The sequence below is a fragment of the Halobacillus rhizosphaerae genome (assembly GCF_046719735.1).
GTDB classification, from domain to species: Bacteria; Bacillota; Bacilli; order Bacillales; family Halobacillaceae; genus Halobacillus_B; species Halobacillus_B rhizosphaerae.
The window spans coordinates 229,553-287,223 of the sequence record NZ_JAUTWQ010000006.1 but is presented as its reverse complement, the minus strand read 5'-3'; the positions used below and the strand labels follow the sequence as shown (position 1 = coordinate 287,223).

Annotated in this window: 58 protein-coding genes and 1 riboswitch (2 of these 59 running past the window's edge); of the genes, 35 read left to right on the top strand and 23 right to left on the bottom strand. The window is 39.6% G+C overall.

The genetic code is table 11. The features are described 5' to 3' along the window. The 3 genes from ligA to pruA form a co-directional block, all read left to right on the top strand. On the top strand, positions 1-1,312 hold the 3' portion of the coding sequence (ligA, locus tag Q7A53_RS09180) for an NAD-dependent DNA ligase LigA (protein WP_411788848.1). It extends 689 nt beyond the left edge of the window; only the last 1,312 of its 2,001 coding nucleotides appear in the window; its start codon lies off the left edge, out of view; it ends in the stop codon at positions 1,310-1,312. Positions 1,313-1,327: 15 nt separating this feature from the next. Then, positions 1,328-2,497: a CamS family sex pheromone protein gene (locus Q7A53_RS09175; RefSeq protein ID WP_411788847.1), complete on the top strand. Its 1,170-nt coding sequence runs from the start codon at positions 1,328-1,330 to the stop codon at positions 2,495-2,497. A gap of 387 nt (positions 2,498-2,884) precedes the next feature. Continuing rightward, entirely contained in the window at positions 2,885-4,435 is a 1,551-nt protein-coding gene (gene pruA, locus Q7A53_RS09170; RefSeq protein WP_411788846.1) for an L-glutamate gamma-semialdehyde dehydrogenase, read from the top strand. 75 nt (positions 4,436-4,510) lie between these two features. Here the strand turns inward: pruA and Q7A53_RS09165 are convergent, their stop codons facing one another. Beyond that, the gene (locus tag Q7A53_RS09165) at positions 4,511-4,801 is read right to left on the bottom strand and encodes a hypothetical protein (RefSeq protein WP_411788845.1); all 291 of its coding nucleotides are present in this window, start codon (positions 4,799-4,801) and stop codon (positions 4,511-4,513) included. Positions 4,802-5,232: 431 nt separating this feature from the next. Between Q7A53_RS09165 and Q7A53_RS09160 the strand changes: the two genes are divergently transcribed. The 7 genes from Q7A53_RS09160 to rlmD all read left to right on the top strand — a co-directional run bounded on the left by Q7A53_RS09160 (position 5,233) and on the right by rlmD (position 13,328). After that, positions 5,233-5,358: a hypothetical protein gene (locus Q7A53_RS09160; protein WP_411788844.1), complete on the top strand. Its 126-nt coding sequence runs from the start codon at positions 5,233-5,235 to the stop codon at positions 5,356-5,358. 6 nt (positions 5,359-5,364) lie between these two features. Next, positions 5,365-6,885 (top strand): sodium/proline symporter PutP, encoded by a 1,521-nt coding sequence (gene putP / locus Q7A53_RS09155; protein ID WP_411788843.1) that lies wholly within the window; start codon positions 5,365-5,367, stop codon positions 6,883-6,885. Between the two features lie 477 nt (positions 6,886-7,362). Then, positions 7,363-7,653, top strand: coding sequence for an Asp-tRNA(Asn)/Glu-tRNA(Gln) amidotransferase subunit GatC (gatC, locus tag Q7A53_RS09150; RefSeq protein ID WP_411788842.1), 291 nt, complete (start codon positions 7,363-7,365; stop codon positions 7,651-7,653). Positions 7,654-7,665: 12 nt separating this feature from the next. Further along, positions 7,666-9,138 (top strand): Asp-tRNA(Asn)/Glu-tRNA(Gln) amidotransferase subunit GatA, encoded by a 1,473-nt coding sequence (gene gatA / locus Q7A53_RS09145; protein WP_411788841.1) that lies wholly within the window; start codon positions 7,666-7,668, stop codon positions 9,136-9,138. Then, positions 9,135-10,565, top strand: a complete 1,431-nt coding sequence (gene gatB / locus Q7A53_RS09140) for an Asp-tRNA(Asn)/Glu-tRNA(Gln) amidotransferase subunit GatB (protein ID WP_411788840.1) — start codon at positions 9,135-9,137, stop codon at positions 10,563-10,565. The genes gatA and gatB overlap by 4 nt, the downstream gene beginning before the upstream one ends. Before the next feature lie 175 nt (positions 10,566-10,740). Further along, a complete protein-coding gene (locus tag Q7A53_RS09135) occupies positions 10,741-11,658 on the top strand; it encodes a diacylglycerol kinase (RefSeq protein WP_411788839.1) in 918 nt (305 codons plus the stop codon). Positions 11,659-11,942: 284 nt separating this feature from the next. Further along, entirely contained in the window at positions 11,943-13,328 is a 1,386-nt protein-coding gene (gene rlmD, locus Q7A53_RS09130) for a 23S rRNA (uracil(1939)-C(5))-methyltransferase RlmD (RefSeq protein WP_411788838.1), read from the top strand. Positions 13,329-13,349: 21 nt separating this feature from the next. On the opposite strand, the gene Q7A53_RS09125 is transcribed toward rlmD, so the two are convergent. From Q7A53_RS09125 to Q7A53_RS09100, 6 genes are all read right to left on the bottom strand, one after another. Continuing rightward, positions 13,350-14,834, bottom strand: coding sequence for a recombinase family protein (locus Q7A53_RS09125; protein WP_411788837.1), 1,485 nt, complete (start codon positions 14,832-14,834; stop codon positions 13,350-13,352). Then, positions 14,831-14,992, bottom strand: coding sequence for a hypothetical protein (locus Q7A53_RS09120; RefSeq protein ID WP_411788836.1), 162 nt, complete (start codon positions 14,990-14,992; stop codon positions 14,831-14,833). The genes Q7A53_RS09125 and Q7A53_RS09120 overlap by 4 nt, the downstream gene beginning before the upstream one ends. A 219-nt stretch (positions 14,993-15,211) precedes the next feature. Then, positions 15,212-16,696: a recombinase family protein gene (locus Q7A53_RS09115; protein ID WP_411788835.1), complete on the bottom strand. Its 1,485-nt coding sequence runs from the start codon at positions 16,694-16,696 to the stop codon at positions 15,212-15,214. Next, on the bottom strand, positions 16,687-18,111 hold the full coding sequence (locus Q7A53_RS09110) for a recombinase family protein (RefSeq protein WP_411788834.1): 1,425 nt from the start codon (positions 18,109-18,111) through the stop codon (positions 16,687-16,689). The genes Q7A53_RS09115 and Q7A53_RS09110 overlap by 10 nt, the downstream gene beginning before the upstream one ends. A 1-nt stretch (position 18,112) precedes the next feature. Further along, the gene (locus Q7A53_RS09105; protein WP_411788833.1) at positions 18,113-18,283 is read right to left on the bottom strand and encodes a hypothetical protein; all 171 of its coding nucleotides are present in this window, start codon (positions 18,281-18,283) and stop codon (positions 18,113-18,115) included. A gap of 52 nt (positions 18,284-18,335) precedes the next feature. Beyond that, entirely contained in the window at positions 18,336-18,476 is a 141-nt protein-coding gene (locus Q7A53_RS09100; protein WP_411788832.1) for a hypothetical protein, read from the bottom strand. Between the two features lie 277 nt (positions 18,477-18,753). Here Q7A53_RS09100 and Q7A53_RS09095 point away from each other — a divergent pair, with 277 nt between their 5' ends. After that, positions 18,754-20,046 carry an AAA family ATPase gene (locus tag Q7A53_RS09095; protein ID WP_411788831.1) on the top strand — a complete coding sequence of 431 codons (1,293 nt, stop codon included), beginning with the start codon at positions 18,754-18,756 and terminating at the stop codon, positions 20,044-20,046. Continuing rightward, complete coding sequence (locus Q7A53_RS09090; RefSeq protein WP_411788830.1) at positions 20,043-20,975, top strand: hypothetical protein; 933 nt, start codon at positions 20,043-20,045, stop codon at positions 20,973-20,975. Before Q7A53_RS09095 ends, Q7A53_RS09090 begins: the two co-directional genes overlap by 4 nt. A 988-nt stretch (positions 20,976-21,963) precedes the next feature. Here Q7A53_RS09090 and Q7A53_RS09085 read toward each other — a convergent pair. The 3 genes from Q7A53_RS09085 to Q7A53_RS09075 are packed head-to-tail and all read right to left on the bottom strand — an operon-like array spanning position 21,964 to position 24,321. Next, positions 21,964-22,524, bottom strand: coding sequence for a hypothetical protein (locus Q7A53_RS09085; RefSeq protein WP_411788829.1), 561 nt, complete (start codon positions 22,522-22,524; stop codon positions 21,964-21,966). A 14-nt stretch (positions 22,525-22,538) separates the two neighbouring features. Continuing rightward, positions 22,539-23,102, bottom strand: coding sequence for a hypothetical protein (locus Q7A53_RS09080; RefSeq protein WP_411788828.1), 564 nt, complete (start codon positions 23,100-23,102; stop codon positions 22,539-22,541). After that, positions 23,068-24,321: a hypothetical protein gene (locus Q7A53_RS09075; RefSeq protein WP_411788827.1), complete on the bottom strand. Its 1,254-nt coding sequence runs from the start codon at positions 24,319-24,321 to the stop codon at positions 23,068-23,070. Before Q7A53_RS09075 ends, Q7A53_RS09080 begins: the two co-directional genes overlap by 35 nt. 424 nt (positions 24,322-24,745) lie before the next feature. Between Q7A53_RS09075 and Q7A53_RS09070 the strand changes: the two genes are divergently transcribed. The 12 genes from Q7A53_RS09070 (at position 24,746) to Q7A53_RS09015 (ending at position 34,940) form a co-directional block, all read left to right on the top strand. After that, the gene (locus tag Q7A53_RS09070) at positions 24,746-25,456 is read left to right on the top strand and encodes a hypothetical protein (RefSeq protein WP_411788826.1); all 711 of its coding nucleotides are present in this window, start codon (positions 24,746-24,748) and stop codon (positions 25,454-25,456) included. A gap of 268 nt (positions 25,457-25,724) precedes the next feature. Continuing rightward, entirely contained in the window at positions 25,725-26,282 is a 558-nt protein-coding gene (locus Q7A53_RS09065) for a hypothetical protein (protein WP_411788825.1), read from the top strand. Positions 26,283-26,544: 262 nt separating this feature from the next. After that, positions 26,545-26,796, top strand: a complete 252-nt coding sequence (locus Q7A53_RS09060; protein ID WP_411788824.1) for a hypothetical protein — start codon at positions 26,545-26,547, stop codon at positions 26,794-26,796. A 297-nt stretch (positions 26,797-27,093) separates the two neighbouring features. Continuing rightward, positions 27,094-27,624 carry a hypothetical protein gene (locus tag Q7A53_RS09055; RefSeq protein WP_411788823.1) on the top strand — a complete coding sequence of 177 codons (531 nt, stop codon included), beginning with the start codon at positions 27,094-27,096 and terminating at the stop codon, positions 27,622-27,624. A gap of 429 nt (positions 27,625-28,053) precedes the next feature. Next, a riboswitch (TPP riboswitch) is annotated at positions 28,054-28,165 on the top strand. Between the two features lie 111 nt (positions 28,166-28,276). Beyond that, positions 28,277-28,888, top strand: a complete 612-nt coding sequence (locus tag Q7A53_RS09050; RefSeq protein ID WP_411788950.1) for a thiamine phosphate synthase — start codon at positions 28,277-28,279, stop codon at positions 28,886-28,888. Continuing rightward, entirely contained in the window at positions 28,872-30,020 is a 1,149-nt protein-coding gene (gene thiO / locus Q7A53_RS09045; RefSeq protein ID WP_411788822.1) for a glycine oxidase ThiO, read from the top strand. The genes Q7A53_RS09050 and thiO overlap by 17 nt, the downstream gene beginning before the upstream one ends. Continuing rightward, on the top strand, positions 29,989-30,192 hold the full coding sequence (gene thiS, locus Q7A53_RS09040; RefSeq protein ID WP_411788821.1) for a sulfur carrier protein ThiS: 204 nt from the start codon (positions 29,989-29,991) through the stop codon (positions 30,190-30,192). Before thiO ends, thiS begins: the two co-directional genes overlap by 32 nt. Positions 30,193-30,195: 3 nt before the next feature. After that, positions 30,196-30,960: a thiazole synthase gene (locus Q7A53_RS09035; protein WP_411788820.1), complete on the top strand. Its 765-nt coding sequence runs from the start codon at positions 30,196-30,198 to the stop codon at positions 30,958-30,960. Then, positions 30,960-31,976 carry a ThiF family adenylyltransferase gene (locus tag Q7A53_RS09030; protein WP_411788819.1) on the top strand — a complete coding sequence of 339 codons (1,017 nt, stop codon included), beginning with the start codon at positions 30,960-30,962 and terminating at the stop codon, positions 31,974-31,976. The genes Q7A53_RS09035 and Q7A53_RS09030 overlap by 1 nt, the downstream gene beginning before the upstream one ends. 79 nt (positions 31,977-32,055) lie before the next feature. Beyond that, a complete protein-coding gene (locus tag Q7A53_RS09025; protein WP_411788818.1) occupies positions 32,056-32,658 on the top strand; it encodes an ECF transporter S component in 603 nt (200 codons plus the stop codon). Positions 32,659-32,669: 11 nt separating this feature from the next. After that, positions 32,670-34,124, top strand: coding sequence for an ABC transporter ATP-binding protein (locus Q7A53_RS09020; RefSeq protein ID WP_411788817.1), 1,455 nt, complete (start codon positions 32,670-32,672; stop codon positions 34,122-34,124). A 12-nt stretch (positions 34,125-34,136) separates the two neighbouring features. Next, a complete protein-coding gene (locus tag Q7A53_RS09015; RefSeq protein WP_411788816.1) occupies positions 34,137-34,940 on the top strand; it encodes an energy-coupling factor transporter transmembrane component T family protein in 804 nt (267 codons plus the stop codon). 225 nt (positions 34,941-35,165) lie between these two features. Here Q7A53_RS09015 and Q7A53_RS09010 read toward each other — a convergent pair whose 3' ends face one another. The 3 genes from Q7A53_RS09010 to Q7A53_RS09000 form a co-directional block, all read right to left on the bottom strand. After that, the gene (locus Q7A53_RS09010) at positions 35,166-36,368 is read right to left on the bottom strand and encodes an N-acetylmuramoyl-L-alanine amidase (RefSeq protein ID WP_411788815.1); all 1,203 of its coding nucleotides are present in this window, start codon (positions 36,366-36,368) and stop codon (positions 35,166-35,168) included. A gap of 261 nt (positions 36,369-36,629) precedes the next feature. Next, positions 36,630-38,861, bottom strand: a complete 2,232-nt coding sequence (gene katG, locus Q7A53_RS09005) for a catalase/peroxidase HPI (protein WP_411788814.1) — start codon at positions 38,859-38,861, stop codon at positions 36,630-36,632. Positions 38,862-39,256: 395 nt separating this feature from the next. After that, positions 39,257-40,423, bottom strand: a complete 1,167-nt coding sequence (locus tag Q7A53_RS09000) for a DUF4317 domain-containing protein (protein ID WP_411788813.1) — start codon at positions 40,421-40,423, stop codon at positions 39,257-39,259. Between the two features lie 592 nt (positions 40,424-41,015). On the opposite strand from Q7A53_RS09000, the gene Q7A53_RS08995 reads away from it, so the two are divergent. Beyond that, on the top strand, positions 41,016-43,193 hold the full coding sequence (locus tag Q7A53_RS08995; RefSeq protein ID WP_411788812.1) for an ATP-dependent helicase: 2,178 nt from the start codon (positions 41,016-41,018) through the stop codon (positions 43,191-43,193). A 122-nt stretch (positions 43,194-43,315) separates the two neighbouring features. Then, positions 43,316-43,525, top strand: coding sequence for a hypothetical protein (locus tag Q7A53_RS08990; RefSeq protein WP_411788811.1), 210 nt, complete (start codon positions 43,316-43,318; stop codon positions 43,523-43,525). A 141-nt stretch (positions 43,526-43,666) separates the two neighbouring features. On the opposite strand, the gene Q7A53_RS08985 is transcribed toward Q7A53_RS08990, so the two are convergent. From Q7A53_RS08985 to Q7A53_RS08975, 3 genes are read right to left on the bottom strand one after another with little or no spacing between them, the layout of a single operon-like run. After that, the gene (locus Q7A53_RS08985) at positions 43,667-44,299 is read right to left on the bottom strand and encodes a hypothetical protein (protein WP_411788810.1); all 633 of its coding nucleotides are present in this window, start codon (positions 44,297-44,299) and stop codon (positions 43,667-43,669) included. 13 nt (positions 44,300-44,312) lie between these two features. After that, positions 44,313-44,714 (bottom strand): permease prefix domain 1-containing protein, encoded by a 402-nt coding sequence (locus Q7A53_RS08980; protein ID WP_411788809.1) that lies wholly within the window; start codon positions 44,712-44,714, stop codon positions 44,313-44,315. Between the two features lie 2 nt (positions 44,715-44,716). Further along, positions 44,717-45,040, bottom strand: coding sequence for a PadR family transcriptional regulator (locus tag Q7A53_RS08975; RefSeq protein ID WP_411788808.1), 324 nt, complete (start codon positions 45,038-45,040; stop codon positions 44,717-44,719). A gap of 97 nt (positions 45,041-45,137) precedes the next feature. Between Q7A53_RS08975 and Q7A53_RS21750 the strand changes: the two genes are divergently transcribed. From Q7A53_RS21750 to Q7A53_RS08965, 3 genes are all read left to right on the top strand, one after another. Beyond that, complete coding sequence (locus tag Q7A53_RS21750) at positions 45,138-45,233, top strand: YxiF family protein (RefSeq protein WP_459178592.1); 96 nt, start codon at positions 45,138-45,140, stop codon at positions 45,231-45,233. A 207-nt stretch (positions 45,234-45,440) separates the two neighbouring features. Further along, positions 45,441-45,677 (top strand): hypothetical protein, encoded by a 237-nt coding sequence (locus Q7A53_RS08970; protein ID WP_411788807.1) that lies wholly within the window; start codon positions 45,441-45,443, stop codon positions 45,675-45,677. A gap of 185 nt (positions 45,678-45,862) precedes the next feature. Further along, positions 45,863-46,324 carry a GNAT family N-acetyltransferase gene (locus Q7A53_RS08965; protein ID WP_411788806.1) on the top strand — a complete coding sequence of 154 codons (462 nt, stop codon included), beginning with the start codon at positions 45,863-45,865 and terminating at the stop codon, positions 46,322-46,324. A 335-nt stretch (positions 46,325-46,659) separates the two neighbouring features. Here the strand turns inward: Q7A53_RS08965 and Q7A53_RS08960 are convergent, their stop codons facing one another. Next, a complete protein-coding gene (locus Q7A53_RS08960) occupies positions 46,660-47,154 on the bottom strand; it encodes a L,D-transpeptidase family protein (protein WP_411788805.1) in 495 nt (164 codons plus the stop codon). 349 nt (positions 47,155-47,503) lie between these two features. On the opposite strand from Q7A53_RS08960, the gene Q7A53_RS08955 reads away from it, so the two are divergent. The 3 genes from Q7A53_RS08955 (at position 47,504) to Q7A53_RS08945 (ending at position 48,656) form a co-directional block, all read left to right on the top strand. Then, the gene (locus tag Q7A53_RS08955) at positions 47,504-47,911 is read left to right on the top strand and encodes a hypothetical protein (protein WP_411788804.1); all 408 of its coding nucleotides are present in this window, start codon (positions 47,504-47,506) and stop codon (positions 47,909-47,911) included. Positions 47,912-48,006: 95 nt separating this feature from the next. Then, entirely contained in the window at positions 48,007-48,258 is a 252-nt protein-coding gene (locus tag Q7A53_RS08950) for a GNAT family N-acetyltransferase (RefSeq protein WP_411788803.1), read from the top strand. 194 nt (positions 48,259-48,452) lie between these two features. Further along, the gene (locus Q7A53_RS08945) at positions 48,453-48,656 is read left to right on the top strand and encodes a hypothetical protein (protein ID WP_411788802.1); all 204 of its coding nucleotides are present in this window, start codon (positions 48,453-48,455) and stop codon (positions 48,654-48,656) included. 341 nt (positions 48,657-48,997) lie between these two features. Here Q7A53_RS08945 and Q7A53_RS08940 read toward each other — a convergent pair whose 3' ends face one another. The 4 genes from Q7A53_RS08940 to Q7A53_RS08925 form a co-directional block, all read right to left on the bottom strand. Next, the gene (locus Q7A53_RS08940; RefSeq protein WP_411788801.1) at positions 48,998-50,959 is read right to left on the bottom strand and encodes a hypothetical protein; all 1,962 of its coding nucleotides are present in this window, start codon (positions 50,957-50,959) and stop codon (positions 48,998-49,000) included. Positions 50,960-50,991: 32 nt separating this feature from the next. Beyond that, a complete protein-coding gene (locus Q7A53_RS08935; RefSeq protein ID WP_411788800.1) occupies positions 50,992-52,251 on the bottom strand; it encodes an ATP-grasp domain-containing protein in 1,260 nt (419 codons plus the stop codon). 431 nt (positions 52,252-52,682) lie between these two features. Next, entirely contained in the window at positions 52,683-52,916 is a 234-nt protein-coding gene (locus tag Q7A53_RS08930; RefSeq protein ID WP_411788799.1) for a hypothetical protein, read from the bottom strand. After that, a complete protein-coding gene (locus Q7A53_RS08925; protein ID WP_411788798.1) occupies positions 52,916-53,185 on the bottom strand; it encodes a hypothetical protein in 270 nt (89 codons plus the stop codon). Before Q7A53_RS08925 ends, Q7A53_RS08930 begins: the two co-directional genes overlap by 1 nt. A 77-nt stretch (positions 53,186-53,262) precedes the next feature. Here Q7A53_RS08925 and Q7A53_RS08920 point away from each other — a divergent pair, with 77 nt between their 5' ends. Next, positions 53,263-53,742, top strand: a complete 480-nt coding sequence (locus Q7A53_RS08920; RefSeq protein WP_411788797.1) for an Hsp20/alpha crystallin family protein — start codon at positions 53,263-53,265, stop codon at positions 53,740-53,742. A 40-nt stretch (positions 53,743-53,782) separates the two neighbouring features. On the opposite strand, the gene Q7A53_RS08915 is transcribed toward Q7A53_RS08920, so the two are convergent. Then, positions 53,783-54,004: a hypothetical protein gene (locus Q7A53_RS08915; protein WP_411788796.1), complete on the bottom strand. Its 222-nt coding sequence runs from the start codon at positions 54,002-54,004 to the stop codon at positions 53,783-53,785. 99 nt (positions 54,005-54,103) lie between these two features. On the opposite strand from Q7A53_RS08915, the gene Q7A53_RS08910 reads away from it, so the two are divergent. Further along, positions 54,104-54,514: a hypothetical protein gene (locus Q7A53_RS08910; protein ID WP_411788795.1), complete on the top strand. Its 411-nt coding sequence runs from the start codon at positions 54,104-54,106 to the stop codon at positions 54,512-54,514. Between the two features lie 354 nt (positions 54,515-54,868). Here Q7A53_RS08910 and Q7A53_RS08905 read toward each other — a convergent pair whose 3' ends face one another. Continuing rightward, positions 54,869-56,839 (bottom strand): YjhG/YagF family D-xylonate dehydratase, encoded by a 1,971-nt coding sequence (locus Q7A53_RS08905; protein ID WP_411788949.1) that lies wholly within the window; start codon positions 56,837-56,839, stop codon positions 54,869-54,871. 302 nt (positions 56,840-57,141) lie between these two features. On the opposite strand from Q7A53_RS08905, the gene Q7A53_RS08900 reads away from it, so the two are divergent. Continuing rightward, positions 57,142-57,671, top strand: partial view of an extracellular solute-binding protein gene (locus Q7A53_RS08900; RefSeq protein ID WP_411788794.1) — the 5' end (the start) only. The gene runs 745 nt beyond the window's last position; only the first 530 of its 1,275 coding nucleotides appear in the window; the start codon lies at positions 57,142-57,144; the stop codon falls past the right edge of the window.

The following is a 57,671-nucleotide window of genomic DNA, read 5'->3' as shown; positions in this document are numbered from 1 at the left end:
ACCAGCACAATCTCATAGTGAGCGCTTGGAACAAATGAAGGAAATGGGATTGAAGACCAACCCAGAATGGAAGAAGTGCGAGACTATTGAGGAAGTTATTGAATTTGTTGACAGCTGGGTCGATAAGCGTCCGGCTCTAGATTATGAAATTGACGGAATTGTAATTAAAGTGGACCGGCTCGATCAGCAGGAAGCGCTTGGTTTTACAGCCAGAAGTCCGCGCTGGGCAACTGCTTATAAATTTCCTGCTGAGGAAGCCGTGACCAAGATGCTGGATATTGAACTCAGCGTCGGCCGTACTGGAGTCGTCACTCCGACCGCTATTCTTACCCCCGTGAAGGTGGCGGGGACGACTGTTCAACGGGCTTCCTTGCACAATGAAGATTTGATTCGCGAGAAAGATATCCGGATTGGTGACCCTGTGGTCATTAAAAAAGCAGGAGATATCATTCCTGAAGTGGTGCGCGTGTTAACCGATCAGCGTAGTGGAGAAGAAGAACCTTTTTACATGCCTGAGTATTGTCCGGAATGTGAAAGCAAACTCGTTCGGCTGGAAGAAGAAGTAGCTCTGCGCTGTATTAACCCAAATTGTCCGGCGCAGCTTAGGGAAGGGCTCATTCACTTCGTCTCTCGAAATGCGATGGATATTGAAGGACTGGGGGAGAAAGTCATTGCTCAACTGTTTAAAGAAGAGCTGATTCACAATATTGCCGATCTTTATAAACTTGAGCGAGATGAGCTGTTAAACCTCGAACGGATGGGAAACAAATCGGTTGAAAATTTACTCGCCGCTATTGAAGAATCGAAACAGAATTCGCTGGAGCGGCTGCTATTCGGCTTTGGAGTACGGTACGTAGGCACAAAAGCTGCCCAAACTCTTGCCCAGGAATTTGAAACGATGGATAAGCTCGTTGAAGCTAACGCAGAGACGCTGGAAAGCATCCCAGAAATCGGAGAGAAAATGGCCGACTCTATTTCGCGTTATTTTGATAAACCTCAGGTGAAAGAACTGATCGAAGAGCTGAAGCAGCTGGGGCTGAATATGGATTACAAAGGTCCGAAGAAGAGAGAACAACCTTCCGATTCCTTATTTGCGGATAAAACCATCGTTCTAACAGGAAAAATGGAAAATTACACAAGGTCGGAAGCGAAGAAAATTGTTCAGGAACTTGGTGGAAATGTCACGGGAAGTGTAAGTAAAAATACCGACCTGTTAATTGCTGGAGAAGACGCAGGATCGAAGTATACTAAAGCAAGTGAATTGGGGATTGAAATCTGGGATGAAGACCAGTTTACCAAAGCTTTAACGTAATGGAGAGTGGAAACCATGAGGAAGATACACGCACTGTTGTTATGTTCTTTGCTGATTCTAAGCGCGTGTACACCAGTGTTTGACAACAAACAGAAAGTTGTCAAAGAAACGAAAGATGAGAGCAGTAATCAATCGGCAATTCTTCCGAGCTACAGTGCTGCAGATGATAATTACAAAATGATTTTGTCTAAAGATACCCCTACTACATCTGCGGCTAGAGGATTAACGACTAACCAAATGGGAAATCGGCTGGATATATCTGAGTTTGAAAGCGGTCTGCGCCGGCATTCTCAAGAATATTTCAGCCCGGATAAGTATTATTTTCAGCCTGGTCAATATTTAGACTACGATACATTAATTGAATGGCTGTCCAGACATGAACCAGATGACCCTAAAACAGAAGATAAAGACGAAAGTAACGAGGGGTTAAATCCTGAACTAAATATGAAGAACCCTACAGAGCAAGATTATCGTAAACATCCTAAATATATTTCTAATATTGTTGAACAGGATTATTTAGTGAAAAAAGATAACGTGGTCAAGATCAATGGAATTACGATCGGAATTTCCTTGCGTTCTGAGTACCACTTTTCTGTTGATGGGAAGGAATACACGGAAAAGCATTCAAGAAGTGAGCTTATAAGTAAAGGCAAGAAGTACGCTGGAGAAATCTTAAAGCGTCTTCGTAAGCAAAAAGAACTGGAAGATGTGCCAATTGTTTTTGCAATCTATCAAGAAGAAACAGCCAGTTCGAAAGTACCTGGGAACTTTCTTTCCAAGTCTTATGTTAAAGGCTCTGATATGACAGTGAAAGATTGGGAGCCGATAAAAGAAAATTATGTGCTATTCCCTTCAGATGAAGCAGAGGAAAATCATTTCGATGATTCTCAGCTTTTCTCTGAATTTAGAAACGAAGTCTCGGATTACTTCCCGAATTTCGTTGGAATGATCGCGAACGGCTTTTATGTAGATGATGAACTGCATCAGGTTAAGATTAATATCCCGATTCAGTTTAACTCAAATTCTGAAGTTGTTGGCTTTACTCAATATGTTTACAGCTTAGTTAATGAGATGTTTGAAGATCATTATGATGTAGAAGTGAATATTTACAGTATGGACCAGCAGGAAAGCTTGATCGTTAAGAAAGCAGGGGAGTCAGACGCCTACGTGCATATTTACGAATAAGGATGCAGAGATAAAGATAGCAAATAATTTCACAGATCAGAAAACCCGAACCGCACATTGGTTCGGGTTTTTCTTGTTTAAAGAGTAATGAAGAAGCTGTTTCCAAACTCCTGCTTCAACCTCCACATAGTTCGTTGTATTTTTTGTTAGCAATTGTAAAATCGAAACATACAGAAGGATTTAAATCTATATAAAAGTAAATTGAAAAATAATGCGTTAAAAATGATGGATATTCTCTATTTTAAGGATATACCGTACTCATTTAGGATAAATGGATTGAACAACTTCTCATTGTACGATAGAATGAACATTGGAAACGCTTAATGTGCTAATTTTCCTACAATTACACAGCGTCTAAACCCACATACATTCAAGGAGGCGGATTAAATGGTAGTCCCATACAAACATGAACCATTTACCGATTTTAGCATCGAAGAAAATCGCAATGCCCTGGAATCAGCGATTAAGCAAGTGGAAGCTGAACTGGGTAAAGAGTATCCCCTTATTATTGGCGGAGAAAGAATTATGACGGATGACAAGATCAAAGTTGTCAATCCTGCAAATAAGAAGGAAGTTATTGGTTACGTAGCTAAAGCAAATCAAGACTTGGCAGAGAAAGCTCACAAAATTGCCGACGAAACTTTTGACTGGTGGCGTAAAACGAAAGCACAGTTTCGCGCAGATATTCTGTTCCGTGCAGCAGCAATTATCCGCCGCCGCAAGCACGAGTTTACGGCTCATCTTGTAAAAGAAGGCGGAAAGCCATGGAAAGAGGCAGATGCGGATACAGCTGAAGCGATCGATTTCATGGAGTACTATGGCCGTCAAATGCTGACGATAGATAAAGGGGTAGAGGTGAACTCCCGCCCAATCGAAAATAATCGTTTTCATTATATTCCTTTAGGAGTCGGCGTTGTCATTTCTCCTTGGAACTTCCTGTTTGCGATTATGGCAGGTACTACTACAGCAGCAATGGTTTCTGGAAATACCGTACTACTGAAGCCTGCAAGTTCGACTCCAATCATTGCTTACAAAATGATGGAAGTACTCGAAGATGCTGGTCTTCCAGCTGGGGTCATTAACTATATACCGGGAAGCGGGAAAGAAGTGGGCGACTATCTAGTCGATCATCCCCGCACGCGCTTTATCAGCTTTACAGGTTCTCGTGAAGTCGGTACCCGTATTTTCGAACGGGCGGCAAAGGTCCATCCTGGCCAGCAATGGCTGAAACGTACCATTATTGAAATGGGCGGGAAGGACACAATTGTAGTTGATAAGGATGCTGATTTGGAATTAGCTGCCGATGCGATTACTTATTCTGCCTTTGGTTTCTCAGGTCAGAAATGCTCAGCTTGTTCAAGAGTAGTGGCGCACGAAGCGATTTATGATGATTTGCTTAACCGCGTAACGGCTAAGACTAAAGAAGAAGTGTCTCATGGGGATCCTTCCGATAATGCTTCCTACATGGGACCAGTCATTGATCAAGGGGCTTATGATAAAATTATGAGCTACATTGAAATTGGCAAGCAGGAAGGAAAGCTGATGGCTGGCGGAAAAGGCGACGCGAGTAAAGGCTGGTTTGTTGAGCCTACGGTTATTGCTGATCTTGCTCCTGACGCGCGAGTTATGAAGGAGGAAATCTTCGGACCGGTGGTAGGCTTTACGAAAGCTTCATCCTTTGATGAAGCGATCGAAATCGCTAATAACACAGAATACGGCTTGACAGGTGCGGTCCTTACAAAGAATCGCGCTCATATTGAACAGGCTCGTGAAGATTTCCATGTCGGGAATCTATACTTCAATCGCGGATGTACGGCTGCCATTGTAGGCTACCATCCATTTGGCGGATTCAATATGTCTGGAACTGACTCCAAAGCAGGCGGACCAGACTATCTTCTTCAGCACATGCAGGGAAAAACTACATCTGAAATGCTTTAATAATAATTACTAAGAAACCCGCACCATTCATTTATAAAATGGTGCGGGTTTTTTGTATTGCTGCATCCTCGTCCTTCACTCAATATAACGATTTCGATCGCCTCTTAATTTCAGCCAGTTGGATTTCATGCTCGCATAGCTGCCCACTGCTGCATATCCATAGAACCAGCCCATAAAGATTCCTGCCGCTAGATCTCCTCGGTGACTATAGCCGACTGATAATGTCAGTCCCAATATAAGCGCAATGCTGGGTACAGCAAATTTAGGGATTTTGAGAAAAATTTTTATGATTTCAGTAAGTGAAATAATGATCGGAATAGCAATTACCGCATCCCATATATTTGTTTGAATCGCTGGCAGATCCATCGGTTCATCACCTCATTCTTTGTATTACCGTTAGTTTAACTCGAATACTTTTACTTATTCGGTTTCACCGCAGTCGAGAAAGGGTAGCAGAGAATAGGGAAATATGTCGATAGAGCTCTGGAATGCTTTTCGTCAATCTGGAAACAATAAACTCATGGATTCATCAATATTTGTAAAATCTTAATTTTTATTTATAAGATTTGATGAATAGATATTGTTTATTTGTCGGTTATTTGATTATATATGTAATAATTTCGAATAATTATTCAATCGAGCAGATATGACAAAAATTTTGCAATGTTCTTACAACTGTATTATGATATAGTGGTACCTGTGTTTGGCTTTTTTCACTTCTGTGACTATTGAACCACTATTCAGAAAAATGGGAAAATTGCATAGGAGTGTATATTTTAAGGATTGGAGGTGGGACCATGTTTGAACTAGCAACTTCTGCCGTTTATTCTATTAAAGGCGTAACTTGGTTCTGGTTGTTTGTTCCAATGCCATTACTATTAATTTTATCTATCATTACACTATTTACTGAAAGGAGCGAATAAGTAAACATGAGTATTCCTACGTTAATAACCTTTATCGTTTATTTAATTGGTATGTTACTAATTGGTTTTGCAGCATACCGCTTAACAAGCAATTTATCTGATTATGTATTAGGTGGCCGTCGTTTAGGTCCAGGAGTTGCCGCACTTAGTGCCGGAGCATCTGACATGAGTGGCTGGCTGTTACTAGGTCTTCCTGGTGCCGTCTATGCTTCAGGACTTTCGTCTGCATGGATAGGTGTTGGCCTTGCTATTGGTGCTTACTTAAACTGGCAATTTGTTGCACGCCGTCTGCGTATTTATACAGAAGTGGCTAGTGACTCCATTACAATTCCAGACTATTTAGAGAATCGTTTCCACGATAAATCTCATATCTTACGTGTTATCTCTGCATTTGTAATCTTACTATTCTTCACCTTCTACACCTCTTCCGGTATGGTTGCCGGTGCGAAGCTATTTGAAGCTTCATTTGGGTTAAGCTATGAATCAGCTCTATGGGTTGGTGCAATTGTAACAATATCTTATACTTTCCTAGGCGGTTTCTTAGCCGTAAGCTGGACAGACTTTGTTCAAGGTATTCTAATGTTCTTAGCATTAATTACCGTACCAATTGTAGCCATCAATGATCTTGGAGGCTGGAGTGCAGCAACCGATGCTGTAGGCCGAATTGATCCTACCCACCTAAACATGGTACAAGGTGTAGGCGCACTAGCTATTATTTCATCTCTAGCATGGGGTCTTGGTTACTTTGGACAGCCTCATATTCTAGTCCGTTTTATGGCACTGCGTTCCCCTAAAGACGTGAAGAAAGCCCGCTTCATTGGTATGGGCTGGATGGTTCTAGGGTTATATGGAGCAATCTTCACTGGACTGTTAGGTCTTGCTTATATCAATACTCAGGATCTTGGACCGCTTGGTGACTTTGGAGTAGACATTGTGAATCAGAACGGTGTACAGATGCTTGCCGACTCTGAGAAGATCTTTATTACTTTCTCACAACTATTGTTTAATCCAGTCATTTCCGGTATCCTGCTTGCAGCCATCTTGTCTGCAATCATGAGTACGATTGACTCTCAGCTTCTTGTATCTTCTTCTGCACTTGCGGAAGACTTTTACAAAGCGATTTTCCGTAAGAATGCATCAGAACGTGAACTTGTATGGGTTGGACGTATTGCAGTAGCAGGTATCGCTCTTATCGCGATCTTGCTTGCAGGTAATCCAGATAGTTCAGTGCTTAATCTTGTATCTTATGCTTGGGCAGGATTTGGTGCTGCTTTTGGACCTCTTATCATCTTGTCGCTATTCTGGAAAGGCATTACCCGGAACGGTGCGCTTGCCGGTATGATTGTCGGAGCCATCACTGTAGTAGTTTGGGCCGACTTCCTAAACGGTGGAATTTTCGATCTTTACGAGCTTGTACCAGGTTTCATACTAAGTACAATTGTTACAGTTCTAGTTAGTATGGGTGGTACTCCTCCGAAAGAAGTACTTCGCGAATTCGAAGCTGCTGATAACTACAAAATGAAATAAGAAATACGAAAAGAACTCTCAGCCTGGCTGGGAGTTCTTTTTTTATAAAGATCTGATTGCTGTATCCTTAAAGGAACATTTAATCGGGCGTTAGTTTGAAATCAAGTGTTCATGAAAAGGGCAGAATTGTGTAAGATTCGATTTCGAGGTTAAAGCCCTGCGGGTGCCGACTCGCTTTATGTTTTTGATATTTCCGTACTCACTTATAACCGGAACGGAAATCTTCAAAATGTCTCTAAACTGAGTCTTCCAGATATGGGAGCTTTTATACAGTATAGTGACTACCACTTGATGTTACCTTCTGGATCTCACCATAAAGATTTCAAGCGACAAAGCTTGACGGAGAGGTGCTTTCTGTCAAGGACAGCACCCCCATAAATATGTTAAGATAGATAAGGTGTAAAGCTGGACGTTGAATATTGTTTCGTATTTTTGGTATGATCATATATTATGTGAGTTCGAATGGAGGTAGAAGGTATGTCAAGAATAAGCAAAGAAGAAGTGAAGCACGTCGCCCATCTGGCACGATTAGCTATTACAGAAGATGAAGCCGACAAGTTTACGAAGCAGCTTGACGATATTATTACTTATGCAGAGCAGTTAAATGAATTGGACACGGAAGGTGTGGAACCAACCACCCACGTCCTTGATCTTAAGAATGTTCTGCGTAAAGATGAGCCGAAGAAATGGATTAAAAAAGAAGACGCACTTAAAAACGCACCGGATCAAAAGGATGGACAATTCAAAGTGCCATCCGTACTGGAATAGGGAGGTTCAATCATGTCTTTATTTGACTATACGTTACGTGAGCTTCAAGAGAAGCTACATAATAAAGAGATTTCTGTCACTGAATTAGTCGATGAATCTTATAAGCGAATTGGTGAAGTTGATGATCAAGTGAAGGCTTTTCTTACTCTGAATGAAGAAGCAGCCCGTGTGCAGGCAGCTGAACTAGATGAAAAGCGTGGAGAAAAAGGAGCCCATTTATTTGGTCTTCCAATTGGAGTAAAAGACAATATCGTAACCAAAGGTCTGCGTACGACGGCAGGCAGTCAGTTTCTCAATAATTTTGAGGATCCGCTCTATGATGCAACCGTAGTTAATAAGCTCAACGAAGCTAAATCCGTGACCATCGGTAAGTTAAACATGGATGAGTTTGCTATGGGTTCTTCCAACGAGAACTCAAGCTATTACGCAGCTCGTAACCCTTGGAATACCGATTATGTTCCAGGAGGCTCAAGCGGCGGATCAGCTGCGGCTGTAGCGGCTGGGGAAGTTCCTTTCTCATTAGGCTCTGATACAGGCGGGTCGATTCGTCAGCCAGCAGCCTATTGCGGCGTAGTGGGCTTGAAGCCTACTTATGGCCGTGTTTCCCGTTTTGGATTAATTGCGTTCGCTTCTTCCCTTGACCAGATTGGACCTGTAACAAGGACTGTAGAAGATAATGCTTTCCTATTAGAAACCATTGCTGGCCACGATCCAATGGATTCTACATCAGCAAACGTTGAGGTACCGAAGTATACGGAATCTCTGACAGGTGATGTAAAAGGCATGAAGATTGCCGTACCGAAAGAGTATTTGAGTGAAGGCGTAGCTCCTGAAATTAAAGAAGCGGTCTACGCAGCACTTAAACAATATGAAGACTTAGGAGCAGAATGGGAAGAAGTTTCTCTGCCTCATTCGAAGTATGCTCTATCCACTTATTACTTGCTTTCTTCATCTGAAGCGTCAGCTAACCTGGCTCGTTTTGATGGTGTCCGCTATGGCAGAAGAACAGAAAATGCTGAAACGATGCTTGATATGTTTAAGCGCTCCCGTTCTGAAGGATTCGGCGAAGAAGTGAAGCGCCGTATTATGCTGGGAACCTTTGCCCTTAGTTCCGGCTATTACGATGCTTATTATAAGAAAGCACAGCAAGTTCGTACCCTTATTAAAAATGACTTTGAAAAAGTGTTTGAAGACTACGATGTCATTATGGGGCCAACCACTCCAAATACGGCTTTCAAAGTTGGCGAAAAAGTGGACGATCCTTTAACGATGTATGCGAATGATATCTTAACCATTCCAGTGAACCTTGCAGGTGTGCCAGGGATATCTATTCCATGCGGATTCTCTGATCAAGGACTGCCGATCGGTCTGCAGATCATCGGTAAACACTTTGATGAAGGTACCATTTATCGGGCCGCTCACGCTTATGAACAAGCAACTGATTTTCATAAACAACGCCCGTCCCTTGGAGGTGCGAAGTCATGAATTTTGAAACCATTATTGGACTTGAAGTCCACGTTGAATTAAAAACAGATTCCAAGATCTTTAGTCCATCGCCGAATATGTTCGGGGATGAACCTAATACGAATGTGAATCCGATAGATTTAGGTTATCCAGGTGTGCTTCCGGTATTAAATGAGGAAGCCGTTAACTATGCGATGAAAGCTGCGATGGCCCTTAACTGTGACATTGCCACGGATACTAAATTTGACCGGAAAAACTACTTCTACCCGGATAACCCGAAAGCTTACCAAATTTCTCAGTTTGATAAGCCGATCGGTGAAAACGGTCATATCGAAATTGAAGTAGACGGAGTGAAGAAGAAAATCGGGATCACTCGTCTTCATATCGAAGAAGATGCTGGTAAGCTTACCCACAGTGACGATGGATACTCTCTAGTTGACTTTAACCGCCAGGGAACACCTCTCATTGAAATCGTGTCTGAGCCTGATATTCGTTCACCTAAAGAAGCCTACGCATATTTAGAGGCATTAAAGAACATTATTCAATATACCGGTGTTTCTGACTGTAAGATGGAAGAAGGGTCCCTTCGCTGTGATGCGAACCTTTCCCTTCGTCCGATTGGTCAGGATGAGTTTGGTGTGAAAACTGAAATCAAGAACTTAAACAGTTTCTCTTTTGTTCAAAAAGGACTTGAGTTTGAAGAAATTCGTCAGGAAAAAGTGCTGCTTACAGGCGGAGAAATTCTTCAGGAAACCCGCCGTTATGATGAGCAGACAAAGGAAACACTTCTTATGCGTGTGAAAGAAGGTTCGGATGATTATCGTTACTTCCCAGAGCCGGACTTAGTTCCTCTGCACATTGACGAAGCGTGGAAAGACCGCATTTTTAAAGAGATTCCAGAGTTGCCGGACGCCCGTAAGAAGCGCTACATCGAAGAGCTTGAATTGCCTGCTTACGATGCGATGGTGCTCACCAATAATAAAGAGCTATCCGACTTCTTTGAAGAAACGATAGCGAATGACGGAGATATTAAACAAGCGTCCAACTGGCTGATGGGCGAAGTCTCTGCTTATATGAATAAGAATCAGAAGGAATTAAGTGATCTAGCATTAACGCCGCAGTCTCTCGCTAAAATGACACAGTTGCTTGAGAACGGAACGATTTCCTCGAAAATCGCGAAGAAAGTATTTAGTGAACTTGTCGAAAAAGGCGGCGATCCTGAGAAAATTGTGAAGGATAAAGGACTTGTGCAAATTTCTGATGAAGGCCAGCTGACAGAAATCATTACCAAAATTCTAGATGCAAACCCTCAATCCATTGAAGATTATAAGAACGGGAAAGATCGTGCGCTTGGATTCTTAGTCGGTCAGGTGATGAAAGAAACTAAAGGACAAGCAAACCCGCCAATGGTAAACAAGATTATTCTGCAGGAAATGGACAAGCGTTAATAAAGAGAAAAGAGAGCACTTTTTTCCTACGTGTGAACTTATGGAAAGCACGCACTAGCTATGCGTGCTTTTGTGTGGGTTCATTATGAAGCTCATATAATAATTATATGTTTTCAAATTTAGGAAAAAGCGCTATGATATATCTTGGAGCATGCCTGGATGAGGGGGTCAAACCATGAAACGTGCCCGTATAATCTATAACCCGACCTCAGGAAGAGAAGTTATTCGCAAAGTTCTGCCTGATATTCTTCAACGACTTGAACAAGCTGGCTATGAAGCATCCGCCCATGCGACAACGTGTGCTGGCGATGCGACTGAAGCTGCGAAAACAGCCGTTGAACGTAAATACGACGTGATCATCGCTGCTGGCGGTGACGGAACAATCAATGAAGTTCTTAACGGAGTTGCAGAACAAGAATTCAGACCTAAATTAGGAATTATTCCAGTCGGGACAACCAATGATTTCGCGCGCGCCCTGTCCGTACCGCGAAATATCCATAAGGCCGTAGATATTATTTTAGAGGACTTTTCCACACCTCTGGATATTGGCCGCGTCAACGATCAATATTTTATGAATATTTCAGGGGGAGGTAAGATTACTGAACTCTCCTATGAAGTACCAAGCAAACTGAAAACCATGCTTGGTCAGCTAGCTTATTATTTAAAAGGGATGGAAATGCTGCCATCCATCCGTCCAACTTCTGTAGAAATAGAGTATGACGGAAAGCTGTATGAAGGCGACATTATGCTCTTTCTCGTGTCCAACACGAACTCTGTCGGCGGTCTTGAGAAGTTAGCCCCGGCGGCACGAATGGACGACGGATTATTTGATCTCATGATCATCGAGAAAATGAACATCGCAGAATTCGTTCGTCTTGCCACCCTGGCAATCCAGGGGAATCATCTTAATCATCCGAAGTTTATTCACAAGACCGCGAGTTTGATCAAAGTGAAAACTGAAGAGAAGATGCAACTAAACATCGACGGTGAATTTGGCGGCATGCTGCCTGGTGAATTTGTAAATTTATACAGACATATTGATTTCTTTGTACCTCGCGAGAAATTTGAGAAGCAGAGCGATGAAAATGAATAAGGAAAAAGGCTGCCGTTGATCATGAACGGCAGCTTTTTTGTGATTGTATGTCAGAGTTACGGGGTTTCGTCGATATAGAGCTTGTTTTCGTTGATATATTTCTGTTATCGATGATATATCTTATTTTGCGATGAAATAGTTGTTTTTAATGCTGATATATTCTCATTTTCGTTGATAACTGCAATTTATAGCTTATGCTATCAACGCTCGAACAAGAGGCTTACGCTTTTCACCCTCTTTTATGGTAAAATCATTACACAAGCTTTAGCAAAGGACGGATTTATATGGCGAAACCTAAGCCACCAGTAGAGAAAAATCAAACCATTGAACTGACATTTGAAGATCTTACTCATGAAGGAAATGGCGTAGGGAAAATAGAGGGATATCCTTTATTTGTTCCTTATGGCCTGCCAGGCGAGAAAGCTCAAGTGAAAGTGATCAAAGTAAAGAAAAACTTCGGTTTCGGCAAACTGCTTGAGATCACCGAAGCGAGCGAAGACCGGGTAGAAGCGCCTTGTGACGTTTATCTTCAATGCGGAGGCTGTCAGCTTCAGCATATGAGCTATGATAGACAGCTCGCGATGAAGCAGAAACAAGTGAAGGACGTTATGAAGAAAATCGGTCATCTGGAACACGTCCCCGTTCACGAAACTATCGGCATGGACGATCCATGGAGATATCGTAATAAAATCCAAATTCCTGTCGGTCAAAAAGAAGATGGCGAGCTCATGACCGGTTTTTACCAAAAACGCAGCCATAACATCATAGATATGGATACGTGTCTGATCCAGGATGAAATGAATGACCGTATGGTAGAGACTGTCCGCCGTATTGCTACTCGCCTCGGTATTTCCGCCTATGATGAAGACACTCACCGGGGAACCCTGCGTCACATTATGGTACGGACCGGACAAACGACGAAGGATATTATGGTCGTCCTCGTCACCAGAACGCAAAATCTTCCCGAAAAAGACAAGCTGATTGACGAGATCAAGGACGCATTTCCAAATGTGAAATCGGTCATCCAAAATATCAACAGCGGAAGGACAAATGTGATTCTCGGCAAAGAAACCCATGTCTTGTGGGGAGACGAGTACATTTATGACATGATCGGGGACGTTAAATTTATGATTTCCCCTAAGTCTTTCTATCAAGTCAATCCTACCCAGACGCAAAAGCTATATGATCAGGCTCTCCAGTATGCCGATATCCGCGGCGGAGAAACCGTCATTGACGCTTACTGCGGAATCGGAACTATCTCGCTGTTTCTTGCGCAGAAAGCTGAAAAAGTCTACGGCGTGGAAGTCGTTCCCGACGCTGTTACGGACGCGAAGAAAAACGCCCGCCTGAACCACATGGATAACGCCGAATTTTACGTAGGCCAGGCAGAAGAACTGATGCCGTGGTGGAGAAATCAGGGACTGCGACCGGATGTAATTGTCGTCGATCCACCGCGTAAAGGCTGCGACGAAGCGCTTCTTAAGGCCATGATTGATATGGAGCCGGAACGAATTGTCTATGTTTCCTGTAATCCATCGACGCTTGCTCGTGATTTGAGAATATTAGAAGATGGGGGTTATCAAACGAAGGAAGTTCAGCCTGTTGATATGTTCCCTCAGACGAGCCACGTGGAGTGCGTCTCGCAACTCATTAGAAGAAAAGGCAACTAACCCTCTGGGTGTTGCCTTTTTTTATTGAAGTTGCAACGGATTAACAAAGCTATACTGAATATTAACACTGCCATCCTGATTGCAGGTTATTTTCTCAACAAGCGAGTGGAGGATTTTTGGAGTAAGCTCTTTCAATGTTAGAACGTCCTTTAACTTATTATTGATATGGACGGCGTAGTTTTCGTTTTCACATTCCAGCATCTTTTCCTCTAATATCGCTTGTTTGATTTGTATTTCCTTTATCTTTTCATCCGTTAAATGTCTGTATTCCTTTAGTTCTTCTTTAGAAATTACATTTTCAGTATACAAATTCACGTATTCGAGCTTCTTGTTCTTTAGCTCTGCCAGTTCATTTTGGGAGAGGATGACCTCTTTTTGAATAAGTTGTTTTTTCGTGTTTAGCTTGCTTATTAACGTATTCATAAAACTCTCGTCTTTTAATGTCTCAAAGAGCAATTTCAAATCCTCTAAAATAACTTGAGTTAACTCCTTTTCACGAATAGCCACTTTATTGAGGCAAAATGAACTGCCGTGTTTTATGTTTCCTCCGCAGCGGTATCCTTTTTGATTGGCTTTAAACCACATTCCCTTTTTACAGTTATCACAGTAAAGGGTATTCGTGAAAATATGCTTCTTAGGAGCAGTAGAAGCCTTTGTACGTGTTTTCATCATTGCTTGGACAGCATTAAAAGTTTCTTTCGGGATAATTGGTTCATGGGCAGCTTCGATCACGATCTGGTTTTCTGAATTTACTTCACGTCTTTTTATAGAAGTGACAGAGATAGTTTCAGATCGGTTTTGTACAAGGTCGCCGCAGTAATGACGGTTTTTTAGTATGATCTTTATAGCTGAAGCATGCCATAAGCTAGAAGCGTTGGCTTTATTAGCGATCTGTGAAGGTGTCGGAACTCTCTCAGCTGTTAAAGTTTTAGCTATAGTATCCATCCCTGTACCACTTAAATATTCTTCAAATATTCGTCTGACGGTACTAGGTGTATGATCTGATTTGACTTTAAGGATACCGTTCTCTGATTTATAACCATATGGAGGAGTCGAGCCAACAAAAAGTCCACGTTGAGCTTTTACACGCTTTGCCTGTTTGTTCCGTCGGCTGCTATTAGCTGACTCATTTTCGTAAAGCCAGGCGAATAACCCGAAGTTTTGCACATTATCTTCTACAGTATTAATGGAGTTGTCCAAGCAGACAATTTCTATGTTGTAAAGCTGGCAGGTATTTCGCAGTTCATAGGATAGCTGTCCATTTCTGGCTAAACGGGACAGTTCTTTCGCTAAAATCACATCATACATTCCAGCTTTACCATCCTCAATCAAAGCTTTTAACCCAGGACGATTTCCTTTAGTGCCAGATTGTTTATCGGTATAGATTTTGACGATCTCCCAATTGTTTTGAACTGCATAGTTTCTGAAAATGTCAATTTGGTTGTCAATCGATGTCCTTTGTGAATCTAATTCTGTTGAAACACGAGCATATATTGCACATCTCATGCACAATCACCACCTAGAGTAATGTTTTCATGAGATGCTGGTGAGTTTACACAACTATTATTAACCATTTTTTCTAATTCTATAGTGACGAGTTGATGGATTATTTTTTTTACATCAACCGCTTTTTCAGGGGCAGCATAAATGCGATTTACTTTCATTTGGTTCCTCTCCTAGTTGTTTATCTGTGTAGTGTATAAGTTTCGGTTTTTTATCCTATACTGGAAGTATGTTTCTGTTATACGTCCGTATTGGTATACCAATATAGGTAGATTACCGAACAATTTGTAAATTAAAGCCCTTATAACAAAGGGCTTGAGTAGTTAGCTGAAGGTGTTTATATCAATGCTGGAAAACTATTCGGTAATGCATCTAATCACTTATCTATCGTTTTCGGTACTTTGACCATTATTAATGGCATCAATGCTCTCAAACGGATTCTTCCGGAAGACGATTTGAGGTGCTTTATCAGGCAACACGAGAACTAATTCTACAAAATAAAGAATGATAAGTCGTTTTTCTGATTCATTCAATTGTTGTTCAAGCACCTGGCTAAATCGGGTGAAGAAAACACCAGAATGAACTGCTTCTTGAATTTCAGCAAGAGCCTTTAAGCTATTTTCTAAACTTTCTAGATCAGACTTTTTGTCCTTTAAGATGGAGTGGATTACTGCTTGGAACTCTTCGTCCTCGTGTTCTTTAGCAATACAACCCTTTGATTTTAATTTGTCAATATTTTTTTCAAGGTTAGCGATTGTTTCTTTCGTGATACGCTTCATATCTTTAAGGAATGTTACAGTATAGGTTTTATTTGCTTCACTTGAAGCCAGAGATTGAACATGAGTTAAAATACTTGGTAAAAGTGTAGCGTGGGCGGTGTGGATATCTAGTTTGTAGGCACATGTTTTACAGACATAGTACTGATAACAATATTTTTTTCCGTTTCTATTTGTTGAAGCGTTTTGAGTTTTTAAATGTTCATTACATCCACTACAAATAATTTTTTTTAAAAAGAGAAAAGGTGTGTCCAGCCTGCCAAATTGATTTTGGAGCTTTAGATTATTTTTATTTAAATGAATAAGGAAATGGTCTATAAGTGGCTCATGAGAACCAGAGTGTTCAAACTTTCTTTTCTTTCTATGCTTTTTGATGTTCCAGGTAAGTGTACCTGTATAAACAGAGTTCTTGAGAATAGTTTCAATTGTACTGGCTCCCCATACACCACCATTGGGGGAAGGGATGGCAGCTTCATTTAATATGATAGCTATTTTCCCCATAGAAGTACCCCAACTTTGGAGATAGTAAATGAAAGATACAATTTCTGCTTGCTCATTAGGGATTAGTTTCCCATCAACTTGCTTGTATCCATACGGAACCTTTGCACCTGGTCTTATTCTTTCTTTATTTTCTAAGGTTGCAGTTAAGCTTGCTAATGCACGTTCTGACTTTATCTCCGATTCTTGGCGAAAGACAAGGAGAGCAGTTTTAGTTTGTGGGTTATCTGGGTTGAAGGGCTCTTCGGAGTTTGTGGTGTATACCTCAAGTTGAGGAAGTTCTTTTTGAAGTGGGCGGTAAAAATCCTTTACAAACGTATATCCTGTACGATCCATACGAGACTCTTCAAAAAAGATAACGCGTGGTATTTCTGATTCAATCATTGTGGCCTTAAGCCTCATAAGCTCTTTTCGTTGATCTGCTCGTTTGGAATATGCGCTCGTGACATCTTCGATATATATAAATTCATCTGGAACAGTTAATTTTTTTCGATTAGCAAATTCTTTGATATGAGCTTTTTGGATTTCAATGCTGTTATTTTCTTGTTGCTTATAAGAGGAGCGTCTTATATACCCGAATGCTAAATCCAAGCTGACTCGTCTCCTTCATAGATTAATTCGGTTTGCATATTCTGCAAATAGTCAAAGGCGAAGACTTCTATATCTAAACCCTGTTCATAAATAATCAGCTGCTTAATAATAAGTGAGTAAAGTAGTGGTAAGCTGACTCTTGACCTATTATTCAGATACTTCTCGACTATTTGTGCTATATCTTTGTTATTTTCAAGTAACATCTCTTTTTGACTGAGGTTATTGACAAGTTGCTGTTTTTCTTCCTTCAAATGGTTGGCCTTCTTATATCTGGGATCCATTTTCCAATCCTCTGAGTACTGGTTACTGCCTAATAAAAACTCTTCCATGAATTCTTTGATCTGTAACTCAATGATTGAAATCTCTGATTCTGTTTGTCTTTTTATATTCTTGAAAGACTCCAACGAGTGACTGCACAGCTTTTTGTAATCCAGCTTGTTAGCAACTTCTTGGAAAACCTGCTCAACTATCTTCTGTAACTCAATAATCGGAATCTTAACTTTAACTTTTCTATGTGCTTTATTAGAACATATGAAAAACCCATAAACGCTGGTATTTTCCTGTCGATAATTTAATGTCTTTTTACAATAACCGCAGGTAGGGGAGAAGAGTTTTACCAGCACGTTAATTTGCTCCATTGTATTTACATAGGCTTTGAATAATTCATCTTTAGCTTTCTGTAACTGATCGAAAGTTTCCAGGCTAAGGTAAGGATCTACATGTCGCAACTTGTTTATTCCTTTCACAAGGTCATGTCCAGCATAAAATGGATTCCTTGCCATGTTAATTAAACTCATTTCTGACTTACACTTAAGATCCTTTTGAAAAGTTTTAATTAAGGAATGTAATTCATCGATAGTATTAATCTCTGTTAGTGCTGAAAAAAATTGTTCGATTACTTCCTTTTTGTCCGAATCCTTACTGTACTTTTTTGTTTCCTTATCATTTCTGTATCCCAGTAATTGAGGCGGATACCTTCGTCTAGTTTCTCCGCTTCTCCGAGCGATGTTTTTTCCCTCAATATCACTGAACAGACTCAACAATCCCTCCATAAATATGTTATCGCTTGCTGGAAGATGGCCGTTGCCTACTGAGGTGAAAACAATTTTCACCTCGTGCTTTAACACTAAATCTGTAAATTCCATTCCATCATAGAAATCACGAAATAAGCGTGTGCGGTCAAAAGCATATATGGTATCAACTTTATCTTCTTTGATTAGAGAAATTATTTTCTGCATTTCAGGTCTATCATTGATAGACTTTTTATTTGCAGAAACTGCATTTTCATTAATGATCATAACCTCATCTGGATTAAGGCTTTCTCGATAAGAAAGATCTGCAGCTTCTTGTGTTGCTATATCTTGTCCTTTAGTACTGACACGTCTAAAGAATACATGGAGTTTTTCGAATTCCATCTTATTTCACCTCATTTTTTATTTTCGGCATTGTTTCATGGAGTAGCTTGGCATGTAAATGGTACGGCAGTTGTAACTGTTCAATGATTAATCTTGCAGTTAAGTGCTGAACCCATACGGTAGTTGTGTTGTTGTGTTCTGATACAGAACGAAGTTGAACACGTCTTCTCAATAGTCTCACCTCCATCTATCATCATTGACCGATGGAGGTGTTATTTATACAGTTAGTCCTTTTTGGATAGTTCCTCTTCAAATAAATCAAAGCTTAATTGCACGGAACCTTCTTTTTGTCCTTTCTTAATTAAAACTCGAATAGTTCCTTGTTTCTGGCCTGGGAACATAGCGTTACCTTTTTTTTGGGACATGTTGGCTCTTCCTTTGTGCTTGGTATTCTATAAAACTAGTAAATAAAAATTGAGACAGTGTCCCTTTCTGTATAGGTTTTTGCAGTTGTTGCGTAAATTGAGATAAAGAATTACTCATTATGTTTGTTTCCTCCAAGTATGATTTGTTCGGTAGTTCATCCACCGGCAAAAGAAACATAACCATTACGAGAAAAAAGTCAAGGGGAAATATATTAATCATTTACTTTAAGTAATATGGTATAATTTAACTGTTATTTTATAAAAATGGGGGAATATCATGATAAGTTATGTAGCTGTAAAAGAACTTTTTGGTTATAATACATATTCGTTTGATTTAAGTAATTTAATAGAAAACTTAACTATCATACATGGACCGAATGGTACGGGGAAGACAACGGTGTTCAAAATGTTAGAAGCACTAAGTAAAAAGGAATTGAACATTTTTTTTAACACTCCTTTTAAAGAGTTTTACGTAGAGGGAAATAAATTTAGCCTAAAAATAAAACAAATTTCAAGTGAGGAAATAGTCTTAATCAATTGTCTTACCCAGGAGGAAGCTGAGTTCGAATACTTTGATATAGGGATTAACTGGAAAGAAGATTTTGATGAAGGAAACAGGTATTTGCACGAAGTGGGCGCAATCAGACTGGGACCAAGAAGATATGAATTTGAAGGAAAACGGTATCACTATAATGAGCTATGCGAAATGTTAATTGAAGATAGTATTGACAAAGATTCCATACCAGATTTCATAAACGACATCCTTGATAATTTATCAGTTAAATATATTGGTTCTGAACGATTGACAGAAGGTGAAAATAGACGTGTGGTTGAAAATACTAATATTTTGAAGAATATTATAAAAAAAGCTGAGACAAAATATGCTTTCCGTTCTAAAGACTTAGACGGAGTATTTCCTCAAAGAATTATTGAACAAAGTAAAGATAAGAATACACACATAGATCCTGAAAAAATATTAGAAAAACTAAACAACTTGATTAGTAAAAGAGCTGAACTGACTAAAAGGGGAATTTTATCTGAACAGGCTTCAACAGATATATTGCTTGAGGAAAAAATACAAAGTTCTGAATTCTATGATAACCTTGTCCTAAAACAAATATTGTCTGTTCATATTGACCATAACGAGAAAAAAATGGAAGTATTTGATAATCTGATACTAAAAATAAAAACCTTCGAAGAAATGGTGACAAATTTTCTTGAACATAAAAAAATTGAAATTAATAGAAATGAGGGTTATAGCATAAAATGGGAAAATGACGTTCGAAATGAGGATATCCCTCTAGAAAAACTATCATCAGGCGAACAACATTTCTTAGTTTTATTTTTCGAACTCATCTTTAAAACTGAAGAAAACCAAATTATTCTTATCGATGAGCCTGAGATTTCTCTGCATATATCTTGGCAACTTGATTTGGTTGATAACTTACTGAAAATTGTTGAAATGAATAAGAATCAATTTCTACTTGCTACCCATTCCCCTTCTATTCTAAGAAACCATAAAGAACTATCAATTCCTGTTGGTTATGAAGGGGAGGGAGATGAAGAGTGAGTAAGATCAAAAGAACTGACCAATTTGATATTGATGATCATAGAGCAGAATTAGAAATGCTATTGCCAAGGAAGATAAAAGTGCTAATTCTTGAAGGTTCTACGGATAGGCTGCTCTTAAAGTTACTGATTAACGAGGCCAAACTTTTAGGTAAAAAGAATGTGAAAGTGTTTAGTATGGGAAGTTTAGGTAGTAGAAATTGTAAGGGCGATATCATTACCTTGTTTAATACGACTGAAGATATACAAAATAATGAGTTAGTTTTAGGACTTGTAGATAAAGATTTAGACGAGCCTTTAGAAACTAATTTCCATAACCTCTTGGAAACAGAATATAATGACTTAGATTGCTATCTAATACATTTTTCTAGCTTTTTTCATTTTGCAGTTGAATTACTAGATAATCTTTCATTAAGGAGAAAATTAGGTTTTTTCCCTTCTGGAGAATTAGATAGATTTAGAGATTACTTAGTAGAATCATTAATCCCTTTAAGTCAAGCTCGTATTATGAACAATAAATTTAGGATCCCTTTTAACAAAATTTTACCTAAATCACCTAGTGCAATAAGAGGGAATCGACATAAGTTATTTAAAAAATTTTTAGATGAAAATTGGATGATTACTGAAGAGAGCCTCCATTCCTTTTTAGTACAAAGCGAGAAGTGTGATAGGGTAGATTGGGGAGAATTTTTTAGTGAGTATGAAAGAAAAGAAACTAATTCCTATATTACTGTAACCAATGGACATGATTTAGTTTCTTTACTAGCCTGTATTGTTAATGAAAGTAACACCCACCGTTATAAAAGTGATTTAGAAATTGAAGAAGCTTTACGACTTTCCACTCGTATAGAAGCCTATGAGGAGTTTTCAATCACTAAAAAGATAAAATCCTGGATATTCGATGACGCAATCATTCCACGCACCCAATAAAAAACCATTTATTTAAAGTTATATTGAAAATTTGGGGTGATAATTGGCTAGCTTATTATCATCAAGAGCAACGGATTTTTATGGTAAAGTAACCCTATAAAAGGGTTACTTTTTTACTATAATAAATTATTTCGTCTAGCGTTCCATAGCTTAGTAACAGGGACATATATATAAGTAAGATTTATAAACATATGAAAGGTGTCTATAATAAATTAGATTTTAGGATCGATGGAATATATTTATAATTAAAGACAATTTATTATGATGATAAATATACGAATTACTCAGCATTCGTTGATTTTTTGGCTGATAATAAAGATGCCCTTGCTAATCATTTGAACTGTCAGATTTAAAGGAATAGATCAAGAGCACCTTTAGAGATGAATCATTACCTGATATGATTGCTCTAGAAGAAGGTACGGTCTTTCATTATCCTGGGATGCTAAAGTGTATTTTGTTCGAGGTTATAATTATGATAACTTTGAGCCCCATGGCATATATTAATAATTTCAGGCATGGATATAGAAGGTGATTGGTTGAATAATTCACTGTTGGTGAAACTTCAAGGTTATCATGGTGCATTATTAAGAGGTGACTTGTTAAGAAGGGGAAGATTTATAGATACACACTTTTAGATAATCGGGTTACTGACTATGATAATCCCCCCTGTCTCTAGAATTAAAAGACTTTTAGGACAGAGGAAGTGGCATGATTGGATACAATACTTTAGTACAATATGGGAACCCGGATGATGCTTCTGTTTAATACCTGAATATCTTCAACTTGTCTTTTGATAAATTACCGCGTATGCAGTTTCGCCCGCATACATCGTGACAAGCACCATTGGCCGTGACCAATCGAAACTCCACCAAACCGTTACTGCAAGAAGCCGTTCCCACTTCTCTAAGACTAACAACCTTTAATAATTAATGTATCACTTCTTTGTAATCTAAGTTCCACTTGAGTTGCATCTTAAGGAAGAATGATATCAAGCTTTTAGATCGTCTTTTAATCCATTAAGGTTCTTATTAATAGTTTGAATAGTTTGGATAGTTATAAGGTAATTAAATTCTTCTTTGTTATAAACCTCCACCTTTTTTTCTTTTAAGTCTTTAAATTCCCTATGTTGCTCACTTAATGTTTCGAATGTGTCTTCAGGCAAAAGATTGTTTGCATCGAACCTTATTGATAACCATATATCAGATTCTAATAAGTTTAAGTGAGATGATTCGTCTTCTCCATTACTAATAAGTTGAAGTATATTGAGGTTATGGTTGTTTTCAGATATAAGTGCGTTAAGGATGTTTATGTATTTGTTATTTCTTTCCTCATTTCGAGCGTTTCGAAGGTCATCAATTTGCGACTTTGCAGCGTAAAAAGCGACAATTCCCCCAATAGCGCCTCCGCTAACACCACCAATAGCAGAAAGGATACCAGATATTAGCGTTTCACTGTCCCCAAGAACCTTTAACGATAAGTAAGAAATAGTAATTATTGAGGAAGATGTGATGATAGCAGCTATAAAGGAGATAATTAACTTATTAAACATTTTTAATATTCTCCTCAACTATATTTATCTATATAATTTAGTTTCTTCTGCACTCGCTGATTTAACAAGTCAGTCGCATCTTCATCCCCAAGTTCATCATTAATTTCTCCTAAGGACCACGGGTCTTTTCCCGATGTTTCAATTCCTAATATTTCTTCCATCTCTTTTTCACTTACTACGTCTGTAGGGTCAAAATTAAAACATTCTTCAATAGAACATACCAGTTCGAAATACAAGAAAATTCTGTAATGGTCTTGGGCTGGTACGATAGCTTTCTCACTACACTCACAATAGTATTTAGTTTTGTAACCTTTGTTAACTTTAAATTGATCCCCACATTCACATCGATATAATGCATGGGGTATAAATAAACCAACTTTTGACCCTATCAAGAATAATCTATAGGCTTTTCTTGGGTTTACATTTTCGTGAATTGAGAAAGAAACGGGATTGAGCTTCTTTCTTTCTAATAATGTAGTAGAGTCTTTGAGATGATGATCTAATTTTCGAACAATTGTTTCATTAAGTTCATTTTTAGCGTCATTATTCAATATATCTTTCAATTTTTCGCAATACATATTCTAACATCTCCTTAGTATAAGTATGGGGTTTAATATTAATTTTAAATTCATTTCTTCGGTCATTATGTAAAGTGGTTCCAAAATGACTTTTTTGATGACATGTTAACCAATATACCGTGACATGTCTTAGACTTTTAGAAGATTCTAATCTTGTTCTAATATCATAATATAAACTTGTATCTAATAATGATTCTGTCGGGTCAGACGAACTAGCTTTTCCTTCACCTATGGTCTCGTCCATAAATCTGACTATCCGTGGATAAGCTTCTACTCCATATTTCTCATGTAGATCTTCAATTGCTTGTCCATCCTCAATTGAAAGTCTATATAACTTATAAAAGTTATTGAGAATGTTATTTTTTATATCAATTAGTTCTTTAGCAGGTAATGGGAGAGGCTCTCCTAATAACTTTTTAGACCATTTATCAACTTCCTTTTCAACTAAACCATCCAACTTTTCATTAACTTCCATGAAAACCTTATTTAGTACTTTTGAAGTTAAATCATTAAGCATGCTCTTTAATACCTTTTGAATATCATGGTCCGTGTTTATTATCCTCAAATTTAAGGATTTTTTGATTTCTTCTGTAAAATACTCAATGTTTTTAGTTAGGTTTTGCTGGGATTCTTGTTCCCAATTTTTAACCTTTGCTATTAACATACCCTTTCTAAAATCAACCTCGAATGCATAGTTATCTACGGTCTCAGTCCCATCATACAATTTAAGAGGTTTTCTGAGTACGATATGTAACTTTTCAATTACCCCTCCTGTTTCTTCTGTATTTAAATAAATTAATTCTTTTTCATAACTATTGGTGTTAATAGGTCCTAAATACTTACAATTTACCAAATCACCAAAAGCTTCATCGATATGAGATAATTTTTTCAAATTTTTCAAAATATTGTTTGGGTCTAATATTTCATCCTCATAACTAATAAAATGCAAGAAAATATTTCTTAATACGCTATATCTAGATTGATCTACAAGAAACGGTAAAACAATATCTTTTGTAAGTTCACCATTTTTTACTAATTCATTCATAAGTTTTCCGTATCTATGTTCCTCATCTTCGCTAATTTCATAGTTAGCAAGTTCTTCGTTCAATTCAAACCCTTGCATTGCTAGGAAATCTCTAATATTGAAATCTCTCATGAATCTGTACACTGGAGGTGAAATTATAAACATCTTTTCCAATAGAGACACTCCTTTACGCATTAAATTCCACCTCTATATTACCTTAGTCACAACAGTGTAGCAAAAAATTCCCATTTGTTAGTTGGCATTAAAAAGGTTGTTTTGCTAATAGAATAATAAAATTTATTTCTTAATAAGGTACGCACTACTGATAGGTGGAGATGCAGCATGTAAGTAAAGATAAAAAGAAATGTAAAAATTGATGTAAATCCTAGTCATAAAATACCTCACAATTCAAATGTTATTTCTGTGAGCTAAAATAATTATGGAATGACCAACTTTTCCACATACACTCCTGACATAAAGAGTGGCGGCATTCTAGTAGAAAGCTACGAAAAAGTAACCTTATTCCTTTTTAAATTAACTTTTAGAAAGGAATAAGGTTACTTTTTGGTATAATATGTATAAGACACCCTAAACATATTTAATCAATAGGAGAGTGTTTATGGAACCAAGACTACTTTTAAAAGATGAGTTAGAAAGTGTTGCGAAAGCTAAGGGATTATTTCTAATTAATGGAGAAATCGATATCAACTCAGAAACAAGTAACCAAATAGAGATACCTAACCAAACAGAATTCATGAATTTTTATCAGCACCTTAAAACTAAAATTCTATTTTATTTTTACATTTATGTGGATCAGGAAGCATACTTAATCTCCAATAATTATCACGAAAAGTACAATGAAGCAATACAAAAAGAACTTCTTGAAGAATTTAAGAATTATAATCAATCAGTCATGAATATTGACTTTAATAAGCCTGCTTCTCTATTTATGTATTATATTCAGGACGGATTTTTGTTTTTTAATTATAGTGATAGAAAAGAAATCGCCGACTTGCCTGTAAATGACGATAAAGCTAGTTTAATAGTCGAAGAACTAGTTGACCAACTTTCAGAAGAAAAGGTGAAAAAAATCAAAGAAAAAGCTCAAGATGATAAGAACAAAAAAGAACAAGAATTAAAAGATGTTATTTTTTCAGATCCTGATTTTAAAACTGCAACAAACCTTGATTTTAGAAGAGAGTTTACAAAGAAATTTTTAGAAAATCGTCCTGAAGCTAAGGAGTTTTTAAGTTATGCAGGGTACATAAGTCCGATGCATTTTATAGAGAAGATCTGGAAGGAATTTAAGGGAAAGGGCTTACATAAGTAGCTTATATGGTTTTAAAATCATAGTGGATTTTCCTTAAAACTTACTTTTTATGATATTCCTCAAGGTAAAAAGACTATAAAAAATATAGGGGAGTATACTCGTATAACGATACCCTATAACAAATTACTAAGTACTTTTAAACTTGAAGTAGAAGATACAATAGGAAAAAAGTATAAAGCCAATAGTAGGGAATTAAAACGGTTAATTTCTCGAATGTTAAAAAATAAAGCTAACATTTAGTTTACGAATCAAGAAAAGGAGAGCAAAAATGAGTCTTGTAACATGTATAGATTTCAAAGATAAGGTTTCTCTAATGTCTGACGGCTTAATGACCAATGAAGACGGAAGTTTTCATGGTGATGGTTTTAAAAAATTTATTATAAAACAAGATTTTTTTCTCGCAATTACAATATCACAAATTGTAGCAGAAGTCTTATTTAATGAAATAGAAAAAAAAAGCTTCTCATCTAGTGAAGTGAAAAATCTTTTGGATGATTTATATAAAGAGTTTAATAAAGAATATAATATTGTTCTTGGTACAAACTCAGAAAAACGATTTTCTTATACAATCTATACACATTTTGCTGGAGAGTACAAAATGCATCAAAATATTGCTCATTTCAGTGGTTATCCGTTAGTAATGAACTCACCAAATCTAGAGGAATCTTATGTTATAGAGTTTAAAAATTCGATAAAAAAAATGAGTGATAATGGTACACCCCTTAATACCATTATTTCTAAACAAAGAGAATTTCATAATGAAGTTGCTAAAATAGACCCTACAGTGAACAAAGAACTATTCCATCAATATCACTCTAAATATTAATATTCTGCGTTATTTCTACAGCGGGGGGCAGGCTCTTTTCACTGAGACTGGCAACTCCTATTTTGCTAAAGAATAAGGTAAGTTAAATAGAAAAACGATTGATTACATTTGATTGATACTGTTGTGCAGTAAATAATTTTACATTAGGTGACTTTGAGTATGGATGTACTTAATCTAAAGAATTTGGTTTAATTAAATTGATAAAGATTAGGATTAATTACCATTTATGATTTTTTATTAAAATATAGATTGGAGAATGATAATGAAAAAGTTTATAAAAGATACTGTAGGTGATGCATTAAATAGTCAATTGAATGAGGCATTTAATGATGGTTACAATGAAGCTGCTAATATTTGTGTTGGAGTAATAACAAAAAAAATTGATGAATTGTTTAGTAAAATCAATTCTAATTCTTCTCTATCCAACCAAGAACAATTCATGCTATTAAAGCTGAAGGAACTAAAATCTGAAACAGAAGAAGAATTACGCGGCTTTTCGAGTGGAAATGAGTAAGTCAACTGGAGTAAACTTTTATCTAAAATTGTGAATGAATTATTCCACAAAAGGGGGCGTTAGTTTAATAAATCAATAATACGAAATAGAACTTCCATAAATTTGGAAGTTCTATTCATTTACCTAATATCAACACTTTTAACATAGCCCAACTTATAAAGAGTAGCTGTTTAAGATGATGAAGAATAGCAAAATAAAGTTGATAGGCATCTCATACTGAGGTGTTATCTTCTATTGAAAGGAGGTAGGTAAATAAAGGAAAACATCTTTTTTTTCGAACAGCTATGCAAGGAGGGATTGATCCTGAAACACCTTATAAATGAAATTAAAAGTAATTTAGAAAACAAAAATTATTTATCAGCTTTAGCTTTAACGCTAACATTACCAGATATATGTGCGAAAATTTCATATCCTAATTTGAATGGGTCTGGCAAAAGATATAAACGTTGGTATGATGAACATATTTATAAATATGACAAGCCTAAAGCTGGACTGGATGATTTAGAATCTCTAACTATTAATGGAGAAATAGTATATGCATTACGTAATTTATTACTTCATGAGGGATCCCTTGATGCGACAGAGGATGTACGAAAAGAACTAGGTGTAAAAAATTCTCAAAGTCTTAATTTTGTATTATCAAATAGCATAACTAGTTATAGTAAGGCATGGAGTGACGGAGACAAAAGCAAGGATCCGGACATTTATATCAGAATTAGTGTAGTGGATTTTTGCAAAAATATATGTGCCGTTGCAGAGAATTTGTACCATGAGAATTACCCAGATAAAGATATTTATAATGATATAGTATTATTTGATTTTGAATAATTATTACCCCTTAGGAGATTGGATCTCAAAAAGAAAAAGTATTTTCAGATAGATTTTGTCTATGCCTCAAACTGGCGCTTTAATGGAGAACGTTCATATGTTTGATAACAGGTAAACTCACCAGCATCTCGTGTATTGCCACATACACTCCGGACATGTGGAGTGTGTAACTCAACTCATTAGAACAAATACAGACCATAAATAAATCTTTTCGCCTCATTTTCCTAATGAAAAGTGAGAAGATATCGTGATAAATTTAGTCCGTTTCGAGTAGGGGACTTTAATCACAATTTCAGGGCTGCAATCGATATTTTATGGGTTTTTATACCATTTTTCAAAAATGATACATTTGTACTGAAAACAAAAATGTTCTGTGAACGCGGTGGACGGATAAGATAATATATTGTAAAGTAAATACAAATTTAATAATCATTTCACTAGGGGTGCCTTTACTTAAGGGCTGAGATCAAAGTATAACTTTGAGACTCTTTGAACCTGAACTGGCTTTAAAACCAGCGGAGGAAAGTGACGGAGCTTTTTGCATTTATTTTTTGATGTGAAATTTCTATTTATGTTGAATGGATATGCCACTTTCCTTACCCGGAAGGTGGCATTTTTTGTTTTGTAAAAGAAAGGAGTGCGTGTGGGGGCTATGGTTCTTGTCGCTGTTACAAACGGTAAATTAGAGGAAGATCGGTTAGCAGTAGTGATTAAAGAAATTGCTCCGTTCGTTGATTGGATTATTTTAAGAGAAAATCAAAAAACTCCTCAAGCGTATTTATCCTTTGTGAAGAACTTGCTTGAGAGTGGAGTACATAAACAGAAACTTTGCATCCACAACCGTGTGGACATTGCTTGTCTGTCAGGCATAAATAAAGTTCATCTGCCGGAAAAAGGGTTACCAGTAAGAGATGTGAAAGCTTCGTTTCCTTTCTTAAAGATCGGAGTATCTGTTCATTCAGAGGAAGCAGCAAGACAGGCAGAAGAACAAGGAGCTGATTATGCTATGTTCGGTCACATCTATCAGACGGCTAGTAAAGAGGGGATAGCGCCAAGAGGCTTAGAAGAGTTAGAGAAAATCACTGGCCGGCTGCATATTCCCGTCCTAGCTATAGGAGGGATAACCCCCGAAAGAGTCAGTCGTTTATATGAAAAAGGAGCGAGTGGGGCTGCCGTCATGTCAGGGATCTTCAATGAAGATGACCCGTTCAAAGCCTTTCACATTTACAGAAAGGAGGAACTGCTCTATGGACAGCCATTATGATGTTTTAATCATGGGAGGGGGAATCATCGGGCAATCAATTTCTTATCACTTAAACAAAGCTGGAGTGAAGGCTGGGGTGATCGACAAGAATAAGAGCGGTCAACAAGCAACCAGAGCAGCTGCAGGGATGCTGGGTGTGCATACGGAGAATCGAGAAGATGACACATTTTATCAATTTTGCAGGAGAAGCAGAAATTTATATTCGGGTTTAAGTAAAGAACTCCGAGAATTAACCGGAATCGATATAGGCTTAACTTCATTTGGAATGTTGGAAATAGCTGCGAATCAAGAGGAGAAACATGAACTGCTTCAGAAGAACAAAACGTTTCAGAATCTGAAGTGGCTGAATGGACCACAGCTGAGGGAGAGAATTCCGTCATTATCAAAAGAAGCGTGTGGAGCTCTATATATGGGTGAAGATGGACATGTTGAGCCGAAGAACGTTTGTGAGGCGTTTAAACGTGGGGCGTTATTATATGGCGGTGAATTAATAGAAAACAATACGGTTAGAAAAATAAAGCAGTCGGCTGGGGGGTATCAAGTCCAACTAGAAGATGTGATCCTAACTGCTGATAAAGTTGTGGCTGCTACAGGAGCGGAGAGTGGAAAGTGGTTTGAATTTACTGGACTTCAGAATCCGATCGTCCCTACAAAAGGGGAGTGTTTTTCGATTCAGCCCACAACCACATATTTTAAAGAGTCACTTTTTTTCAATAACTTTTACCTTGTTCCAAAACCTGACGGAAGATGTATCATTGGAGCGACTTCGAAACCTTATGATCAGTGTACAACCACGACTGCAGGCGGCTTATCAGGGCTAATGAATCAAGTATTTTCGATCGTGCCTGATCTAAAAAACGAGCCATTTCTAGACTTCTGGTCAGGAGTTAGACCAGGAAGCTTGGATGGAAGGCCGATTATAGGGGAGCACCCGAACCTTTCTGGATTCTTATTTGCAACGGGACATTATCGGAATGGTATTTTATTAGCACCGGTGACTGGACAATTAGTTAAAGATTTAATAGTGAATCAAACTGTGGATTCATCTATTCAAGACCTGCTATCACCGATTCGCATCCAAACTTCGGGAGGGAGTAAATATGAATATTCAAGTGAATGGCAGACGTGTTGATTTACAACAACCAAGGATGACTGTTGCTGAATTACTTGAGATTTATAACATTCAAGAACGAATTTCTATAGTGGAGCACAATAAAGAAATTGTAAGCAAAAAGGATTATGCACATACGAATCTGGAGAGCGGCGATTCTTTGGAAATCGTACATTTCGTTGGAGGAGGATAACAGATGCTGACTATTAATGATCAATCATTTAGTTCTCGTTTGATGTTAGGAACAGGAAAGTACCCTAGTTATGAGGTGCAAAAAGAGGCGGTGAAGGTATCAGAAGCTGAAATCTTAACCTTTGCAGTGAGAAGAATGAACATTTTTGACGCGAAAGAGCCCAATTTACTTGAAGAATTAGAGTTGCAGAACTATTCTTTGCTTCCTAATACTGCAGGGGCTAAGAACGCTGAGGAAGCTGTAAGAATTGCTCGTCTTGCAAAGGCGTCAGGGTTATGCGACATGATTAAAGTAGAGGTGATTGGGTGTGACAAGACACTGCTGCCGGATCCTTTTGAAACGATGAAGGCGTCTGTTCAGCTATTGAATGAAGGGTTCACTGTCCTTACTTACACTTCAGATGATGTCGTCCTTGCAAAGCGATTAGAAGAAGAAGGTGTTCATGCCATCATGCCCGGTGCCTCTCCCATTGGATCCGGTCAGGGACTTGTAAATCCGATGAACCTGCAATTCATTATTGAACAATCGGGCATTCCAGTCATTGTTGATGCAGGAATAGGGTCGCCGAAGGATGCCGCTTTTGCGATGGAGCTTGGAGCGGACGGTATTTTATTAAATACAGCTGTAGCAGGGGCTCAAGATCCTGTAAAAATGGCAGAGGCAATGAAGCTAGCCATTCAATCTGGCAGATTAGGTTATGAAGCAGGGAGAATCTCAAGAAAACATTATGCCGAAAAAAGCAGTCCGGTAAATGGGATGTTCACCTAATGTCTGAGAGATATTCCCGTCAGGAACGATTTCAGCCTATTGGTCCAGTAGGGCAAGCTACATTAGCTGAAAAGCATGTGTTTATTGTTGGTGCAGGAGCATTAGGAAGTGCGAATGCAGAAATGCTCACAAGAGCTGGAGTGGGACGGATTTCAATTATTGATCGTGATTATGTGGAATGGAGTAACCTTGGCCGGCAGCAGCTCTATACGGAAGATGATGCACGAGAATGTAGTTCGAAGGCAAAAGCAGCAGAACGCAGACTGCATGCCTTAAATTCAACCATCGAAATAACCGGCATTACGGGAGAGTTCGCTCCGGAAAATGCAGAGCAGCTTCTAGAAAACGTAGATATTCTCATTGATGGAACGGATAATTTTGATACTCGATTTCTAATCAATGACGTGACGGTCAAACAAAACATTCCATGGATTTACGGGGGCTGTGTGAAAAGTGTCGGTGTTTCGCTGGCAATCACACCAGGAGTTACTCCTTGTCTGCAATGCCTCGTTGATGTGATACCTCAAGAGGGCGAAACCTGTGATACTGCAGGGGTTATTGGACCTGCTGTTCAAATGACCGCAGCCCGGCAAACTGCTGAATGCCTGAAATTCCTTACGGGTCATCAGATGTCTTCCGAAATGGTTTACTTTGACCTGTGGGACCATCAATATTCTGTCATTAATGTAACCAAGCAGTTTAATCCACGATGTTCTACCTGCTCAACACAGGCTACTTATCCATTTTTAAGAAAGGAAAGAGGAATTCGAACCACCGTTCTATGTGGGAGAGATACAGTCCAGGTAAGACCTGAGGAACCATCTCCTTTAACTCTGGCAGAATTGGCTCAAAAATTAAAAGGGGTGGTTCAGAAAATAAGAGAAAATGATGAACTGCTAATGTTCCAAATCGACCTTATAAGATTTGTGGTCTTTAAGGACGGCAGAACGCTGATTCACGGAATCAATGATAGTAAAGAAGCCAAGAAAATGTATCAACGTTATATTGGAGCCTAATTTAAAAAGCGCAGAGTAAAGTCCCCGTAATGATCTTGGTTGCGTATGAAGTACGTTTGAATAGCAGGAGGAACTTTAAATGAGAAAGAGGGGGATAATGGTGGGAAAAGGACTGAAGCTGACCGATATTTTAGTAACGATCATCATCGCGTTAATGTTTGGTGTGGTTTATAAACTCTGGGGACCTTTGTATGGATTTGTTTCCACCTTTGGCCTTCATTTGGAGGAACTGATTTATGGCATGTGGTTTATTGCAGCAGTTATCACTTATTTAATCATACGAAAACCTGGTGTGGCTTTATTAGCGGAGGTTGCGGCTGCTCATGGTGAATTGATTTTTGGAGGGGAATGGGGAGTAGCAACTCTTATATTCGGGTTAGGACAAGGACTTGCTGCTGAACTGATTTTCGCAGCATTCCGTTATCAACGAAGTGATAAGCTTGTCGCATGTTTAGCAGGAACAGCCGCTGCGATTACTTCTATTGGAATTGACTACTATTACAGTTATATCGGGGACTTAGCTCTTTGGAATTTCCTTATCCTTGTTGGAGCTAGAATAATTGGAGCTATCCTTATTTCAGGTGTGTTTGCCCATCTCATTGTTCAAGCATTAGAAAGAACCGGGGTCACAAATCTTGTGCGTCCGGCATCTAAAGAAGATTATCAGGCATTGGGTTTATAGGGAGTGGTGGTATGAAAAGGATCGCTGGTATGACAAATATGAGGCTGAAGTTTCCAGGAGCTGAGTCATTGTTGTTTAAGGATTTCTCGCTTTCCTTGAATAAGGGAGAAAAGGTATTGATTCTGGGTCCATCCGGCTCTGGGAAGTCGACACTCTTACAAGCTTTAACGGGCCTCATTCCTAATGCTGTAGAAGTACCCATGAAAGCAGATGAGCTTACCATTCCTGATTCATGGGGGATGCTGTTTCAAGATCCGGATTCGCAATTTTGTATGCCTTATGTAGATGAGGAAATCGCGTTTGTACTTGAAAACCTTCAGGTACCGCGTAATAAAATGAAAAGTTACATTGAGTATTATTTACAACAAGTGGGGTTGAAATTTGATGATATCCACACGAATATTCAAACGCTGTCAGGAGGAATGAAGCAGAGGTTAGCGATTGCCTCGGTCCTTGCACTAGAGCCAGAGGTGCTATTCTTAGACGAGCCTACCGCTATGCTGGATCCAGAAGGAACAAAGAGGGTTTGGGAAACGATTAAGAACGTGGGAGAAGATAAAACCCTAGTTATCGTTGAGCACAAAATCGACCAAATTGTAGACTTTGTTGATCGTGTCATTCTGCTCGGTGAGAATGGAAACATCATGGCTGACGGAACGAAACAAGAAGTAATTAATCAAAACAAAGAGACCTTGCTTGAACAGGGAATTTGGTATCCTCATGCCTGGGAGGAGTATATAAAAACAACAAACTTAAATCACAGGGAAGTAAAAAGGGATCAGGAAAAAAGGTCTATTTATTTGGCAGATTTCTCAGCATTCAGAGGAAAAATTGAAAAATTTCACGTAAAACAAATACATGCTCATCCAGGAGATTGGGTCACCGTGACAGGCGCGAATGGTGCGGGAAAAAGCACACTGCTGCTTGCCCTGATGAACTTAATTAAAAACACAGGGACCTGCCAAATTTTCGAACAAGATCACAACTCACTGAAAAATACTGCTGAATATATGACCTTAGTCTTTCAAAATCCTGAGTTTCAGTTCGTCACCAATTCAGTATATGAGGAAGCAGCCTTCTCACTTCAGTTAGAAGAATGGGGAGAAAAGAAAATATCCCGACGAGTAAACGAACTTTTGAATATCTTTCAGTTAGCCGATCATCAAGATAAGCATCCTTATCAGTTATCCACGGGACAGAAAAGAAGATTGAGTATTGCTGCTTCCATTGGTAGACAACAGCCAATTTTACTTTTGGACGAACCCACTTTTGGTCAAGATGCCAAAAACACATTTGCAATTCTTGAGCAGCTTGAACAATTAAGAGCTCAAGGAATGACCATCATTATGGTTACACATGATTTGAATATAGTGAAACACTTTAGCACCAAAGTCTGGTCTCTTGTTAATGGAGAGCTAGTGAAGGAATCAATTTCAATTAAGAGTATAGAAGAGGTAATTTCTTAGGAGAGAGAAGATATGCTTACTGATTTTTCTTATAAGGAGACTTGGCTCCATAAAATTAATCCTAGTTTAAAACTAACTGCTATTTTACTATTATTTATTTACTTGTTAATCAATCATAACCCTAATTTTCTTATCAACTATTCGATAGGAATGCTTTTCCTTTATATATTCTTTACTGGTCATCCATGGAAACGGCTATTAGTCATTTCAATTCCTTTTATCTTTATATTTGTTACATCGTCTACCACGATGATTTTCTTTGGGAAAGGTGAAACGAATTGGTTAAACTGGGGGTTAATAAATATCACGGAAGAGAGCTTTTTCAGAGGTTTACAATTAGGGCTTCGAGGAATTTGTTTTGGCTTATTAGGAGTGACCTTTGCATTGACAACTAGACCTGTGTATCTTTTTTATTCTTTCATGCAGCAATTCAAATTGAAGCCAAAGTATGCCTATAGTTTTTTAGCTGCTTTTAGGCTGCTCCCTGTGATGGTGGAGGAAATGCAGACCTTGAAATATGCCTTAAGAGTGCGGGGGATTCAGTATAAACAAGGCTTTAGAGGATTTTATGAAAAACTTAAATCGTATGCCATTCCTCTTTTATCGCAGAGTATACGGAGGGCTTATCGAATTGCTGTGGCTATGGAAGCCAAACGTTTCTCCAATCAAGGACAGAGAACCTACTTCTACCGAATCGGTTTTTCTAAGTTTGATATTCTTTTTCTTTTCTATTTCTTGTCAGTCATAGTAGTGGCCAATTTTACCGCTCTCCACTTTCCTTACTTCTCTATTAAGGATGTTCGACACAGTGGATGATGTAGTTGGAGATAACCACGTTTAGACAGTATTTTCGCCAATTCAACTTGAGTAGAGGCTGAAATGCAAATTTAAGTTACTACGATCATTAAATACCGTTCCAATAGAAAAGAAATAGTAAATAATACGACTTGTGCCAATCATCTGAAAAAGAATAGAGGACTGTGTACCTTAAATTAGGACCAAAGACAAGAGTAAAGTTCCTCCTGTCTTTGGTCTATTTCATTAGTCAATCGTTTGAAAATAGTTAAATAACCCCTGATAAACACCCTGGGCCACCTGGTCTGGAAAACCAGAACTTTCAGCCGTTGCATTATCCGTTTGATTCGAAAGAAACCCTAGCTCTAGAAGAATAGAGGGCTGAGTGTTATTGCGTAAAACGCTTAGATTGTTCCACCCGGAGCCATTGTCTTCTAGGCCCGTTGATTTGGCTACCTCATTAATGACATTCGCAGCTAAAAGATGATCTCTTGATGCTTGATAGTAGAAATCGCTGATTCCCTTAGCAGATGGATCATTAGACCAGTTGTAATGGAAGCTGATAAAAGCATCGGCATGGTTTTCATTGGATACGGCAGCACGGTCTTCTAATGGAATAAAAATATCAGTCGTCCGGGTCATAATGACCAGGGCGCCTGCTCCCTCGAGCCTTTGCTCTACTGTCGCAGCGGTCGCAAGATTTAAAGTTTTTTCATGCGTGCCTGTAAAGCGGCTGGTTGTCCCGGCGTCTTTCCCACCGTGTCCTGGATCTAGCACAATGACCTTCCCTTTTAGAGGGGTAGGATTGGGGTGCTTAGATTCTGTTTGCTGAGCTTGCTCATTGGATTTTGTGAGCCCTGATCTGGTTTGTGTTGATGAATGTTCATGATCTGCTTCTTGAGAGCTGCTCGTTTGCTGCTGAGTAAGATAAGATTTGTCGACCCAACCGCTAACTTTAGAGGTGGTGACGATATTAGCCCAGCCGCCTTGCTCTTTTAGAACCTGGATTTTCGCGCCAGATGGTAATTGCCCGATTACATCGCTAGACAAATCTGGTTCTTGTCGAATATTTAAGGCAGGGGCATGTACGGTTGCCTCTGTTTCTACTTTAGAAGCTATTTTCTTCACATAGCCGCTATATAGCCAGCCGGTTTGCTGGTTGGCTAGTTTAACTTCCGTCCAGTGATTGACGGTTTGAATGACTGTGAAAGTTTCTCCTTTATGAACAACATCGATAATTTTACTTGTATTGCCGCCGCTCTCTCTTACATTGAGATCCGGTGCTGTGACGACAACCCGGGAAGCAGCCGCTTTTTGATTGGTGCTTGCATTGGCAATTTGCAGAGTTTGAGAAAAAACAAGGCTTAGTGATAGAAACAGTAACAGGATGGATAGTACTGCGGAAAGTTTATTTTTTCTTCGTTCCTCCCATTTGTTTGCAATAGACATGTTAACGACCCCCATAAGTTTTAGCTCTAAAACTAGTATGGGAAGGTTTCTATCAAAATATAACTCTAAATTGAAAAAAATAGTTTCTCAGATTGAATTTCTGGAATGAACAGAAGGTGATGAATCAAAGGAAAAAGTGGATGGAGAACAGGTGAAAATTAGGTTGAATAGCTTTATTATAAGGTAAAAAAAACACCTTGCCGGATGCACGGGAGCGGAAGAATCGCTCTGCGCATCAGGGCAAGGTGCTTTTTGTTGCTATTAGGAATAAATCATTGAATCTTTGTTTACTTTAAGGTCGAAACGGTCGGCGTTCATGACCTTCACCCATGCAGCAGCGAAAGCAAGGACGAATTTTTCTTTGTTGTCTTCTTGGGCATATAATTCTGCAAGAGCACGCAGAACGGAATTTGAACCAAAAACGAGATCAACGCGTGTGGCTGTCCGTACAACTTCTCCAGTTTTACGATCGTGTCCTTCATATAGATTAAATTCTACTGGTTTCCACTCAATGTTCATATCGAGCAGGTTCACGAAGAAGTCGTTGGTAAGGGCACCGACACGATCGGTGAATACACCGTGACTTGAGTCGCGATAGTTCGCACCTAGTACGCGCATTCCCCCAACCAATACCGTCATTTCTGGTGCGGAAAGACCTAACAGCTGAGCCTTGTCTACCAAAAGTTCCTCAGGGCTTAAGGTGTAGGATTTCTTTTCGTAGTTGCGGAATCCATCTGCCATTGGCTCTAGTACCTCGAAGCTCTCCTCATCTGTCTGCTCCTGTGAAGCATCGCCGCGGCCGGCCGCAAATGGAAGAGTTATTTCCACTCCTGCATCTTTAGCAGCTTTTTCTACGGCAGCCGTTCCTCCAAGAACAATCAAGTCGGCCAGACTGACTTTCTTCTCGTGCTTACTTTGAATTTCCTCATAGACAGAAAGCACTTTAGATAGTTGTTCTGGTTCATTCACTTCCCAGTTCTTCTGAGGGTCTAAGCGGATACGGGCACCATTCGCGCCGCCTCGCATGTCAGAGCCGCGGAATGTGCTTGCAGAAGCCCAGGCAGTCTTTACAAGTTCACTGACGGTTAGTCCTGAATCAAGGATTGTCGCCTTTAACTCTTTAGTTTCTGCCTCTGTTAGCTCATACTCAGCTTCAGGAATTGGGTCCTGCCAGATAAGATCTTCTTCGGGAACTTCAGGGCCGAGATATCTGGATTTAGGTCCCATATCCCGATGGAGCAATTTAAACCACGCTCGTGCGAATGTATCTGCGAACTCATCAGGGTTCTTGTGGAAGCGTCGTGAGATCTTTTCATATTCAGGGTCCGTGCGTAACGCCATATCCGCAGTGGTCATAAACGTAGGAACACGGACGGATGCATCTTCTGCGTCTGGTGCTAAATCTTCATCTTTAGGATTGACTGGTTTCCATTGGTTAGCCCCGGCAGCACTCTTCGTATGCTCCCATTCATAGCCGAATAAGAGGTCATAGTAACCGTTATCCCATTTAGTAGGGTTAGCTGTCCATGCACCATCTACTCCACTTGTAATGGTGTCACGTCCTTTACCGCTTCCGTGACTGCTCTTCCAACCTAATCCTTGGTCTTCGATATCAGCAGCTTCAGGTGCTGCTCCGACTAGTTCAGGATCTCCGGCTCCGTGAGCTTTCCCGAATGTGTGACCGCCTGCGATAAGAGCGACGGTTTCTTCATCATTCATTCCCATGCGGGCAAAAGTTTCACGGATGTCTCGCCCGCTTGCCAGCGGATCTGGGTTCCCGTTTGGTCCCTCAGGGTTTACGTAGATAAGCCCCATCTGGACTGCCGCAAGCGGGTTTTCAAGTTCCCGATCACCGGAGTACCGGTTATCTCCCAGCCATTCTTTTTCATTTCCCCAATACACGTCTTCTTCCGGATGCCATACGTCTTCACGACCTCCGCCAAATCCAAAGGTTTTTAAACCCATTGATTCAAGGGCTACGTTCCCTGTTAAAACGAGAAGGTCAGCCCAGGAGATCTTATTTCCGTACTTTTGCTTAATCGGCCAAAGCAGACGGCGCGCTTTGTCCAGGTTCGCATTATCCGGCCAGCTATTCAGAGGAGCAAAACGCTGGTTTCCTGTTGCACCGCCGCCGCGTCCGTCACCTGTCCGGTACGTACCCGCTGCGTGCCAGGACATACGGATAAAGAGTGGACCATAATGTCCGTAATCGGCCGGCCACCAGTCCTGACTGTCCGTCATAAGGGAGTGAAGATCCTGTTTAAGAGCGTCGTAATCAAGTTGTTTGAATGCTTCCGCATAATCAAAGTCTTCCCCCATAGGGTTGGTTTTCTTATCATGCTGGTGAAGAATATGAAGGTTGAGCTGGTTCGGCCACCAATCTTTGTTAGTCGTCCCCACTTTCGCTGTGGTGACAGCGCTTTCTTCCTCCGTTTTACCGTGCGACACCGGGCATTTTCCCGCTTGACTATCGTGTATTTCATTCTTGTCCATCTTTTATTCTCCCTTCTGTATATGGAAATAAAATTTATAATCTCTCTTAGATTATAATTATAATAAAAAAACGCTTCATTTGAAAGGAAGATGTGCTAATTTTCAAAAAAATATCACCAGAAAGTTTAATATAATTTGAGATAAATCAGTGATTGATATGGACTGAAAAATGGAACGGGAGCTTAAAGTGGAGGGAGGGTGGATTCCTTCACATGGATATGAGTGAGGTCAAAAAACAATCGTTCATACTTGGGGACTAGCCAATAATTTTTTAGTCATTATTAAATCCGTACGATGAAGAAATGGGTTAGCTTCCTCATTGTACGGATGTTTGTCTTGACTAAGGAGAAACTTTTGGTTTTTCCCTGGCTGTATTCCTTAATAATAGTATTCTTTTACTCGCCAAAAGCTTCCGGAAGCATTTTAAACCCATCAATCTCTGCATCTTCTTCCACTTCAATCATGATGCAGCGTTTCCCTTTATAATTAACCTGCCTTACGAATTGCAGGTCCTGCGGGCTAATAGCAATGTTGGCGATTTTGGTGTTAATCTTAATTGATTTTGACTTGTACTTTGGAACGATACTGCTTGCTTTCAGCTCGTAAGTTTCGTTATCCGTAATGCGGTGAAAGGCGGTTTTAATTTTCTCGGAATCTACTTGTTCCCCGCTCTGGTTTAACACGCGCTCGACGTCTTTGTAATCGAGTTTCGGAGCTTCTTCCTCTTCATTCTCTTCGACAACGCGGTTGATTTCTCCGTAGACGTTGGCGAGCGTGGATGGGTTGAGCTGGTCACCGACAACATCTTTAATAACTTCCTCAAACACGGCCTTGTCTTCCTTTGCAGTCATGATTTCTTCGCCGTTTAACACTTCTTCAATGAAGCGGTAATCCGGTTCGTTGGCTTTACCGGCTGCATAAAGAACGTGATTGACGTCAGATGCCCCATCTGTAATCCCTGGAAAAAGAAATCCTGACATCGGATTTTTGAGATCAATGACCGGATCGACCTCCAGCTTGTAAATGAATTCCTTCTCGACATAGTCGAACTGGATTTCTTTTTTCGGTTCTTCTGTTTTGTTAATGCTGCAAAGAATAAATGGATTGGAGTAAACCGCGTCACGAGAGCTTTCTTCCGCTTCTTCATTTCCTCCACGCATCGATTTTAAATATTCGGCGCGAATAAAGGTGATCACCACATCCTTTTCATAGGGATGTTCGTGAATCATTTTCTCCGTCATCAGCAGCATCTGTTCTTTCCAGTCTTCTACTCCACTGCTCAATAAGCCTTTATGTAGAATAAGCTGACTATGATTGTCTGCCTCACGTGTAAATTTAAGTTCAAATAATTTTTCATCCAGCTGGCCGGTCAGGACTTTCTTGAAATTATTCATAAAGAGTTCCTGTTGATCTTTATCGAGCATTTCGAACGGCTGGCTCTGGTGATGATAAATTTCCGTCGTTTCCTTCATAATATAGACGTTAAAAATATTCCTGATCTTTAATAAGTCATTGTCGACCTTCAACTGCCTGCGGATGCCGGCGATATCTTTTTTATTCATCTATAGTTCACTCCTAATTAGATCTTCCTTCTATGATTCTTCTATTTTATCACAGGGTTTATGGAATTCAGAGATGGACCACACAGAGAAGGCAGAGGATAGGATAAAAATGAGGTGGATTCCATCCGGCATAGGAGATATAATATGGAAAGGATATGGAACTGAAGTAGTTCCGAACGTTTGATTGAAATACACAGATGAGGCTAGGATAGAAGTCTGTCATCTATTATCAAACCCGAACCATGAAGAAGTTTAAAAGTCTTCATGGTTCGGGTTTTTCTGCCCAGCATGATGATGGATTTCTTGATGTTTTACGTTTCCCATTTTCTTAATCAGGCTGCTGGGATGAACTAGGAACAAGAAGCAGCGTAGGAAATACATGTAGACTTCTGCGGGAGGAAGGCATAGGTATGACCCCGGAGTGCGAAAGCACGAGGAGGCAAACCAGCCGCCCGCGAAAAGCGGAATGTATTTCCGGAGCGCCTTTCAGAGTAAACCACTGCCCTTGCCTGATTGTTCGTCTTTAGAGGAGGGCAATTCCTTTTATCACAACCTAATCTATTTTTCATTTTTATACAGGGGGGACACCACGATGGATTTCTTTAATCTAATGGAAGAGAGAACAGGGGTCCGCTTAAATGATGTACAGAAACAGGCCGTTTTACACTCAGACGGTCCGTTACTTCTGCTTGCCTCTCCAGGATCAGGGAAGACCACAACACTGAATATGAAAATCGGCTACCTGCTATTGGAGAAAAAGGTGGACCCAGACAAAATCATGGCGATTACATTTAGTAACGCCTCGGCAGCGGACATGTCAGACCGATTCGATCGCTTCTTTTCCGGATTAACGCCTAAAAAAATCCATTTTTCCACGATTCACAGCTTCGCATTCAAAGTTGTCCGTGAAAGCTTGAAAGAAAACGGTCAGAATTTCCAGCTGATTGAAGGGAACATCGGCAGCGAAGAGCTGAAAAAAGATTGGAATGGTCCAAATGTTCCTCTTCATAAGAAGTTTATTTTGAAGAAACTTTATGAAGATAAGAACGGCGCCCAAATCACGGAAGATGATATGGACGAACTCATGACGTATATTAGCTTTGTAAAAAATAAAATGATCGAATCTGGAGGCTTGGATCAGGTTCAGTGCAGTGTGAAAAACGCTGCATTAATCTATCAGTCCTATGAGCGTTTCAAGAAACAAGGGGCAGAAAAACTACTGCTGGATTTTGATGATATGCTAACGTACTGCCACCAAATATTAATAGATGATCCTGTCATATTATCAACGTATCAACAGCAATTTGAGTACATATTGACCGATGAGAGTCAGGATAATTCTGTCGTACAGCATGAAATTGTCGAGCTGTTAGCACAGCCGCAAAACAATTTGTGTATTGTCGCAGACGACGATCAGTCAATCTTTATGTGGCGGGGAGCAGACGTTACTAAGCTCCTGCAGTTTGAGAAAGTCTACCCAGCAGGGACGGTAATGACGATGTCGCAGAATTACCGTTCGACTCAGGATATTGTGAAAGCTTCCAACCAATTCATTAAGCGCAATGATAACCGCTACCCGAAGGAAATGTTTACAGAGAACCCTGTCGGCACGCCCATTGAGATTAAAACTTTGCGAAACTATGAGGAGCAGCTCGATTATGTGACGAGCGAAATTAGAAAGATGGAAGCAGGGACGGAAGCCGCTATCCTTTACAGAAACAATTCTTCGGCCGTCCCGCTTGCGGACAGCCTAGACAAAGCTGGGGTCGACTTTTATATGAAAGATATTGATGCAAAGTTCTTCAAGCACTGGATCGTTGAGGATATGCTGAACTTCCTGCGTTTTTCTTATAATGACCGCCGGGTGGATATATTGGAAAGAATTCATACTAAGTTCAATGCCTATATTTCGAAGCAGCAAATTGTTTTCTTGAAAAATAATAAAAAGAACCAATCGATTTTTGACGTTCTACTGGAAAGTGAGATCAAGCCTTATCAACAGAAGGCCATTCCTAAAGCGAAAAAGCTGTTCAGCGATATTAATGACATGGTGCCCATTAAAGCCATTCGTACGATCAGGGAGAAGCTTGGATACGATCATGCCGTCACGAAAATGTGCGAGAAATTCGGGTTCAACAAAGAGCATTTGTTCAGCATACTCGATACCCTGGAGAAGATTGCCGAAGGACTTGGCTCATTAAAAGAGTTCGCTGATCGCTTAAAGGAACTGGAAAATCTCATTCAAACGTCGAAATTCAATAAGAATAAAAGCAAGCTCACCTTAACGACCTTTCATAGTGCCAAGGGGCTGGAGTACGACAAAGTGTTTATGATTGATTTGATTAATGGTGTCGTTCCTTCCAAAGAGGATTTGGATCAATACCGGAATAAAGAATACGGTCCTATGGAGGAATCAGTAAGGCTCTTTTATGTAGGAATGACTCGAGCACGAACGAAACTTGAACTTCTCACTTACCACTACAAAGGAAATGAACGCGTCATGGAATCGATGTTCGTCTCGAATGTGAAGAAGATCATCGAGCCAGCCGGAGTGAAGAAGCAGCCCCAACCAGCCACAGATTTATCGGATGAAAACCTGCTGCAGCTGGATGAGATTGAAATCGGCCGGGAGCTGGTTCATCGGAAATTCGGACACGGAGTCATTAAAGAATATGGCGGCGACCAACTGGGGATTGAATTTGAGAAAGCCGGATATAAAGAATTACTACTTGAGGTTTGTATAAATAATGGGTTGCTCCAAAAGATTTAACTAGCCTATCAACGGCAGCCGAGGTTATTCCAGTAAGATCACCGAACTATGGATTTATTTTGTGAAAACTTTGATTATAGAAGGTTGCGAATCTGGCAATACTGTTGCTAGAAAGGGTGAAGATGATGACTTATATGGAGAAAACAAACCAAGTCATGGAAGAACTGATTTCAGGAACACGAGCCCAATTTGGAAACTACTCTTATCAGCAATCAAAATTCACGGATGGCGAGAATGAGCTTATGGAATGGGAAGTCAGGCAATTTATATTAAATCATTTTTTAACGTTGGATCTGTTGCAGAAGAACGATCGAATTAAGTCAGGAGCTTGATTCATAATTTGAGAAGAATAGACGCAGATGAAGAGAAACGAACAAAAAAGACAGGCGCTTCCTTACATGGAGGGCTGTCTTTTTTTTCATACGTAACCTTTGCAGGAGTGATTTCTTCAGCTTAAGCAACTTTGCATTGGTTTATATTCTCTTTTTAGGAGCAAAGAAATACATGCTGAGCGGCCACCAGAGGACACAAAAGATTGGATACACTGCCCATATTTCATGGGGAGTAGATACAGCATTCACCGCAATGAAAAATGCAGTAAACAAGATCGTGCCATGGAAAGAAAAGGCGGTAAATGATTTTCGCTTCCCATGGTAAATCGAAAGCGGCCACCAAAGTACAGCAAATGCCGGAAATATAAACCAAGGATAGCCAGGCGAAAGAAGAACATTTAATAAGATGTAATAAAGAATAATACTGGAACTTCCAATCAAAGCAGTTAAGAGGTACTTGGACTTTTCGCCAAGGGAAGCAAGAATGGGCCACCAAAGGATAGGGAAGACCCCATATAAGAACCATGGGTATTCAGGTGTTTCAAGAAAATTTTCGATGATGAGAAAGGCGATTAAAACAGCGCTGTAAAAGCAGGCGAGCTGCTGATGACTTCCTTTTTTAATACCAAATACAGTGATCGGCCACAGCAGAACGGCTAAGCAGGGATAGTAGAACCAAAGGTGCTGCGGGCTCGTTAAGTAATTAACAATGATAAAAAAGGCAATAGATAATGTGGCGCCTGCCATAGCAAAACTGATAGACGGTGTTTTCATAGTTTTCCCTCCCTTATTTTGACCTGACATAGCTGAAATACATGGTTAACGGCCACCATAGGATGGCAAAAGTAGGGTAGACAAACCAAATTGTATCTGGGCTGTAATAAAAATTAGTAAATAGAAATAGCGCGATGATTAAGGCAGCACCCCAGACCGAATACCAAAGATTTTCTTTCTTAAAACTTTTCTTCTTATTAGTAGGTTTGACGCCTAACTCTGCACGGAGATCGCTAATATCCCCAAATTCCACAATGGCTTTATTAATCGCATCTTCTTCCTCTTTTCCTTGAGCCATTAAGTCATGAACTTTTTCCTCAAGATTTTCTATTACTTCTTCTTTAATGGCTTCCTTTTGTTCGCTTTCGGGTACTTCCTTAAATAATTCATCCACATGATCATTTAATCGCTTCATGATTATCCCTCCATAAATAAGTCGACAATTTCTTTTGTTTCTTTCCATTCTGACACCAGTTCTTTCAAGTAAGCACGTCCGAGAGAGGTGATTCTGTAATATTTTCTTTTGCCTCCTTGAGAAAAATCGCCGTAGTACGATTCGATGAGGTCTTTTTTTACCAGCCGCTGAAAGACGGCGTACAATGTTGCTTCTTTAATTTGGAATCGATCATTTGTACGAATGCTGATTTCCTTTGAAATTTCGTACCCATAGCGGTCCTGTTCATCCACCAGCCGCAAAATAATCGAATCCAAATGTCCGCGAATGATATCGCTTCGAATCATGTTGTCACTTCCTTGTTTGGACTATTCTATCTGATAGAGTAATCATAATCTATATTACTCTACCTGTCAAAGTAATATTCGGATAATAATTGGACGTATGGATTTTATTATAATTGAGTCTAATTTAAATTTTGGACTATGTGTAGAAAGATGGGAATATGACACGTTTATATACTGGGGACTATTAAACTAACGGGTGCTAATGTTCAAGAAGGACATTGCCCCATTATTATTGAAGTTAAAGGGAGTGTTGATGATAGAGTGATCTTTACTAAAAGCCCCAAAAGAACTCTTAGGAGTGTTCATGGTGTTAGAAAAAAATAAAAGCGTAACATATTCAGGAGAAGAAATAATCTAGACGTTAAAAGAGATTGAGCTTATTTTAATTTCATTACACAATATGGGTTCTTACTACGGAGAAAGATTATTAGAGGATGGTGAAGCAAAACATAGAGCTGAGTATGAAAAAGAAACAACCCATTTTATAGATGAGTGGAAAGTGACTCATAGGCTCGCAAAAATTAAAATGATATTATCAGATAAATTTGATAATACACTTGGAAAAGGGGATATGGACGATATTGAAAGAACTATGGAAGGTCTGAAAAGTTGGTCTAAACCAAATGATAATCCGTAAATAATCATTTTCTTATTTAAGTAACCGGGGCTCATCTGCAACAAAGATATGTAGCAAAAGGTTTCTGGATCAGCCTTCTCATTTTAGAGTAAAAGACGGTAGAGTTGGATAAGAAAATCTACTTGTTTTTAATTAACTTATAGCTAGGATTGAAAGTTATAATAGGTTTATTAATTAGGGGGGAAATGATGGGAGAAATAAATTTTAGATTGGCTGCTGAAAAAGATTTAGAGAGTATCGTTGCAATGCTTGCTGATGATGTTTTGGGAAGTAAACGTGAGCGGTATGAACATCCACTACCTAATAGTTACATGAGAGCTTTTGAGGCTATTATAGCTGACCCTAATAACGAGCTAATAGTGGCTTGTGAAAAGAATGAAGTGATTGGAGTACAACAAATTACTTTCACTCCATATATAACACATCAAGGTGGCTGGAGAGCTACTATTGAAGGAGTAAGAACATCAGCTTCTGTAAGAGGTAAGGGTATAGGAACTAAACTCATAAAATGGGCAATTCAGAGGGCAGAAGAACGTGGTTGTCATTTAGTACAACTAACTACTGATAAAAAAAGAGCAGATGCTTTAAGATTTTATGAAAGTTTAGGTTTTAAAGCAACACACGAAGGTTTAAAGATGAAGTTATAATATTACTTAGTAAACTATCTGATAGTTTATGGTCCCCAATATCAAGATTTCTTTAAATCAAGTCTTACATAAACTCTACTCGGGCTTTAGTTGAACAAGCGTTAAGGAAAGTGAGAGATGAAAATTCGGTTCCTTCATAACGTTTTAGGAACCGATTAACTATTTGAATTTGCATATCCGCGCTTCCCCGACACTATCGCTATACGATGAACAGTTTGTTGCAGGAGTACCGGCTGATGAAACCGTAACCTCTTTTTTTACAGGGGGTACTCACTCGTTAAACCCCTCAGTATTTACTTAAGCAAGAATGGCCGGCCATAGATAATCTTCAACAGCTAGGGATGAATGGTAACGGGAGTTCCCAGTGGAATTATGCGGGCAAGCTCCTCAACGTCATGATTATACATCCGAATGCACCCGTGAGACACTGCTTTGCCTATCGAACTCGGATTGTTCGTTCCATGGATGCCATAATGCTGTTTAGACAGACTCATCCACATGGTGCCGAAAGGTCCTCCAGGATTAGGTGCCTTATTCACAATAATATAGGTGCCGACAGGGGTAGTGCTAAGCATTTTACCTACAGCAATTGGGTATTCTTTTTGTAAGGCTCCATTGCTGTAAAGTCGTAGCTTACGCTGATTTAGTGATATATCAATTTTATATGGAATCTCATTCGGGTCAGGGAAACCGGGGATCCAAATTTGTTGTCCGGGATAGATCAAATTTGGGTTGATCGTTGGGTTTGCTTGGATAATTGCCTGAAGGAGTGTTCGGTAATCTAGAGAAATTTGAAAAAGAGTTTCACCTGTTTTGACTGTATGGAGCATGAGTTCCACCTCCGATACTCTTAATAGTACATTATATGTGAGGTGTAACTGATGTTGATTTATGAAGATAATTAACAGGTTCAAAAGTGAAAGAATGGTAAGAGATGTCTCGAATTTGAGTCTTACGTTAACTGTGGCAATTCTGAATTAAAGGAGTTGTCCTCTTCTTAACGTTTATGGCAGGATAATGGAAGACTTGATTCCGAGATACCTATCATTTTTAATTTAGGAATGATTTATGAAATCCCACGAAAAATGGTGAGTGTACTAGATAATTTTGAGAAAATGAAGAATGGTTTATGGGTGGGGAGATGTAAAGATATCCTATTAATTTAAAGGGGGAAGTCTTATGTGGAAAATCAAAAATTTAAATAATGCTTTGGATTATAAAAAAGCTATGACAACACATTTGGCAGACTTGAAAGATAAGCTTTCTAATGGAGAAATCGCCGAAGATGATATAAAAAACAAAGAAGGTAAATTATTAATACATACTCATACATCAATTATAGAAGGTTCTATTAATTTGTTTCAATCAGATGAACATAAACAGACTTTTATTGAATATGGACTCGCTCAATTCGAAGAAGAGTTGGCAGAGCTTTCAGATGACATGAATGCTTTTAATGTTTCCGCCCCAATTCACATAAAAAATGCAATCATTAAGCCTTTTTCTAATCCTGAAGTAAAGACAAAAATGAGTGAAATGATTGTTTATTCTGATCAAGTGGTTGGAATTTCTATATCTCTTGAATGAATGTATTGGGGTAATCTCCCATAAGAGATCTCTATTATATCTTCAAATTAAGTCTTTCATTTTAGGATTAACGTTATATCAAGGTAGTGAACTAGTTGGGTTCATTGGTAGAAACAAGAAGAGAACGCTACAGGGGTTTGTTTTTTTATATTGCTGAATTGTGTATTAACAATGATATACAAAGAAAAGGATGGGGATCTATGCTTTTAGAATCTCTAGAAGAACAGCTAAGTGAAGATAAGGTTTCAAGTATTTATTTGCCTACTTCAAATGGTGGACTTGCTGAGCGTTTTTTTATATCTTTTGCAATTGGATTAAAGGTGAAAGTAAATACAATAAGAATTTAGGATTATCTTCTAGGGCTAATATTTATGTCGGTCTCAAGTCTTATAAAACCTGGGGCGGTTAATTAGAAGAGTATTCGCCTTTTTACATTAGCATATGGATGTCATTATCTAAATTACCCAAATAACTATTAAACTTTTTTTTTAACTATCTGAACATATTCTTTAAAGATGAAAAAATTATGAGGAGTGTCTTGATGGGATTTTATTACTTATTCTTACTCGTTATCGGAATTATACTAACTGTAATTGGAGCACTTAAAAAGGATGTGCCTCGTTCAGTTAAAATAGTAATTTTTCTATTTGTAATTGGTATTGCGCTTATAGTAATGTCATTAGCATTATTATTGTTACCAGGTAGCTCTGACGTAATTGCTGAACTTTTGAAATGGGATGAATAAGTTTCAATTTTGCTGAACGTCCTATAAAAAAGCAGAACTTCCAACTTTGCGGAAGTTCTGTTTTTTTATATAAATATCAACGGTGCGCTACCAATTATTCAAAAACATACCAACCGTCTGATATTAAGATTTATACTTTTGTGGAATATCAATCAACACATGACGAATCATTTCCACCACCAGATTATTCGACTCCGCCACAGCTTTGCTTCGTTTTTTTATCTATCGAAAATTCAAATTATGATTGCACCCATATAAAAACACCTTCAAAGTTGTAATACTACTTTGAAGGTGTTTTATTAAGTTTCATTTCATTAGGTCTGGCTTGCTTATATTAAAACTTACACCCACGTATAGTCCCGACCCCAGCTTTCCTTAGAAAGACTTTGAACAGTCGTGACAATTTCCGGTTCTACCGCGTAGGCTTCACCCTGCTCATAAGGATTATAATGAAAAGCGTACAGCCTGGAGGTGAATTCATGGAAAGGCAGTGAGCTCTCGCCTTCTTCTTCACCATTTCCAGCAACGCTTGGTTCAATTGACTGCCCCCAGTTTTGGGAACTGTCATTATTCGGGTTATAAAAGTAGATGCGATATTCACCTTTCGGATCTTTGCTGATGCGGTTAATGGAAACCGCATGCAATCCGAGCAATTTTCCATGAACGTTCGTAATAAAGATGCCCACCGGATTTGGATAGATGAGCTCATAATCATCGTTATAATCCGGATGATGTGTTGCATAAAACAGTTTTACAAAACCGGGATAATCTAAAATATATCCGGTAATTGGATCGAACACGGAGCTGAACCCTTTCTGAACCCAATCGCCATAAAAGGCAGGGTTAACCCATCGGTGCCCATCCTCGCCGCGTAAAGCAACACGAGTCATCATCTCGCTGTAAATTCGATCGAGGTGAGGGACTAACACGAGAGACACAGGGTCCAGTTCTTTATCTAAGTCGGGGGCAAGTCCGCCGCTCAAATCTTTCGAATGAATCGTTGCTCCTTCAAATGTGAAGTCTAAATCGCCGTCTCTGGCAGCGCGCGGGATGATCTCGAGCAGCACACCTGGTGCGTGCTGAGCCCATAGACTCATTCCACGGGCAGCCTGACAGGTAGGATTAAACCCTTGACCTATACCAAGTGGCTGACCAAGAACCTGCAGCGTTCCGGCTACAAGAATGCTGTTTGCTGTTACGCCTTCTCCTTGTTGTGTGGTTTGGAAGAGAGCGTTACGAACCTCTGGACGGATATCAAGTTCTACTAAACGTCTAAGTCCGGGTGCGACTGGAGAATGAGATAATACTCCGCGTTCCAGCAAAAGCGCTAGTCCGTAAATAGCTTGTCTTGTTGCTGGAAAAATGGCAGCTTTAATAACTTGGATAACAAGGTCCTGGTGTTCTTCCAGATTTGCGATTCCTTTCGTATTCAGCCCCAGAGCATAAGGAATTAATCCAGGCTCTCGCTTCGATAATAAGCGGATTAAAGTCGCATGGTGGGGAGCGACTAAACCAGTTTCACGCATAGATTTAGCTAGCGAAACACTTTCCGAGATTAATTCCTGCCTGGCGAGTCCTTTGATTTGGTTGCGATAGGCATAGACGTCCTTATACTTATTGCTGATAGTCGACGGTCCTTCGATCGCAGCAATATATCCTTTAAGGGCAGATTTATCTTCCTCTTCGCTTTCTGATTCCAGCATTTTCTTCGCCGTTTCGATCATGGAAACGACTCGTTTTATCATAATGGGACGCTGAGCAGTAAGCCGTTCGATTTCCATAATCAGCGTCTTGATCAACTCTTTTGAGGAGAGATGATCAATTAGAAATTGAAAGAGTTTACTTGTTCTTTCCTCATTTTCATTCTTTTCAATACGAGCACTTTCACTGGCATCCGGAAATAATAAATCCAGATTGAGAACCATTACTTCATTTAGAAATTCTTCGGCCATTTGCGCGGACACCGTTGGGTTCGTATATTTACCTTTGGCAATGGCAAGCATTCTCAGCTCGCTAAGAACTTCGATAATCATCGGAAGGCCTTTAGCCTTCAGGGAACCGGCAACTAAGGGAGGCTGCAATTTATCCGCGGACTCCCATGGACCATCTTGAAAAACACCTGAATTTTCAAAGCGGTGTGCATGATCGAAGAGGTGTTCGAGTCCATTTTCCATATCAATTAAACGATTGGCTTCTTGATAAACATCTGTTTGATATCTGGATTTCGCAAAAGGCTGAGCTTGTTCTAAATCTTCAATCGCCTTGGCGAATCGTTCGACAATGACACCTGTAGGCTGAGGCATAGGTGCTCTCCTTTCTATATGAATCCTAGGTCTTATACGTAGAAATTATATCGCTCATATTCTTTTAGAAGATCCGTCATTTCTTCACTATCTTTCCCGTAGAAGAAAATCGTACCGTAGTGATTTCCGAATCCGACTCGCTCCGCTACTTTTCCTTGCGGCGGAGTAAACATATCATGTTTTTCAAAATAAGGATGCTGCTCAAGTTCCTCTGGAATAGTCAGATCCTCAACGTAGTCTACTGACGGATGGACCATGAGACATCCGGAATACCCCTTGTAGTCGTATGGATCGGGGAAAAAGGCAGCCAATTCGTCTTCAGTAGTATTTGGATCGCTGCAAAGGAGTTGTGCTTCATACGCACTGAATCCGTAAGCGCGTTCAATTAAATCGAAAATATGTCCCCCTGGCACTCGGGCCGCCACTTCACCAAAATGAAGCACGCCATCTGGAGTCAGGAAGTACTCGGGATGAATCACTCCGTATTCGATTTCAAACGCATCGACAAGCTTCTGGACGGCTTGTTCAATTAATGGCCGTTTCTCTTCTAATAACGGAGAAGCGGGAACAAAATTGGAGTAACCTAAGCGAATATATTCGGTGATATTCAAGAAGCGGACTTTTCCTTTGTGAATAAAAGCTTCACAGGAAAATTCCTGACCATCCAAGTGGCTTTCCATTAATAACGGAAAATCTGTATCTTGGATCTGTTCAATTTCATCCACAGTACGAATGGCCAAGTGACCGACAGAACCAGCTTTATCCAGAGGTTTAACGTGAATCGGATCAAGGTGGTCACCATCTAATTTAAGTAGGGCCTCATTGACTCGCTTCAGAAACCTCTCTACATCGTCTTTATTTCTTGCTTCTTCAAATACGCCGACTTTAATGCCGGAAATCTGAGCTTTACGCTTCATCATTCCTTTATCCCGTAATAATAAAGAACGGTTAAACACACGTGGTTCTTTCCGGAAACGTGCGTTAAGGGCGCCAGCCCATTCTACACATTCTTCATATAAAGGAACGGCTAATTCCACATGTAATGCTTTCAGCTTCTTATATAACTCATCCGAGCTTTCATTGATTTTGTTAAAATCCCAGCCCACAAATAAAATATCATGCTTCTTTGCATATGATTCAAAGTCAGGCGGTCCTACTACAACAAACGGGCGGTTTAGTTTCGCCGCAGCTTCAATAGCCTGGACACTCCACCCAATCAATGCGGTATGATACGGCTTCGTTTCCTGTGACTCATCTACGGTCGTGTTTACTTCAAGTTGATCAAGTTCCATGAGATCTCTCTCCTTTTAATCTATGGATTATGAAACGACATAACCAGAAATTCCTGTCAAATCTTGAACTCTAGTACTTTAAAAGTACCAGAATATTGCATAAACTGTAAGCTTTATTGGCCAGTTCGACAAAACAAGACAGAAGTAGTGCAGTTTCCCTCTTTTTTGAAAGGGAGTTATAACGAGAGACCTCGAATCGCAGGGGGAGCATCAAATTAGAAAGAATGGGGATTGGAGGATAAGAGAAGTTAGTAAAGGGGGGAAATAATAAAATTGTATTCACCAAAAAACCCGAACCTTTTAGAGCAGCATTGGTTCGGGTATTCAATGAATGGATGACAACTGAAATTGCCGCTTCTTCACTTGTTTCAGTTTTTCTCTCAGCCTTTTCTGTTCCCATTACGGTAAATGTCTTGCGCCCGAGACCTCTATTAAACGAAGCTTCCTTTAGTCGAATTGGAATCCAGAACATCTGGATCTGCGACGAAGTTTATCGGAACATTGACAGGCGATAGGTCACCATTCTGTTCTCCAAATCCCTGGTTTCTTTTAGTTGAAAGAAAGAAGTCTGTCTGTTGGACACCCGCAAAACTGATTAAAGAGGATCGATCCAGCACATTAACCTTAAATCCGAGAAGATTTACGACAGAAGGGGCAAACAACACTACAATTCCTCCCATTTTTCAATTGGCAGCTTTTTGGGTTTTTCATTGGCGTTTTTAGTCGGGAAATCGAGGGCATCCCGGTCATCCACCATGCTTTTTGTGCCAAGAAATGCACTGCTGTCTCCAAAATTCTGGCCGAATCCTTGATTTTTCTTATCGGAATTATGCCAGTCCGTTAAAAGGTTCTGTCCTACATTTACGGCGGACGCATTTTCGAAGGAATTAATTTTGAAATTAAAAATATTAATAACAATAGATGGCGATGTCAAATTGAGCCCCCCCTTTTATTAACCAAGTATATGTCGGTTGTGGGGGTTTATGTTGAAACTTCAAAGGAGGGACGCCTATGGATCCTAAACAGTTAAAGCAATGGATGGAGCTGGCTCAATCCTTTCAAGGACAGGATTTCTGGAAGGGCGTCTTTAACGAGGAAAATGGACAGCAGTTCATCGAAGGCATGCAGCAGGAGCAGGCGAACTACAGCCAGCCGCCAAATCGCTCTCATCGTAAATCCGATTTTCCTAAATATGAATTATGCAAAAGTAAGGATTATATTTATGTCATCATCGAGCTGCCTGGGATTCAAAAGGGGGACGTGGAGTTAGCTTTTGCAGGAGAACAGATTATGGTTAAAGGAAAATCAAAATCTATGAAGCAGGAGTTTACTCTGATTCAATCGGATCGGTATATCGGAGAATTTGAGAGGATCATTCATTTGCCAGAGCCCGTAAATGAAGGGGAGATCCACGCAGAATTTAAAAATGGTCTTCTGGAAGTGAAATTAGGGCGAAAACGTAAAGATCATAAAAACATTCCGATTAAATAAGAAATAACCCTCCGCCAATTAGCAAAGGGTTATACGTACTTCATTCTCCATCAATTATGTCAGCATCGTTGACCCAAGTAATGGGCTGTTTCATCCAAACATCGTCTGCATTCTGTTCTCCGAATCCCTGGTTTTTCTTATTGGATACAAATCGTCTGCTTTTATAGTTCTGCCCAAAGGAAATAGACGAGTACCGCCCAGCCGTATTAACTTTGAAATTTGGAATATTTATCGTATGCGGCAGGAATTTAATCTTTTTCACCTCCTTACGATTCTTTGGGACAAACGTTTCTATTTCGTAATCCATCTATATGATTTAGATTAGAAAACCATTCACAGAAGAGAAGGGAGGAGGCTGTCAATGAGATGGAGGAAGAAGCTATTTCACTGGATAAACAAAGAAAGTCAGGAAGTTATGGACTTAAAGAGTAACGTGTCTTGCTTAAATGAAGAAGTTCGGGAATTGAAATCTCAGCTGGCAAATCACAAGCCTTCCCCGGTATATATAGTAGAGCAGCTAAACGTGGAGAAATATGAAGTACATAACAGTTTTGGAGCGATCGGAATTAAGAATTTATCGGGGAGACTTAATATTGGGGCAAACTATGAAAATGAGCTGCCGGACAACATAGGAGAACTTTTAGATTGGAAGGATGAGGAGGTAAGTAAAGTAAAAAATAGAAAACAGACTCAAAGGAATATGCAGGTTCATCAGCCGAAAGTTAATGTAAAATCAAAAGATGCTGTAATAAAAGGAAATGGTCCAGATTAGCCGTTTAAACAGGAAGTACACTTTCACCTCTCCTTTATAATTCTTTCACTAGTGATGATTAAAGAAGAATGAAATGAAAAATATCAACTATTACAGCGCAGGAAATACACGGAGACTTCTGCGGGAGGAAGGCATAGGGGGGGACCCCGCAGTGCGCAGCACGAGGAGGCCCACCAGCCGCCCGCGAAAAGCGGAGTGTATTTCCGGAGCGGTCATTCGGAGTAAACCTTTCCACTTCCCTAGAAATACTGGGATTATACAGGAAAAATCCGAACGATGATGGAATGGTGGCGTAAACATTCATCGTCGTTCGGATTCATAACGGTTAAGGACTTCTATTAACTGGATTGCAGTTTAGCGATTTGCTGTTGACTGACTTTCTTTAGCCAACGCTTTCTCACCTGCTTCTAATACTTCTACTATTCGGTCCACATCATAAACACTTCCGCGCCAAATTCCTCCGCTGACCTTTTGGAGAGCAGCCCATAATTTCGTATCATCGGGTAACTGTTCAGACGGATGAATATCTCTGTTCTGCTGTCTATCAGCCAAAATCTTGCTGCCTTCTTCCGGTGAAACAGGTTGATCTTCCGTTCCCACGAAGTGAAGGTGACCATTTAAGTTCACCGTATCAATCGAAACCTCGACCACATCACCGTCTTTTAATTTGCCGATTGGGCCATCGGCTAACCCTTCAGGGCCGATATGACCGATACAAGCTCCTGTAGACACTCCGGAAAAACGTGCGTCCGTTAGTAAGGTTACATATTTTCCGTAAGAAAGGTGCTTAAGGGCAGATGTGAGCTGATAGGTTTCTTCCATCCCGGTTGCCATTGGTCCGCAGCCGGTTACAGCCATAATATCTCCCTTAACAATATCACCTTGCCGGATAGCTTCAATGGCTTTTTTCTCGCTGGTAAATACTTTTATTTTACTTTTATGATAGTAGATTCCATCATCATCAATCCGGCTGGGGTCAATCGAGGTTGATTTAATAATCGAACCTTCGGGAGCAATATTGCCGATCGGGAAAGTAACGGTTGGTTTTAACCCTCTTTCCTTAGCTTTTTCAGGATTCATAATCACATCATTCGCAGCAATACCATCTGCATCCTCGAGACGCTGCATCATTTGCTGTCTTCTGTCTGAGTGTTCCCACCACTCTAGATTTTCTCCGAGAGTTTTTCCAGTGACTGTTAAGGCGTCTAAATGCAGCAGTCCAAGTCTTCTTAGGTGAAGCATGACTTCTGGCACTCCTCCGGCTAAGTAAGCGCGAATCGTTGGATGGTAGTCAGGGCCATTTGGGAGAACGCTTACAATTCTCGGCGTCTTCAAATTGACTCGATGCCAATCTTCTACGGTCGGAATATCACATCCTGCACAATAAGCAATGGCAGGGAGGTGGAGCAGCAGGTTCGTTGATCCGCCGAAAGCAGCGTGGACTACCATAGCATTATGTATGGATTTATTCGTTACGATATCTTTTGTAGTGATTTTCTGATTAATCATTTGCACGACGGCTTGAGCTGATTGGCGGGACATTTCTTTCCAGATGTCCTGACCGGAAGGAGCTAGCGCTGCGTGAGGAATGGACATCCCAAGCGCTTCTGCTACTACTTGAGCCGAAGCAGCGGTACCTAGAAATTGACAACCGCCTCCGGGAGTAGCGCAGGCACGGCAGCCAAGTTCGGCAGCTTCTTTTAGGGAAAGCTCTTCATTTGAATAGCGAGCGCCAATCGTTTGAACTTTACCGGCATCTTCTCCATAAGCAGGAGGGAGAGTTACTCCTCCGGGAATAATTACAGTAGGCAGGTCGTGCATAGAGGCTAGAGCCATAGTCATCGCTGGCAGTCCTTTATCACAAGTGGCCACCCCAACAACGGCCTTTCTTGTCGGTAAGGACCGGATCAGCCTTCGATAAACCTGGGCAGCATCATTTCGGTAAGGGAAAGAGTCAAACATTCCTGTCGTTCCCTGCGTTCTGCCATCGCAAGGGTCACTTACATATGCGGCAAATGGAACACCCGCAGATTCAGTCACGACTTTTGCAGCTTCTTTCATTAGCATGTCTACTTCCCAATGGCCCGTGTGATAGCCGAGAGCAATAGGCTTTCCTTCATTATCTTTTATACCGCCCTGAGTGCTAAGAAGTAATACTTGCTTTCCATTTAACTTGTCAGGCTTCCAGCCCATCCCGACATTTTGGGACAAGCCAAATAAATCGCCGCTTGGAGAGTTTCTCAGCATTTGGTCGGTTAAAGGCAGTGCACCGGCAGGGCCAGCAGCTTTTGTTTGAATTGCTTCAATATCAGTTTCCAGTTTCATTAAATCATCAAGACTGTGATTCACGAACACCACTCCTTAAAGGATCATTTGTTAAATGATTATGAATTTTCTATACAAATTTGTCAACTATATAGAACTAAGTTTTATAATATAAAACAACACAAAATGACAGCGATTTCAAAATCTTCTTGCTATTATTTTTTCAATAAGTTATCATGGCATTAATTAGTTCATCCAATGAACAAACTTAGTTTTTGCAATTCTATTAAGGGGAGGACCAGGGAGTGAATCGCCGTTATAGCCAATTTTGAAAACGCTAACAAAAGGAGAGGGGATCTTTAATGTTAAAACGTAAACTATGGATACTCGGGATGATAGTCTTGCTTTTCACCGCTGCTTGTCAAGGATCTGGTGACAAAGCTGCTAGTGGAGATTCGGGAGATACTACACTTACTTTGTGGCATATTGAAACAGGTCCATCAGAAAAAGCATTAAAAGAAGCTGTTAAAAGATTTGAAGATTCTCATGATGGTGTAAAAGTGAAAGTAGTAAGACAGGAGAATGACCCCTACAAAACAAAACTATCGGTAGCCATGGGTGGAGGGACTCCTCCAGATGTATTTCACTCATGGGGAGGCGGCTGGCTTGAAAAATTTGTTGATTCCGGGCAAGTGGCTGATCTTTCCGATACGATCGACACTTCAAGATTTCTTCCATCTGCCTTAACTCCCGCCACTTTTGATGGTAAAAATTACGGGGCACCATTAGCGATGGATATTGTTCCTGTTTGGTATAACAAAGATATGTTTAAGAAATATGGATTGGAAGAACCGGAAACCTTTGAAGATTTAAATAATATAGCAGAAACCCT

Excerpts from the sequence above, each read along its gene's own strand:
- Q7A53_RS09165 (WP_411788845.1), bottom strand. The coding sequence starts at position 4,801 with ATGGATCTGCCAGCGATTCAAACAAATATATGGGATGCGGTAATTGCT.
- thiO (WP_411788822.1), top strand. The coding sequence starts at position 28,872 with ATGGACAGCCATTATGATGTTTTAATCATGGGAGGGGGAATCATCGGG.
- gatB (WP_411788840.1), top strand. The coding sequence starts at position 9,135 with ATGAATTTTGAAACCATTATTGGACTTGAAGTCCACGTTGAATTAAAA.
- Q7A53_RS09030 (WP_411788819.1), top strand. The coding sequence starts at position 30,960 with ATGTCTGAGAGATATTCCCGTCAGGAACGATTTCAGCCTATTGGTCCA.
- Q7A53_RS08935 (WP_411788800.1), bottom strand. The coding sequence starts at position 52,251 with ATGGAACTTGATCAACTTGAAGTAAACACGACCGTAGATGAGTCACAG.
- Q7A53_RS09085 (WP_411788829.1), bottom strand. The coding sequence starts at position 22,524 with ATGTTTAATAAGTTAATTATCTCCTTTATAGCTGCTATCATCACATCT.
- Q7A53_RS08995 (WP_411788812.1), top strand. The coding sequence starts at position 41,016 with ATGGATTTCTTTAATCTAATGGAAGAGAGAACAGGGGTCCGCTTAAAT.
- Q7A53_RS09020 (WP_411788817.1), top strand. The coding sequence starts at position 32,670 with ATGAAAAGGATCGCTGGTATGACAAATATGAGGCTGAAGTTTCCAGGA.
- Q7A53_RS09120 (WP_411788836.1), bottom strand. The coding sequence starts at position 14,992 with ATGAAAGTAAATCGCATTTATGCTGCCCCTGAAAAAGCGGTTGATGTA.
- pruA (WP_411788846.1), top strand. The coding sequence starts at position 2,885 with ATGGTAGTCCCATACAAACATGAACCATTTACCGATTTTAGCATCGAA.
- Q7A53_RS09010 (WP_411788815.1), bottom strand. The coding sequence starts at position 36,368 with ATGTCTATTGCAAACAAATGGGAGGAACGAAGAAAAAATAAACTTTCC.
- katG (WP_411788814.1), bottom strand. The coding sequence starts at position 38,861 with ATGGACAAGAATGAAATACACGATAGTCAAGCGGGAAAATGCCCGGTG.
- Q7A53_RS09025 (WP_411788818.1), top strand. The coding sequence starts at position 32,056 with ATGAGAAAGAGGGGGATAATGGTGGGAAAAGGACTGAAGCTGACCGAT.
- Q7A53_RS08940 (WP_411788801.1), bottom strand. The coding sequence starts at position 50,959 with ATGCCTCAGCCTACAGGTGTCATTGTCGAACGATTCGCCAAGGCGATT.
- gatC (WP_411788842.1), top strand. The coding sequence starts at position 7,363 with ATGTCAAGAATAAGCAAAGAAGAAGTGAAGCACGTCGCCCATCTGGCA.
- Q7A53_RS09135 (WP_411788839.1), top strand. The coding sequence starts at position 10,741 with ATGAAACGTGCCCGTATAATCTATAACCCGACCTCAGGAAGAGAAGTT.
- Q7A53_RS08975 (WP_411788808.1), bottom strand. The coding sequence starts at position 45,040 with ATGATTCGAAGCGATATCATTCGCGGACATTTGGATTCGATTATTTTG.
- Q7A53_RS08960 (WP_411788805.1), bottom strand. The coding sequence starts at position 47,154 with ATGCTCCATACAGTCAAAACAGGTGAAACTCTTTTTCAAATTTCTCTA.
- Q7A53_RS09060 (WP_411788824.1), top strand. The coding sequence starts at position 26,545 with ATGAAAAAGTTTATAAAAGATACTGTAGGTGATGCATTAAATAGTCAA.
- putP (WP_411788843.1), top strand. The coding sequence starts at position 5,365 with ATGAGTATTCCTACGTTAATAACCTTTATCGTTTATTTAATTGGTATG.
- Q7A53_RS09050 (WP_411788950.1), top strand. The coding sequence starts at position 28,277 with ATGGTTCTTGTCGCTGTTACAAACGGTAAATTAGAGGAAGATCGGTTA.
- thiS (WP_411788821.1), top strand. The coding sequence starts at position 29,989 with ATGAATATTCAAGTGAATGGCAGACGTGTTGATTTACAACAACCAAGG.
- gatA (WP_411788841.1), top strand. The coding sequence starts at position 7,666 with ATGTCTTTATTTGACTATACGTTACGTGAGCTTCAAGAGAAGCTACAT.
- Q7A53_RS08965 (WP_411788806.1), top strand. The coding sequence starts at position 45,863 with ATGATGGGAGAAATAAATTTTAGATTGGCTGCTGAAAAAGATTTAGAG.
- Q7A53_RS09100 (WP_411788832.1), bottom strand. The coding sequence starts at position 18,476 with ATGTCCCAAAAAAAAGGTAACGCTATGTTCCCAGGCCAGAAACAAGGA.
- Q7A53_RS09065 (WP_411788825.1), top strand. The coding sequence starts at position 25,725 with ATGAGTCTTGTAACATGTATAGATTTCAAAGATAAGGTTTCTCTAATG.
- Q7A53_RS21750 (WP_459178592.1), top strand. The coding sequence starts at position 45,138 with ATGGATTTTATTATAATTGAGTCTAATTTAAATTTTGGACTATGTGTA.
- rlmD (WP_411788838.1), top strand. The coding sequence starts at position 11,943 with ATGGCGAAACCTAAGCCACCAGTAGAGAAAAATCAAACCATTGAACTG.
- Q7A53_RS09080 (WP_411788828.1), bottom strand. The coding sequence starts at position 23,102 with ATGTATTGCGAAAAATTGAAAGATATATTGAATAATGACGCTAAAAAT.
- Q7A53_RS09075 (WP_411788827.1), bottom strand. The coding sequence starts at position 24,321 with ATGCGTAAAGGAGTGTCTCTATTGGAAAAGATGTTTATAATTTCACCT.
- Q7A53_RS09095 (WP_411788831.1), top strand. The coding sequence starts at position 18,754 with ATGATAAGTTATGTAGCTGTAAAAGAACTTTTTGGTTATAATACATAT.
- Q7A53_RS09175 (WP_411788847.1), top strand. The coding sequence starts at position 1,328 with ATGAGGAAGATACACGCACTGTTGTTATGTTCTTTGCTGATTCTAAGC.
- Q7A53_RS08970 (WP_411788807.1), top strand. The coding sequence starts at position 45,441 with ATGGGTTCTTACTACGGAGAAAGATTATTAGAGGATGGTGAAGCAAAA.
- Q7A53_RS08990 (WP_411788811.1), top strand. The coding sequence starts at position 43,316 with ATGATGACTTATATGGAGAAAACAAACCAAGTCATGGAAGAACTGATT.
- Q7A53_RS09000 (WP_411788813.1), bottom strand. The coding sequence starts at position 40,423 with ATGAATAAAAAAGATATCGCCGGCATCCGCAGGCAGTTGAAGGTCGAC.
- Q7A53_RS09035 (WP_411788820.1), top strand. The coding sequence starts at position 30,196 with ATGCTGACTATTAATGATCAATCATTTAGTTCTCGTTTGATGTTAGGA.
- Q7A53_RS08945 (WP_411788802.1), top strand. The coding sequence starts at position 48,453 with ATGGGATTTTATTACTTATTCTTACTCGTTATCGGAATTATACTAACT.
- Q7A53_RS08920 (WP_411788797.1), top strand. The coding sequence starts at position 53,263 with ATGGATCCTAAACAGTTAAAGCAATGGATGGAGCTGGCTCAATCCTTT.
- Q7A53_RS08980 (WP_411788809.1), bottom strand. The coding sequence starts at position 44,714 with ATGAAGCGATTAAATGATCATGTGGATGAATTATTTAAGGAAGTACCC.
- Q7A53_RS09070 (WP_411788826.1), top strand. The coding sequence starts at position 24,746 with ATGGAACCAAGACTACTTTTAAAAGATGAGTTAGAAAGTGTTGCGAAA.
- Q7A53_RS09110 (WP_411788834.1), bottom strand. The coding sequence starts at position 18,111 with ATGGAATTCGAAAAACTCCATGTATTCTTTAGACGTGTCAGTACTAAA.
- Q7A53_RS08955 (WP_411788804.1), top strand. The coding sequence starts at position 47,504 with ATGTGGAAAATCAAAAATTTAAATAATGCTTTGGATTATAAAAAAGCT.
- Q7A53_RS08985 (WP_411788810.1), bottom strand. The coding sequence starts at position 44,299 with ATGAAAACACCGTCTATCAGTTTTGCTATGGCAGGCGCCACATTATCT.
- Q7A53_RS09015 (WP_411788816.1), top strand. The coding sequence starts at position 34,137 with ATGCTTACTGATTTTTCTTATAAGGAGACTTGGCTCCATAAAATTAAT.
- Q7A53_RS08910 (WP_411788795.1), top strand. The coding sequence starts at position 54,104 with ATGAGATGGAGGAAGAAGCTATTTCACTGGATAAACAAAGAAAGTCAG.
- Q7A53_RS09160 (WP_411788844.1), top strand. The coding sequence starts at position 5,233 with ATGTTTGAACTAGCAACTTCTGCCGTTTATTCTATTAAAGGCGTAACT.
- Q7A53_RS08905 (WP_411788949.1), bottom strand. The coding sequence starts at position 56,839 with ATGAAACTGGAAACTGATATTGAAGCAATTCAAACAAAAGCTGCTGGC.
- Q7A53_RS09125 (WP_411788837.1), bottom strand. The coding sequence starts at position 14,834 with ATGAGATGTGCAATATATGCTCGTGTTTCAACAGAATTAGATTCACAA.